The sequence below is a fragment of the Aliarcobacter trophiarum LMG 25534 genome (assembly GCF_003355515.1).
Lineage (GTDB): Bacteria > Campylobacterota > Campylobacteria > Campylobacterales > Arcobacteraceae > Aliarcobacter > Aliarcobacter trophiarum.
The window spans coordinates 288,357-346,027 of sequence record NZ_CP031367.1 but is presented as its reverse complement, the minus strand read 5'-3'; the positions used below and the strand labels follow the sequence as shown (position 1 = coordinate 346,027).

The window sequence follows — 57,671 nt, the reverse complement described above, 5'->3', positions numbered from 1 at the left end:
GATGCTTTTTTGAAAGAGGAGATAAATAATCTAATTTTTAAAATAGAGGGTTTAAATCACTTACTTCCTAGTACTCCAATTGCCTTTGTTGATAAATTAAAACAAAATGGCAACTTAATATCTGCACAACTTGACAATGTTTTAAGTGCCGCAATTATTTTATATCTTTATCAACATGGATTTGCTGGAACTGCCTTTTTTACAGCTCAAGAAGAAGCTGGAAAGAGTTGGAGATTTATTCACGAGTGGTTCAAAAAAAATAAAATATCTACAAATAGATTGATTGTTCTTGATACAAGCCCTTATGAAAATAGAGAAGAAGCTGATAAACAGCTTGTTGTTCTAAGAAATAAAGATGTAAATGCAAAATTTAAATCACCACTTTTAAAGGAGTTAAAACTATTTTGTAAGAAAAATAAAATATCATTCTCTTGCAAAGATAAATTTATAATTGAAAAAAATAGATTGAGAGAAAAAGATGCTCTAAAACCTCTTAGCATTGGAAGTACAGAGCTAGGAAGAATTATTATGGAATCAAATGGAGAGATACAAGGTTCAACCTTGCAAATTCCAACAACTGGTTATCATACAGTTGATGAGACAGCTTCTATTGAATCTATTAAAGCAATTATATTTATTTTAAGTAGTTTTTATATAAAAACTACAAACAATTAAATTAAACAAAGAAGGAAAAAATGAGTTTAGCTATTATTTATGAATTAAGAGCTGCTGATGTGAAAGAAGAGCATATTGAGCAAATTATGGATAAAATAAAAAATAGATTAAGTGAAGAAAATATTGACAAAGAGTTAGTAAAATTGGGATATCCAAAAATTTTTACTGTTGATTATGATGATTATGACAACTTTGATTATGATGATAGTTTTACACCAAATAGTAAATCAAATTTTGAAGAAGAGTAAGCAAAGAAATCTTAAATTTTAAGTTTATAAGCTAATAGCTTATAAACTTTGCTACAATTGTTATAAAAAGAAGAAAGAGCTATGAATTTAATAGAAATTTTACACAATAAAACTAATTTACAAAAAAATATTATTGAAAATATTATAAAACTTTTAGATGAGGGTTGCACTATTCCATTTATTGCAAGATATAGAAAAGAGTTTACAAATAGTGCAACAGATGAGCAACTTAGAGATTTTGAAGAAATTTTTGAGTATTCAAAAAAGCTTCTACATAGAAAAGATGAGATTAAAAGTATTTTAAAAGAGAGAAGTTTTTTAGATGAAAAAATAAAAAAAAGCTTAGATGAAGCTACAACACTTCAAGCTTTAGAAGATATTTATTCACCTTTTAAAGAGAAAAAATCTTCAAGAACTACTACTGCCTTAGAAAATGGTCTTGAACCTTTAGCAAATATTATCCAAAGTATGAGATATACTAAAGAGGAGTGTGAACAAAAAGCAAAATCTTTTTTAAATGAAAATGTTAAAACAGTAAATGAAGCAATAAATGGGGCAAAAGATATAATTGCACAAAGATATGCAGATGATTTCAAATCAAAAGAAGTTTTAAGAAACTTAATCCAAAATTGGGGTATTTTAGAAATAACTCCTACAAAAGAGTTTGATAAAAATGGTCTTTATTCAAATTTTGCAAATACAAGTGAAAAAATAAAATTTATAAAATCTCATAGAGTTTTAGCGATTTTACGAGCAGTAAATGAGAAACAACTCTCTATAAAAGTTGAGATAGATGAGAATTATATTTTAGAAAACATCAAAAAATACAAAATTCCTACAAATGCTTCAAGTTCAAAAGAGTTAGTTTTTGATAGTTTTAAAGATGGTTTAAAAAGATTATTACTTCCTACTTTAAAAAGGGAAGCTATTTCTAACTTAAAAGAGAGAGCTAGTGTTAATGCCATAGAACTTTTTGGAAAAAACTTAAAAGAGCTACTTCTAACTGCTCCACTTATAAATCAGGTAATTTTAGGAATAGATCCTGGATTTAAAACTGGTTGTAAATTAGCTGTCATAGATAAAAATGGACTTTTTTTAGATAGTTCAGTTATCTATCCAACAAAACCTAAAGAGGATTTTGTAAACTCTTCTAAAACTCTTTTAGATCTAATCAAGAAATATAAGATTACAGCTATTGCTATTGGAAATGGTACAGCTTCAAGAGAGAGTGCAATTTTTATAGAAAAGCTTTTAAAAGAGCATAATTTAGATATAAAATATGCAATTGTTAGCGAAATTGGAGCTAGTGTTTACTCAGCATCACAAATAGCAATAAATGAGTATCCAAATCTTGATGTAACCATAAGAGGAGCTATTTCAATAGCTCAAAGGTTAAGAGACCCTATGGCTGCTTTAGTTAAAATCGATCCAAAATCACTTGGAATTGGTCAATACCAACATGATGTAAATCAAAAAGAGCTAGAAAAGAAGCTGGAAAACATTACAATAGATTTAGTAAACAAAGTTGGAGTTGATTTAAACTCTGCCTCATACAAACTCTTATCTTTTATCTCTGGAGTTAGTGAAAAATTAGCCCAAAACATAGTTGAATATAGGGGGAAAATCAAAAAGTTTAATTCAAAAGAGCAGCTTCTACAAGTAAAAGGTTTGGGAGAAAAAGCATTTATTCAAAGTGTTGGATTTTTAAGGATTAAAGATGGAAACTCTATTTTAGATAATACTGCAATTCACCCTGAGGATTATATTCTAACAAGTAAACTTCAACAAAACTATAAAATTGAAGATATAAAAGATTTTGAAAAAGTAGCAAATGAGCTAAAGGTAAGCAGTTTAAAAATAAAAGATATAGTAAATGAGCTTACAAAAGTTGGTTATGATGTAAGAATGGATTTTAATCAAGTAAAGTTTGCAAATGATATTTTAGATATAAATGATTTAAAAGAGGGATTTATTTTAAGTGGGATTGTAAGAAATATCACAGATTTTGGGGCATTTGTAGATATTGGATTAAAAAATGATGCCCTTCTTCATATCTCAGAAATAAGCCATAAAAGAGTTTCACATCCTAGTGAGTTTTTAAGTATAAATCAAAATTTAGAAAACTTAAAAGTTATAAACATTGATTTAGATAGACAAAGAGTAGCAATTAGCTTAAAATAACTACTTTGTCTTCTCTTAAATATAAGAAATTTTAGTATAATTTCATAAATTGAGGAAAAAAGAAAGAAAATGCACAAACTATCTTATGAAGAGCAATCAATTATCACAAGAGGAATTATAAAAGCTGCCGTTTTAATGAGTGAATATGGAGCTGAAAGTATTTTAATAGAGCAAACTGCTCAACGACTAGGAAATGTTTTAGGTGTTTCTAGTGTCGAAATATCACTTATTCCTTCTGCAATAGTTTTAACAACTCTTAAAAATGGTCAATCTATTACAACTACAAGAAGAGTTCACCACAAGCCAATAAATATGAGTATCGTTTGCCAAATCCAAAATATAGTTTTAAAAATGGAAAAAAAAGAGTCTCAAGTAAACTACGATATCTCATATTTATATACAATTTTAAAACAGATTGAACCAAACTATTACAATCGTTGGTTGGTTGTTTTTATGGTTGGTTTAGCTTGTAGCTCTTTTGCTTATTTACAAGGCGGAGATATGATTGCCGTATTAGTCACTTTTTGTGCTTCTACTGTTGCTATGTTTACTAGACAAGAGTTAGCAAAAAAAAGATTTATTATGATTATAGCTTTTGGAATAACCGCCTTTGTTGCAACATTTATTGCAGGAATATCAAAACTTTATGGTCTTAGCTCCACTCCAAATATAGCCCTTGCCGCTAGTGTTTTACTTCTTGCCCCTGGTTTTGCTTTTGTAAATTCATTTTTAGACTCATTTAAGGGCTATATGATGATGGGTTGGGGTCGATGGATGGATGGTATCATTTTAACACTAGCTACATCAGTTGGTATTATTTTTGCCATTACAATTTTGGGAATAAAGGCTTAAGATGGAACTTTTATTAAAATTATTTGTTGAAGCAATATTTGCTAGTCTTGCTTCCCTTGGATTTGCTATGGTTTTTAATGTTCCAAAACATACGTTAAAATATTGTGCATTCGGAGGAGCCATAGTTTATGATTTGAGAACAATATTTTTAACTTTAGATTTTGGAATAGAAATATCAACTTTTTTGGCTAGTGCAATTATTGGAATAGTAGCTCTTTATTGGTCAAGAAAGTATAAAATTCCAAGACCTGTCTATACCGTAGCTTCTATAATTCCTGTTTTACCTGGGACTTATGCATTTAGTGCAATGGTTACTTTAATAGATATAAACCGATATGGCGCAAAACCAGAACTTATAGAGCTTTTTATTCACGATGGATTAAAATCTTTCTCTATACTTTTTGCTATTACTTTTGGGCTTGTACTGCCATCTTTATATTTTTTAAGATTAAATAGACCAGTTATTTAGTATAACTGGTGTTTTTTTATAAACTCTTCATCTATATCTATAATTTTTCTCTCTATTAAACTATCAATTACACTTTTAGTACAATTTACATCTCCTGGCCATCTTCTAGAAAAGCCATCTAGTGTACTTTTGTTTGTACCATCAAGACAAATAGTGTTTTCAGAAATATATAAATCTCTTGTAGAGTCAAAGTTGTTTGTAACTCTCCAAATTAGCATATAAGGATTTTCTAAATCATTTGCTCTGTTGTCTACAATGATTAAAATTTTTATATGAGAAAATAGTGGTTTTAGCTCTTCAAAAAGCTCTTTTTGGCTTCTTGTTTTATCCACACTTATTACACAAATTGGATTTTTTGTATCTATATAGTACTGTTTTAAGCCTTTTATCTCTTTACTTATCTCTTGCATCTTTTCTAAGAGTTCACTATCACTTAAAAGTGTAATTCCAAGCTCTTTTATCTCTTCTCCTGTACAATCAACTCCCAGTTTTCCACCACTTGCAAACTTTGGAGCAGTATGGTCAAGATGATCAACTGCTCCTTTAGTTGCAAGTAAATCTTCCACATTTACTCTATTTAAAATATATTTTGTAATCTCATCATGATTTGTAAGAGCTGGTGCATCACTATTTACAAATATCGCATGTTTTACAAAACTCATCTGCCCTACTCCCCAAAATGCATGCATCATTTGTTGAGCATGGGCTGGATAAAAACTATCTATTTTTGCCAAAATAAGATTATGATAAACACCATTTTCTGGCATATAATAATCTATTAATGAAGGAGCTGTTGTTCTTAAAAGTGGCAAAAATATCCTCTCTGTTGCATATCCCATATATTTATCTTCTAAAGGTGGTTTTCCAACAACAGTTGCTAAAAATACTGGCTCTTTTTTACTTGTTATTGCACTAACTTCCATAAAAGGAAACTCCTCTTCAAGAGTGTAATAACCAGTATGATCTCCAAAAGGACCTTCAATCTTAAGTTTACTAGGATCTACAAAGCCTTCTATTATATAATCATTATCTTCTGGAACCCAAATATCATTTGTAATAGATTTAACCAATTTTGCAGGACTATTTTTAACAAATCCATAAAGCATAAGTTCAAAAATTCCAATAGGAAGGGGAGCTTGTCCACACCAAATATACATAGGATCTCCACCAATTCCTATACTTACAGGCATCTTTTTACCAGCTTGTTTATACTCATGAAAAAAGTGATTTGAGTCTTTATGAATTTGCCAATGCATTCCAAGAGTATTATCATCATAAACTTGCAATCTATACATTCCCAAATTTTTAAGTTCTCCATTTAAACTTTGAGTATAAACTTGTCCCATTGTAATAAAAGGTCCACCATCCTCTTCCCAAGTTGTAATTACTGGCAGGTCACTAAGTTTTGCATCACTACCTAGCTTTACAACTTCTTGGCAAACACCTTTTTTATTTAATTTTTTTGGAATTGTATTTTTAAGTGAGAATAATTTTCCTAAAGTTGATAGTTTTTCACTGAAACTAACTGGTGGCTTCATTTTAAGTAAACTCTCTATTTCGGCTCCAATAATATCTCCATCTCCAATAAATAGCTTAACTGCTTTTTCATTACAAAAAACATTCATTAAAACTGGCTCTTTAAATTTTTTACCATTTTTTCTATCAACTACATTTGTAAATAAAATAGCCTTTGAATTTGGCTCTTTAACCTCAATATATGCAACATGTGGAATTTCAAGATTTATATCAAGCTCATCATCAATAATTTTTAAAAGATTGTGTTTTTTCAAAAGCTCTATCGCTCTTTTCATTATTTTTCCTTAAGGTTTAATAAGATTTTACTCTATCATTATCTTCTTTAATATCTCTTGATGTTTCTTTTTGTAGCAAATAAAATTTTAGCTTTATTTCAAACAAGCCTTATAAAAGGCTTGTTCCATCAATAGTTAATTTGTCAAGATTAGAAAGTATTACATTTATTCACACTTATTTTTTTAATTAGCTATAAAAGTGCAATAAAATTGTTTAGTTTAAAAAATTTGTGTACAATCAACTTCTGATTATATTTTATAAAAGATAGGAAAAAAGATGTCTGCTGAATTAATCTTAGCATCTGCTATATTTATTGCCATTGGCGTAATTCTTGCAGTTGTTTTTATGCTTACCAAATTTATTGGTCCTCAAAACAAAGACTCTGTTATGAAAAACAATGTCTATGAAAGTGGGGTTACAAATCCTGTTGGAACAACAAACAATAGATTTTCTGTAAAATTCTATTTGGTTGCTATCTCATTTTTACTTTTTGATGTGGAAGTGATTTTTATGTTTCCTTGGGCTGTAAATGTTGTTGATCTGGGAGTTGCTGGACTATTTAAGATGTTTATCTTTATGGGACTGTTATTTATTGGATTAATTTATATCTATAAGAAAAAGGCTTTATCATGGGATTAGGAGTTGAATCAAGTTTAGGAGATAGCATTCTTACTACAAAGTTAGATGCAGCTATTAACTGGGGAAGGTCATACTCTCTTTGGCCTATGGCATTTGGAACTGCTTGTTGTGGTATTGAGTTTATGGCTGTTGCCGCTTCTAGATATGATGTTTCAAGATTTGGAGCTGAAGTTGTACGATTTTCTCCAAGACAAGCAGATTTATTGATAGTTGCTGGAACTATCTCATATAAACAAGCTCCAATTTTAAAAAAGATTTATGAGCAGATGTGTGAACCAAAATGGGTTATCTCTATGGGAGCATGTGCCTCTAGTGGTGGATTTTATGACAACTATGCAACTGTTCAAGGAATTGATGAAATTATTCCAGTTGATGAGTATGTTGCTGGTTGCCCACCAAGACCAGAAGCTGTTCTTGATGCAATTATGAGAATTCAAGAGAAAGCAAAAAATGAGTCAATTATTAAAGATAGAGTTAAAGAGTATAAAGGATTTTTAGATGCTTAAATGTGATTTATTAGTTGATTCAAAAGATTTAAGAGCTACTCTTTTAAAATTGAAAAAAGATGAAGATTTTACAATTCTTTTAGATATGACTGCAGTTGATTATTTAAAATTTCCAGATTCAACACCTAGTAGATTTGCTGTTGTTTATGTTTTAAGAAGCTCTGATTTCAAAAAAGAGACTACTGTAAAAGCCTTCGTAAATGATGAAACTTTAAGTATTGATTCAGTTTATGATCTTTTTCCATCTGCAAATTGGGCAGAAAGAGAAGCATATGATCAATATGGAGTATTATTTACAAATCATCCTAACTTAAAAAGAGTTTTAAATCATCAACAGTTTGAAGGGCACCCTTTGAGAAAAGATTATAAAATCACTAAAGGGCAAATTTGTACAGAGACTGATGATTTAATGGATGAGATGATGCCTTTACTTAAATCAAAAAACTATTCTGATGATGAAATAGCAGATTTAATGCTTTTAAATGTTGGTCCATCTCACCCTGCAAGTCATGGAACTATAAGAAACTTTGTAGCACTTGAAGGTGAGACAATAGCTGCTTGTGTTACTGAAATTGGATATTTACATAGAGGTTTTGAAAAAGCCTGTGAACATCACACTTACTCTCAAGTAATCCCATATACTGATAGATTAAATTATTGTAGTGCTATTTTAAACAACATAGGTTGGGCAAAAGCTATTGAAGATATGATGAAAATTGAGATAACTCCTAGAGCCAAAATGATAAGAGTAGTAATTGGTGAGTTAAGCCGTATAATTGACCACTTTGTTTGTAATGCAGCAAATATGGTTGATTTAGGTGGACTTACAAGCCTTTGGTATCTATTTGGAGCAAGAGATCAAGCTTATGATCTATTATCAAAACTTACAGGAGCTAGACTTACAAATACATATACAAGAATTGGTGGTTTGGAGTTTGATTTATACGATGGTTTTGACAAAGATTTAGAAGAAGTCCTAAAAACATCTGAAAAAGCAATCTCAGATGTACTATCATTGATAGCTCATAATAAGCTTTTCCATGATAGAACACAAGACATTGGAGTTATAAAATCTGATTTTGCACTTGCTAATGGTATTTCTGGACCAAACTTAAGAGCAACAGGAGTTGCTCATGATTTAAGAAAAGATAAACCATACTACGGATATGAAAACTTTGATTTTGATCTAGTTATTGGAAGTCATGGAGATGTTTATGACAGAATGATGTGTAGATTTGAAGAGTCTATTCAATCTATAAAAATAATAAGACAAGCTATGAAAAATATGCCAGATGGTGCAATAAATGTATATGCACCAAATGCAGTGCTTCCTTTGAAAAAAGATGTTTATGGAAATATTGAAGGATTAATGAACCAATTTAAACTTACTTTTGAAGGAATTTTAGTTCCTAAAGGTGAGTATTACAGCTCAACTGAAGCTACGAATGGTGAATTAGGATTTTTTATTGTAAGTGATGGAAGTGGAAGACCTTATAAAGTAAAATGTAGACCACCTTGTTTTTACTCACTTGCTGCTTATTCAAAAATAGTTGAAGGAACAATGTTAGCTGATGCCGTTGTTACAATGGCTAGTTTGAATTTTATTGCTGGGGAGTTTGATAGATAATGAGTAGTTTTAAATATACACCAGAAAATGAAGCAAAATTTCAAGAGTATGCTTCAAGATATCCAAAAATCGACTCTTGTATGCTACCAGCTTTATGGTTAGTACAAGAACAAGAAGGTTGGGTAAGTCCAGAAGCTATGGTTTATGTAGCTAGTAAAGTAGAAAAAAGCCCAATGCAAGTATATGAGGTTGCAACCTTTTATACAATGTTTAATTTAAAACCAAAAGGTAAGTATCATATTGAACTATGTAAAACAGTTTCATGTATGCTAATGGGTGCAAGAGAGCTTAAAGCTTATATAAAAGAGAGCTTAGGATTAGAACCTGGTCAAACAAGTGCTGATGGACTTTTTACTTTTAGTGAAGTTGAGTGTCAAGGTGCTTGTGGAGGCGCTCCAATGATTGCACTAAATAATGTTTATCATGAAAAACTTACAAAAGAGAAGCTAGAGAAAATAATTTGGGAGTGTAAAAATGATAACTAAAATAGTAAGTAAAAATTTTGATATTCCAAATTCTCATAAACTTGAAGTTGCTCTTGCAAATGGTAGATACTCTTCTATAGATAAACTTTTTACTATGAAACCTGAAGAGGTTACTGCTGAAGTTACAAAATCAGGGCTTAGAGGAAAAGGTGGTGGTGGAGCCGCTTGTGGTCCTAAATGGGAACTTATGCCACCAGTTGATGAAAGACCTAGATATTTAATAGTAAATGGTGATGAGAGTGAACCTGGAACTTTTAAAGATAGACAGATTTTTCAATATGACCCACATCTTTTAATAGAAGGTATTATTTGTACTTGTTGGGCAATCCAAGCAAATCATGCTTATATTTATATAAGAGGAGAGTATAAGTTTTTTATAGATAGATTAAATGAAGCTATACAAGAAGCTTATAAAGCAAAAATCATTGGTGATAAAATTATGGATAAGTATGATTTCAAAGTTGATATTACTGTTCATAGAGGTGGAGGAGCCTATATTTGTGGAGAAAAATCTGCACTTATAGAGTCAATAGAAGGGAAAAGAGGACATCCTAGATTAAAACCACATGGAAAAGAGTGTGAATGGTTTTATGGAGATCCAGCAACTGTAAACAATGTTGAAACTATCTCATCTGTACCAAATATTGTAGAAAATGGCTCTGAAGGTTATACAAAATATGGAACAGAAAAATCACCAGGAACTATGCTTTTTGCTATTTCAGGACCTGTTAAAAACCCAGGAGTTTATGAACTTCAATATGGTAACAAAATGATTGACTTCTTAAATGAAGTTGGTGGTGGAATGCTTGATGGTAAAAAGTTAAAAGCTATCATTCCAGGTGGAACTTCATGTCCAATACTAACAGCTGATGAAGTAGAAAAAGCAGTATTAGATTATGAGTCAATGTGGGATATAGGTTCAACTTTAGGTACAGGAGGTATGATTGTAATTGATGATAGTGCATGTATGGTTGAAGTTGCAAAAAATATTATTGAATTTTATCATCATGAATCGTGTGGTCAATGTACACCTTGTAGAGAAGGTTGTGGTTGGATTGATAAAATTATAAGAGATATTATAGAGGGTTGTGGCTCTTCAAATGATTTACAAACAATACTTGATGTTTGCGAAACTATGAATGGAAAAACAGTTTGTGTTTTCGCACCTGCTGTTAAAGACATTATTGCAAGTATTGTAAAGAAATTTAGAAGTGAATTTGACGCTTATATCAAAAAAGTATAGATTAATTTTAAAATTAAAATAAGGAGAACAAAATGGCAAAGAATACGATGACTTTTACTGACAATAGAAATGGTAAATCTTATGAGTACAATATTGTAGATGGTACAAGAGGACCAAGTGTTGTAGATATTTCTACTTTTTATAAAGATTCAGGAATGTTTACATTTGACCCTGGATATACTTCAACTGCTGCTTGTGAATCAAAAATTACATTTATTGATGGCGAAAACTCGGAGCTTAAATATAGAGGTTATGATATAGCTGATTTAGCTGGTAAACACTCATTTTTAGATGTATCTTTCTTACTTATGAACGGAAGACTTCCAACTAAAGATGAATCAAAAAATCTTGATTTAGAAATAAGACATAGATCTTTTGTTGATGAAGGAATTATTAGACTATTTGATGCTCTACCTGATAAAGCTCATCCAATGGCAACAATGGCAGCTTCAACTATGGCACTATCTGCATTTTATAAGGATCATTTACATTTAGAAGATGAAGATGAGTATAGAACAATGCAAAATAGAATTATGGCTAAAATGCCTACAATTGCAGCTATGGCATATAGAAACTCAATTGGAACACCTATGATATATCCAGATATTAATAGATACTTCACAGAAAACTTCTTATATATGTTAAGAGCATATCCAGGTGGAAAAATGAAGTATTTAGGAAATGGTAAAAATCAAGAGATTACTCAAATTGAAGTTGATGCACTTGATGCTATTTTAACTCTTCATGCAGATCATGAACAAAATGCTTCTACAACAACAGTTAGAAATGTTGGTTCGACTGAAGCTCACCCTTATGTAGCAATTGCTTCAGGAATTTCAGCACTTTGGGGAGCGGCTCACGGTGGAGCAAATGAGAAAGTTATGGATCAATTAAGAATGATTGGTGATGTTAAAAATGTACCAAGCTTTATTGCAAAAGCTAAAGATAAAAATGATCCATTTAGACTTATGGGATTTGGCCATAGAGTTTATAAAAATAGAGATCCAAGAGCTGATACTTTAAGAGATTTACAAGGTCAATTAAGAGAAAAATTAAACCTTGATTCAAAATTAATTGATATTGCAACTGCTGTTGAAGAAGCTGCTCTAAAAGATGATTACTTTAAAGAAAGAGGACTATATCCAAATATTGACTTCTATTCAGGAGTTATCTTAACAGCACTTAAAATTCCAGTAGAGATGTTTACACCTATTTTTGTTATTGGAAGAACACCAGGATGGATTGCTCAATGGGCAGAGTTCAAAAGAGATCCAAAACATAAAATTGCTAGACCAAGACAATTATATACAGGTAAATAAAATAATAAGGGGATATGAATTTATGGCTGATCAAGTTAGTATAACAATTAATGGAGTTCAATTTCAAGCTACTAAAGGTAGCTTGTTAATTGATAAATTATTGGATGAGAAAATCCATATCCCTCACTTTTGTTATCATCAAGCGTTGGGAAAAGATGGAAATTGTAGAATGTGTATGGTTGAGATTGAAGGTCAGAAAAGACCTCAAATCGCATGTGATACACCAATTAAAGATGGTATGATTATAAGAACAAAAGGTGAAAAAATAGAAAATGTTCGAAAAGATATTTTAGAACTAGAACTTATAAATCACCCTATAGATTGTCCTACATGTGATCAAGCTGGTGAGTGTAAACTACAAGATTACTATATGGAATCAGGTTTTTATGCTTCAAGAGTAAATATTGATAACAAAAATAATGCAAGAAAAAGAGTTGATTTAGGTTCAAATGTTATGCTAGATCAAGAGAGATGCGTACTTTGTCTTAGATGTGTAAGATTTTGTAAAGATATTACAAAAACTGCAGAGCTAGGTGTAATTGATAGAACAGACCACTCAGTAATTGGAACATTCCCAGGACGACCATTAGACAATCCATATGCTATGAATGTTGTTGATTTATGTCCTGTTGGAGCATTAACAAGTAAAGAGTTTAGATTTAAGCAAAGAGTTTGGTTTTTACAAAGTTTTGAAGCTATTTGTAATGGTTGTTCAAAAGGGTGTAATATAAATGTAGATCATAGAAAAGAGAAATATAAAGACGATATTATATATAGATTTAGACCTAGAACAAATAGAGCAGTAAATGGTTGGTTTATGTGTGATTATGGAAGATTGTCTTATGAAAATGATGCAAAAAATAGATTTACAACAGCCCTAATTGATAAAAACGAGACAAATATTTCAAATGCTATTATTAATATCTTTAAAGAGCTTTCAAGTGAAGATACTAAACTAATACTTTTAAGTCCTAATCTATCATATGAAGAGATGATAAATGTAAAAGCTCTAGCAAATAAATTAAATATAAAACTAAGTGGTTATTCGCCAAATAGTTATGATGAAGCATTTGCTGATGATTGGTTAAAAAAAGCTGATAGAACTGCTAATAGAGCATCTTTTAAAGAGCTTGAAATAGATGAGTCTAAAGAGTTTTTTGAAAAGGCTTTAAATGATGCAAAAACTGTTTTTGTTTTAGAAAATAGCTATTTTGAAGATAAGTTAAATTTACTTGAAAATAAAAAACTTATCTCTTTATTCTCTCACCATTGTTTAAGTGTAGGAAATTCGCACATTGCCCTTCCTGTTGCCTCATTTTATGAAAAAAGTGGTTCATACATAAACTGTGATGGAATAAGACAAAAAGTTGTATCAAAATTGGATAAAGATATTCCAATGCCTACAATTACAACAATTATAGAAAACATAAAATCTATGATTGAAAAAGGAACTATATGAGTACTACAATTATAATTATTGTAAATATTGCCTTATCAGTGGTTCTTGCCGTTGGGCTAACACCACTTTGGGTTTGGTGGGAGAGAAGAATTGCTGGATTTATTCAAGATAGAAGTGGTCCAAATAGATGTAGCATTGGAGTTATAAGACTAGGTGGTCTTGTTCAAGCAGTTGCTGATATGCTAAAACTTATCTTTAAAGAAGATTTTACACCTTCTCATATAAAACATAAGTTTTTCTTTACAATTGCTCCTGCTATTGTTTTTTTATGCTCTTTTTTAACTTTTGCTGTTATTCCATATGCTGATGTTTTAGTAATTGATGGAAAAGCGCATACAATGCAAGCCATTCCAAATCACCTTGGAATTATGTGGTTTTTGGCATTTGCTGGACTTAGTGTATATGGAATTATTTTGGGTGGTTACTCATCACAAAGTAAATATGGTCTTTTAGGTTCAATTAGAGCATCTGCTCAAGTAATATCATATGAAGCTGCTATGGGATTATCTATTATCTCTATGATTATCTCTTATGGTTCTATTCACTTAACAGATATTGTAAATGCTCAAACAGGAACTTATCTTGGAGTTATCCCTATGTGGGGAATATTTATTCAACCTCTTGCTGCTATTATTTTTATAGTTTGTTCATTTGCTGAGACAAACAGAGCACCTTTTGATTTAGCAGAAGGAGAAAGTGAAATAGTTGCAGGGTATCATACAGAGTATAGTGCTATGAAATTTGGACTATTTCAAGTTGGTGAATATGCAGCTATGAGTGCATCAAGTGCTTTAATAGTTACTCTGTTTTTTGGTGGATATCAAATTCCTTGGATGGATACAGCATCTATTCAATCAAATATAAATTATGTTATTTTGGCAATAATTATTTTACTTCCAATTAAAATATTTATATTTACAAAATGGATGAAGAAAAACAATAAAAGAGTTGGGAATGATACAAGTAGAGAGAAAGAGACAAAGATTTTAACTATTGCTTTTTGGACAATCTGTATTGCGATAGTTGGGCTTTTAGTATCATTTTTAGTAACTGGTTTAGGAACAAATGGAGTAAATATTGCAACAGCAGTTATTCAAATTGGAGCCTTTATGGTTAAATTCTTTATGATGGCTTTTGTATATATGTGGGTTAGATGGACTGTTTTAAGAATTAGATATGACCAACTACAAATGCTAGGATGGAAAGTTTTAATTCCACTAGCTTTATTAAATATTGTAATAACAGCAACTATTGTTGTATTAGGAAGTTAAGATGGCAATAAAAATAGTACCAAGATATGGAAATTCATTTAAAGATAAATTATATATCCCAGCAATTGCTGGAGGTATGAAGACAACTTTTAAACACTTTTTTAAAAACTTAAAAGATGTTGAGGGTTTACCTACTTTACAATATCCAGAAGTTCAACCAACGGATATAACTGAAAGGTATAGAGGTGTTCATAGATTAACAAAACATGATGATGGAACAGAAAAATGTGTTGCTTGTTTTATGTGTGCAACTGCATGTCCAGCTGAATGTATCTTTATTGAAGCCGAAGAGAGATTTGATGGTGTTGATGAAAAAAGACCAAAAGAGTTTAAAATAGACCTTCTTGAGTGTGTATTTTGTGGATACTGTGTAGAAGCTTGTCCATGTGATGCAATACGAATGGATACAGGAATTTTCTCATTTACAGCAGGGACTAGAGAAGAGTTTGTATTAGATAAAAAAGCTCTTATGAAAAATGAGAGATCAAAGGATTTTGAATAATGGCTGATATACTATTTATTGCTTTAGCATTTTTTGCAATTACTGGTGCTATTGCTATGTTGGTTTACAGAAGTCCAATGTTTAGCGCATTGGGGCTTTTAATTACCATGCTAAGTGTTGCTGGAATGTTTGCACTTTTAAATGCAACTTTGTTATTTATGGTTCAAATTATCGTTTATGCTGGTGCTATTATGGCTTTAATTCTATTTATTTTGATGTTCTTAAATATCAAAGAAGAAGATTTACCAAAAGAGCCAAAAAAGTTTATGCTTATTGGTTTTGGTGCTATTTTAATGATACCTCTAAATATATTGGTTCTAAAAGCAGTTTCAAATCTTCCAAATAAAGATTTGACTCCTATAGAGAGTGATTTTGGAACTATAAAACCTGTTGGATTGATACTTTATAATGAGTGGATTATTGCATTTGAGTTAATCTCAATTTTACTTCTAATTGCACTTGTAGGCTCTGTTGTTCTTGCAAAAAGAAGAAAAACTAAAATAACTTCAAAGGAGGATTAAAAGATGATAACACTTAGTTCTTATGCCTTTGTATCTATGATTTTATTCTCAATAGGTGCTATTGGAGTAATTGCAAGAAGAAATATATTTGTAATTTATATGTCTCTTGAGCTTATGCTAAATGGAGTAAATCTATTTTTAGTAACATTTGCAAGATACCATTTTAATATTGAACCACAAATTATCTCTATTATGGTTATCTCTATTGCTGCAGCTGAAGCTGCTATATTTTTGTCAATAGTAATATTGCTATTTAGATCTAAAAAATCTTTAGATACAGATCTATTTACATCTCTATCACAAGGAGAAAAAAGATGAGTACAAATCTTTTAATTTGGATAATTTTATCTCCTTTGTTAGGAGCTATTTTAAATGGTGGTTTATATTTCTATAATATTAAAAAACAAAAAATTTCACAAAACTATTTTGCAATAATTGGAACATTAACTCCTTTAATTGCTTTTTTAATCACTCTTAGCCTATTTTTAAGAATGCTTGAAGAGAAAATTATTTTTAAACAACACCTATTTACATGGTTAAATGTAGAAAACTTAAATGTTGATATGGCATTTTTAGGGGATAATCTATCTATTTTTATGTCAATGTTTGTTACATTTGTTGGATGGTTAATTCATATCTATGCTGTTGGATATATGAAAGGTGATGAGGGATTTGGTAAATTCTTTGCCTATTTTAATCTTTTTTTAGCATCAATGCTTATTCTAGTTCTTGCAGATAATCCAGTAATTTTATTTATAGGATGGGAAGGAGTTGGAGTTTGTTCATATCTTTTAATTAAATTCTATTATGGAAGTAAAGAAAATGTTGAAGCTGCAAATAAAGCATTTATAGTAAACAGAGTTGGAGATTTTGGATTTTTACTAGGAGTTGCTACACTATTTTTTGCTTTAGGTCAAGTTGATCTCTCTTTTTCATCTATTGAGGCAAATTTAGGAAATACTACAAATGGTTGGTTACTTTTAGCTGGGTTTTTACTATTTGTAGGAGCTATGGGGAAATCTGCTCAAATTCCTCTTTATACATGGCTTCCAGATGCAATGGCAGGACCAACACCAATTTCAGCACTAATTCACGCAGCAACAATGGTAACTGCTGGGGTTTATATGGTTGCAAGATTTCACTTCTTATATAGTGGAATAGAAGAAATAGGAACATTTATAGCGTATATTGGAGCATTTTCAGCTCTTCTTGCAGCGATTATTGCTACAAGACAAACTGATATTAAAAAAATCCTTGCATACTCAACTATGAGCCAATTAGGATATATGTTTATAGCAGTTGGACTTGGGTTTTACTCAAGTGGACTTTTCCATGTTTTCACTCATGCATTCTTTAAAGCTATGCTATTCATGGGAGCTGGTGGAGTTATAATTGCTCTTCATCATGAACAAAATATATTTAATATTGCTAAACATAGAGCAATTTTACCAATAATTTCTGCAACATTTTTAGTAGGGGTTATTGCAATTTCAGGAATTCCACCATTTTCAGGATTTTTCTCTAAAGATGCAATTTTAGCAGCTGCATTCCAAGAGGAACACTATGTGATTTATGCAATAGCACTATTTACTGCATTTTTAACTGCATTTTATATGTTTAGACTATATTTTATAGTTTTTGTTACTCCAAATGGACATGATAAAGAGTATGTTTATACAAGTAGAACTATTACTTTTCCACTTTTAGTTTTAGCTATTGGAGCTATTGGAGCTGGATTCTTAAATCTTCCTTCTATATTTGGAGGAAGTCATATGGTTGATAGTTGGTTAGGAAGCTTAAACTCAAAAACAATCACTCTGTCTCATAGCACTGAGTATATTTTAATGGCACTATCTGTTATTGTAGCAGCTTTAGGAATATTCATTGCATACAAAAAATATGCAAATTATGATTTAGAAAAACCTGAGCTTGAGGTTGGTTTTGTTGGAAGAAAACTTTATGTTGATGAACTTTATGATTTTGTTTTTGTAAGAAGTTCAAAAGCGATATCTTGTTTTATTGATAAAGTTTTAGATGCAAAAATTATTGATGCATTTATTATGAAGTGTTCAGTTGGATTTGTGGCTATTGGAAGAAAAGTAGCATTAATACAAAATGCAAATGTACGATTCTATGCAGTATTTATGCTTGCTGGAATGAGTTGTATATTTGTATATCTATATTTAAAATTAGGGTTATAATATGAGTGCAGATATTCTTTCATTTATTATATTTTTACCCGCTATTGTAGCATTGGGTTTAATGATAACAACTAGAGATGTAAATACTATAAGAAATATTGCATTTCTTACAACTACGGTTATTTTAGCACTTGTGCTTAAACTTTATTTAGAATTTGAACCAAGTTCTGGAATGCAGTTTGTAACAAATGTTATTTGGATTGAAACATATGGTATAAATTACTATATTGGCTTAGATGGAATTTCATTAACTATCTTAATGATGATTGCTATTTTAATTCCAACTTCTTATCTTCTTTTATGGGAAGGGAAAACAAAAGGGTATTGGATAAATATGCTTTTAGTTCAAAGTGGTGTTACAGGAGCTTTATTATCTCTTGATGTAATATTATTTTACTTTTTCTGGGAAGTTATGCTTTTACCTGTATTTTTAATGATAGGTCAATATGGTTTTGGTAATAAAGTTTTTACAACAATAAAAGTAACAGTTTATACAATGGCTGGTTCACTTCTAATGCTTGTTGCAATACTATATTTAGGTGTTGCTCATCATAATGAGTTTGGTATTTGGTCTTTTTCTTATGATAAACTAATGCAGATATCTACTCTTGAGTATAATACGAAAGTTTGGTTATTCTTGGCGTTTTTAATAGCATTTGCTATAAAAATTCCACTATTTCCACTACATACTTGGATTATGGAGACATATAAAAATGCACCAACTGGAGCTGTATTTTTACTATCTTCTATTATGGCAAAACTTGGAGTTTATGCAGTTTTAAGATTTATGATACCTCTATTCCCTGAAGTTTATATTGAGTTTTCAACTTGGTTTGTAATAATTGGTCTTTTTGGTCTTGTATATTTTGGTATTGCTGCACTTATGCAAGATGATATTAAAAGAATGTTTGCATACTCATCAGCTTCTCACTTAAGTTTTATAGCTGCTGGTATTTTCTCACTAAACTCTTATGGTATAAATGGAGCATTATATTTAATAATTGCCCATGCAATAGCAACGGGGGCACTATTTTTACTAGTAGGATTAATGCAAGAACAAACAGGCTTTAAAACTATAAAAGATTTAGGTGGAATTGCAAAAAAAGCACCAATATTTACTTTTGTATTTGCTGTTATGCTTTTTGCAAATGTTGGATTACCAGGGACTAATGGTTTTGTATCTGAACTTCTTATAATTTTTGGAGTATTTAACTTCAACATCTATTTAGGAATAGTTGCTGCACTTTCAGTTATTATTGGAGCTTCATATATGCTTTGGATGTTCCAAAGAGCAATTTTGCAAGATAGACCTGAAGGTTCTGCAGAACTTAAGATGAGAGATTTAAAAATCAAAGAGATAGTTGGACTTGTTCCATGGGTTGTATTAGTGTTTGTTATGGGATTTTATCCAGAAGTTTTTATAGATAAATTTGAACCAACAGTTACACACTACTTACAAGATATTTTACAAATTGGAGCAACAAGATGAGTAATTTTATTTATTTAATTCCAACTCTATTGGTTTTATTTGGGGCTATTGCTCTACTATTTATGAGTATGTATGAAAAAATTAGTGTAAAAAGTCATATCTTTGTATCATCTTTATTTTTAATAGCTGCCTTAGTATTTGCTCTTTTAAATGCAAATACTCTATATTCGGTTCAACCTTATGAGAGCTTTTTTAATAATGTTTTAACATTTGATACTTTTTCAAATTTCTTTAATATACTACTTATTTTAGGTACTTTATTAACAATTTTAATTGGTGAGCACTATTTACAACATAGAAGTTATTTCAAAGGTGAATTCTTTAGTATTTTATTATTTGCTCTATTTGGAATGATGGTTTTAGCACAAGCAAATGAGCTAATAACTGCATTTATAGCTTTAGAAATTGCTTCATTTAGTGTGTATATTATGGTTGGTTACAATAGTGATGATTCAAAAAGAGTTGAAGCTATATTTAAATACCTAGTATTAGGTGCTTTTATTGGAACTTTCTTCTTATTAGGTCTTGTTTTGGTTTTTGGATCAGTTTCAAGTACAAACTTAAGTGATATTTATAGCTATATTATGACAAACTCTAGTGAAAACCTTGAGTTATTATATATTGGATTGACTCTAATTTTATTTACATTTCTTTTCAAAATTGCAGCATTTCCTTTCCAATCATGGGTACTAGATATTTATAGAGGTGCACCTATGATAATTACAGCATATATGGCATCTACTTTTAAAATTGCTATATTCTCATTTTTCTTAAGATTAATTTTGGACTACATAGCCCCAATTATAGATTTCTGGGATACAGTTTTAGAAGTTGTAATTATATTAACTCTTCTATTTGGAACGTGGCTTGCAATTACTCAAGATATTGTAAAAAGAATGTTAGCAGCATCTTCAATAGTTCATACAGGATATTTACTTCTTGCCTTTATTGCTTTAAGCTATACAAATGGTGAAATAGTAAATATGGATGCTGCATACTCAATAATGTTTTATCTAATTGCATATTTAGTATCTGCATTAGGTGCATTTGGATTAGCTTCTCATATTATCTCAGAGACAAATATAAAAGTTACTTTTGATGATTTTAAGGGTTTAGCAAAACAAAGACCATTTCTAGCAGCAATGATGACAATTTTTATGTTATCGCTAGCTGGGATTCCTGGAACTATTGGATTTATAGGAAAAGTTTATGTATTTACAGAAGCGTTAAAAGCTGGATATGTTGCTTTAGCTGTTTTTGCTATTTTTGCTACAATAGTTTCTATGTATTACTATTTAAGATTAATTGCCGTTATGTACTTTTACCCTCCAAAAGAGGAGTGTATAAGTGAAGATTTCAATGATAGTAGAGTTTCAACTTATGCAATACTTTTTGTTGCAATTTTAACTATTGTTGGTGGTATCGGATCAGCTGTTGTATTCTTTATTCCAGTACTAAATATAGATACTTTGATAAACTTTGCGCAATTAGCTGTAAAATCTCTATTTTTATAATGAGTATTTTAGTAGCATAGTAAAAGTCCCTATTTTTGCATTTAGTCCACTATAAATGGACTAAATGTCACTTTTTTACATTCTTTTATATTTTTTTATCAAAAACCCCCTTTTATTGATTAATTTTAAACCTATAATTTGATATCATGTTGTGAAATCTAAATCTAAAGAAAAGGATGGCAAATGAGTGACCTAGTAGAGGGTTATTTAGGGAAAACCGAAGAAGGGAAAAAAAGTAGATTACCTGCAAAACTTGACTTTATTCAAAGTTTTACAGGTGGTTTTTTAGCTTTATTTATGTGGGCACATATGATGCTTGTTGCATCAATTTTGGTGTCAAACGATTTTATGTATCAAGTAACAAAATTACTTGAAGGAAGCTTTATATTCGAAGATGGAAATCCTCTTTTAGTATCTATTGCAGCTCTTGTTATTTTTATAATTTTTATTGTTCATGCAGCTTTAGGTATGAGAAAATTACCAGGTAACTTCAAACAGTATCAAGTAATTAAAGCTCATGCAAAAAGTATGGGTCATGATGATACAAAACTGTGGTTTATTCAAGCATATACTGGATTTGCAATGTTCTTTTTAGGATCTGTTCATTTATACATAATTATGACTCATCCTGATCAAATAGGACCATATGAAAGTAGTGCTAGAGTTTGGGAAGAGTATATGTGGCCACTATATATTTTACTTCTTTTAGCTGTAGAGTTCCATGGAACAATTGGTCTTTATAGACTTTGTGTAAAATGGGGTTGGTTTGATGGAGCAAACCCAAGAGCTACTAGAAAAGCACTTAAAAAACTTAAATGGGCATTAACTGTGTTCTTCTTAGTATTAGGTTTTGCTTCTCTTGCTGCTTATATGAAAATTGGTTACGAAAACTCTAAAAATAACATTCCTAGAGATTCATTTAAACCATCTGCACATATCATCAATTATAACTTAAAAGCTAAAAGCATTGGAGGATTAGCATAATGAAAATAAATTACTGTGATGCACTAGTTATTGGTGGAGGACTAGCTGGTCTTAGAGCTGCAGTTGCTGCACAAAAAAAAGGTTTGAGTACAATTGTTTTATCTTTAGTTCCAGTAAAAAGATCTCATAGTGCTGCTGCTCAAGGTGGGATGCAAGCAAGTTTAGGTAACTCTAAAATGTCTGATGGAGATAATGAAGATCTACATTTTGAAGATACAGTAAAAGGTTCTGACTGGGGATGTGACCAAGATGTTGCTAGAATGTTTGTTCATACTGCACCAAAGGCAATTAGAGAACTTGCATCGTGGGGAGTTCCTTGGAGTAGAGTTGAAAAAGGAACTAGAGAAGCTGTTATAAATGCTAAAAAAACAACTATTACTGAAGATGAAGATAGACATGGTCTTATTACATCAAGAGACTTTGGTGGTACAAAAAAATGGAGAACTTGTTACACAGCTGATGCAACAGGACATACAATGCTTTTTGGTGTTGCAAATGAAGCTTTAAAACATGATGTTGATATTAGAGATAGAAAAGAGGCTATTAGCTTAATTCATGAAAATGGAAGATGTTATGGAGCAATTGTTAGAGATTTAATTACTGGTGAATTAGAAGCTTATGTTGCAAAAGGTACATGTATAGCAACAGGTGGATATGGAAGAGTATTTAAACAAACAACAAATGCTGTAATTTGTGAAGGTACAGGTGCTGCTATTGCACTTGAAACTGGAATTGCAACTTTAGGAAATATGGAAGCTGTACAGTTTCACCCAACTCCAATTGTACCATCTGGAATTCTATTAACAGAAGGTTGTAGAGGAGATGGTGGAATTTTAAGAGATGTTGATGGTCACAGATTTATGCCAGATTATGAGCCTGAGAAAAAAGAACTAGCTTCAAGAGATGTTGTAAGTAGAAGAATGATTGAACATATTAGAAATGGAAAAGGTGTTCCTTCTCCTTATGGATACCATGTTTGGTTAGATATTTCTATTCTAGGGCGAGAGCATATTGAGAAAAACTTAAGAGATGTTCAAGAGATTTGTCAAATATTTAATGGAATTGATCCAGCTGATGAAGGACCAAAAGGTTGGGCACCAGTTCTTCCAATGCAACACTACTCAATGGGTGGGATTAGAACAAAACCAACAGGTGAATCACAAAACTTAGCAGGACTATTTGCTTGTGGTGAAGCTGCTTGTTGGGATATGCATGGATTTAATAGATTAGGTGGAAACTCAGTATCTGAAACAGTTGTTGCAGGTATGATTATTGGTAACTATTTTGCTGATTATTGTCTTTCAAATGATGTGACAATCCCTACAAAAACTGTACAAAAATTCTTAGATGAGCAAGATACTTATATTAATGAACTACTATCTTACAATGGTAATGAAGATATTTTTAAAATAAAAAATCGAATGAAACAATTAATGGATGATAAAGTTGGTATTTTTAGAAGTGGTGAGCCATTAAAAGAAGCTGTTGAAGAGTTAAAAGAACTTTTAGCTAAAACAAAACAGATTAATATTAAATCAAAAGAGAGAGCTGGAAATCCTGAGCTTGAAGAGGCTTATAGAGTTCCTATGATGCTTAAAGTAGCTCTTTGTGTTGCTAAAGGTGCAAGAGAGAGAACTGAAAGTAGAGGTGCACACTATAGAGAAGATTATCTTTTAAGAGATGACAAAAACTGGTTAAATAGAACTCTTACTTCATGGCCAAATAAAAATGATATGGAACCAACTATTACTTATGAAGCTCTTGATATTATGAAAATGGAGATGCCACCTGCATTTAGAGGATATGGTGCAAAAGGGATGATTATTGAACATGAATTATCTGCAAAAAGACAAGAAGAGGTTGATAGTTTAAGAGAGAAATTAGAAGCTGAAGGTAAAGATAGACATGAAATCCAACATGCGTTAATGCCATTTAGTTTACCAATGAACTATAAAGATAAAAATGAAAGAGCAGGAGATAAATAATGAGCGCACAAAAAGGTAGAGAAATTACAATTTCAGTTCTTAAATATAATCCTAGAAGTAAGGTTTCAAAACCTCACTTTGTAGAATATAAATTGGAAGAGACAGCAGGAATGACTCTTTTTATTGCGTTAAATCAAATTAGAGAAAATTTTGATCCTGATTTATCATTTGATTTTGTTTGTAGAGCTGGAATTTGTGGAAGTTGTGGAATGATGGTAAATGGAAAACCAGCACTTGCTTGTAGAACACTAATTGCAAATTATCCAACTGGAAAATTACAATTAATGCCAATGCCTGCATTTGAATTAATCAAAGATTTATCTGTAAATACTGGTAAATGGATGGATAGTATGAGTAAAAGAGTTGAATCATGGATTCACTCAAATCATGAAGTTGATATTTCAAAACTTGAAGATAGAGTTGAGCCAAAAGTTGCAAATGATACTTTTGAACTTGATAGATGTATTGAGTGTGGGATTTGTGTTGCTTCTTGTGGAACAATGCTAATGCGTCCAAAATTTGTTGGTCCAGTTGGATTAAATAGAGTTGCAAGATTTGAGATAGATCCACATGATAGCAGAACAGCGGAAGATTATTATGAATTAATTGGTGATGATGATGGAGTATTTGGTTGTATGTCTTTAATGGCATGTGAAGACCACTGTCCAAAACATTTACCTCTACAAGAGAAAATTGCTTACTTAAGAAGAAAATTAGTAGCACTTAGATAAAAATTTATGAGAGTTTTACTCTCATAAATAAGAATAATAGAAAAAGTTAAATATCATCTTATAGATATTTAACTTTTTTTATTTAGGAGAGAATAAATGAGTTTAGCAAATGACTATTTTTTGTTGTACCACGGTATTAGTTTTCAAAAGAATTTAGAGATTGAGCCTCTTGATATATTATTAGATGAGAACTCTTTTACAATATTTGCATTAATTATTAGTGCAAATAGAAAAAATTATGATAAATATATAAATTTAAAGTCATTTAAGACACTCTGTCAACAAATAAATCTCAAAACTCCATCAAATTTAAATGAGTTTCATAATGTTCAAAACAATATTATTGAACTAATTTATGCAAAAGCATCTAAGGATTTAATATCTACTTTAATTGAATCATTTGAGTATTTAAATAGTGAAAATATACTAAATACCGATGGATTAAAGAAATTAATCTCTTTATTTGAAAATAAACATATAGAAAATAGCGACTTAGAGCATGTTAAAAAACTTGAAAATGAGAATAAAACACCATTTAAAGAGTTAAAAGTTATTATTGAAAATACTTTAAATGAATTAAAAATAGAGTTAAAAAGCAAAGAAATCTTATTAGAATTAGAAGAGATAAACTCTTATATAAGTAGCCAAAAATTTTCTATTGGAATAACAGGTGTTATGAATGCTGGGAAATCTACAATGTTAAATGCTCTTATGGGAAGAGAGATTTTAGGTAGTGCTGTTGTTCCTGAAACTGCAAATTTAACTATCGTAAAACATAACTTAACTAATAATGCAAAGGTATTTTATTGGAATACAAAAGAGTGGGAAAAGATAGAAGAGAGTGCAAAAAGCTTGGAAAGTATGAGAGATTTTGTAGATGAAACAAATAAAGTCTTTGGAGAAAATCTAAAAAATTATATAAGACCTATTTCAAGATTTGATGAAGTTGATATAGATAATCTAAAAGCTTACACTTCAGCAGAACATAGTGCTAAAAAATGTAACCTTGTAAAATATGTAGAACTAGGGAGCAATCTTAAGTTTTTAAGTGACGGTATAGAGATAGTTGATACTCCAGGACTTGATGACCCTGTTATTCAAAGAGAAGAGATTACAAAAGAGTACATTAGTAAATGTGATATTATGATGCACTTAATGAATGTTTCTCAAAGTGCCACTTTAAAAGATGTTGAGTTTATTATAGATGCTGTTTTATACCAAAACGTTTCTAAACTTTTAGTTGTAATTACAAGAGCTGATACAGTTAGCAAAAAGAATCTTGAAGAGGTTATTGAATATACAAAAACTTCAATACAAAGACAACTAAAATCACAAAATAAAGACTCTCAATTAGACCATATTTTAAAAACTATAAAATTTATTCCAATATCAGGGCATATGGCCCTTTTACATAGGACAGGAAGAGAAAAAGAGGCACTTGAAGCAGGATTTACTTTAAAAGATACAGGAATACTAGAGATAGAAAACTATCTCATGGAGAGTCTATTTGGAACATCTTCTGCTAAAGGTGATTTAGTAATTCAATCAGCAAAGACTCAAATTAATAGACTATTAGAAAAGCAAATAGGATTTAACAACTATGAACTAACTTTACTAAACAAATCAAAAGATGAGTTAGAGCTTGAATTAGAGGAGTTTAATAAGAAAAAAGATACAAATAAAAGAGTTCTTTTATCTATGAGTGAAGATATAAATTACTATAAAAATGATGCAAAATCATATATAGACTCCCTGGAGACATTTTTACAAAGCGAACTTTTTGAGTTACAAAATATTATTAAACAAAGGGTTGTAAATGATACTAGATACTCTTTACAAAAAGATAAAAAAAGACCTGAAAATACAAGAGTAAAAGTTATAGTTGAAACTGCAATTAAAGATGGAATTATTGATGTAATAAGAGATTATAGATATAAATTTATAAAAAAATCTCAAACAATTGGTGAACAATGTGAACAAAAATATCATGATTTAGGCTTTGCATTGGGACATAAAAATGAAAATTTTGATGCTAGAGGTTTTTTTGCTGATGATTTTAAGAGTGGATTTTTAACTTCAAATAATGAAATTATGATAAATCAAATAATTGTTGCAGTAAGTAGTGCAAAAGAGACAAAATTAAATGAGCTTGATAGAAAGATAGCTGATATTATAAAATCACAATTTAAAACAATTGAAGATGATATTAAAGTAAAGGCAAAAAAAGTTAGTTCTTTATTAATTGATAACTTCTTTAATACTCTCAATGCTCCTTTAAAGCTCTTTGAACAAAAATTAACAAATGAAGAGATGACTCTTCAAAATAGAATTTCAACTTTTGAAGAGAATGAAAAAAATAAAGCAGAACTATCTATAGCTTTACATAAAAATATCAAAAAACTTGAAAATATAGTGGCAAATGTGAAAGGACTAAATTAATGAGTGCAAATTTTAATTTTTTAAAGAGCTTTGTAAATGAATATCATGAAAATCATGCACTACAAGAGATTGTCTATGAAGAAGGATTAGTAGGTGATATAAAAAAAACAATTGATAAACTTTTAGATGAAAAATTTTTCCCATCAATACAGTTACAATCAATTTTAAATAAGCAATTAAGACGTGCTAGATACCCAATGGAAGTTGCAATTACAGGACAATTTAGTGCTGGTAAATCAACTTTTCTAAATGCCCTACTTTCAAGAAATATTCTTCCAACAGGAATTACACCTGTTACATCTAAAGTAAACTTTATAAATTATGGTGAAGAGTTTAAGCTCAAAATCACATACTATTCAGGTGCTACAGAGTATGCTCCAATTGAGAGTATTGCTGATTTTACAGACCAAAGACAAGATGATATGAAGAATATCAAATATCTTACTTTGTATGCACCAATGCCAATTTTAAAAGATATCTCATTTGTAGATACACCTGGACTTAATTCACAATCTCAAAGTGATACAGATGTTACTAGAAGAGTTTTAAAAGATGTTGGTGGAATTATTTGGCTAACTCTTATTGATAATGCTGGAAAACTATCTGAAGCTGAAGTTCTTGAAGAGTATATGCAACATTTTAAAAATAAATCTCTTTGTGTTTTAAATCAAAAAGATAAATTAACACAAGAACAAGTAGAGACAACAACAAACTATGTAAAAGATAAATTTAGTAAATACTTTGCAAAAGTTGTCCCAATATCTGCAATTAAAGCTTTGGAAGGAAGAGAGAAAGAGAAAGGTATTTTAATCGAAGATGAAAATATAAACCTCTTATCTGAGCTAAAAAAAGAGCTTTTAATAAATGATATCGAAAACAATTGTAACATTGAAAAACTCATATCGGAACATAAAAATAGAATAAAATCTATAAAATTAGTTGATACAACACTAAATACAAAACTTCTTGAGGACTCAAATATTGAAGAAGTTTTAGATTTTATTGAAACTACTATTAGACCACAAGCTGCTGAAGCTAAAGAGTTTGCTATCAAAAAAGATTTAAGAAGTTTTTGTGATATTTTAGTAAAAGAGTATGAAACTATAATAAAAGTTTATGATGCATTGGTTGAAATATTAGAGAGTTGTGAGCCTAGAGTTATTGAAGCTTTTGATAATATTTATAATAGATATTCTAAAGAGCTATTTAATATTTATAACTCTTTAGAAAGTGTTATGGAAAAGATAGCAAATGAGACATTTAAAAATATTAAAAGAGTGAAATCTACAAGATTTGAAACCTCAAAATCACTATTTGGTGAAAAAATAGAGAAATTTGATTTTGAAACATTTTGGGTAGATAGCGATGCTATTTACAAAGCTCTATTTTATGATGATCAAACTATAGACAAAATGTTTAAAAGGTCTATTAAACTTCTAAAAAATATAGAACTTGATACTGATGAAGCATTTAGAGAAGTCTTTAGAATTGTAAAGAATGATGTTGTAAAGTGGCAAGAAAATTATGAACTTATAAGAAAAAACAGAGAGATAGCTAGTGATATTGAATTCTCAAATACAAGACACTTTGCAGCAAAAGTTTATGAAAATGTTATAAGATTGTTCTATAAAGCAATTTTAGAAAATATTTCTGCTTTAAGAAAAAAGTTTGCTTATTTTAACGGTGCTTTATCGTACTCATATATTCAAACAACTCAAGCAACTATTGCACATTTTGAGCAACAAATAGTTGAAAGTGAAGAGCTATATAAAAAAGAGCCTAGTAGATTTTCTATAAATTGCCCAAGAGAGGATGAAATAGTTGCAAAACTAAAAGCAAACTTTGGTTTTGAAAAAATAGAGGATTTCCTAACTTCAAAGAGAAACTATCTGTTTAAAATTATTAAATATTCAAAAGAGCAATATTTAGATATAAATAAAGATAGAGTAAATTTTGTAAAAAGTAAAAAAGAACAGTTTTTAGAAAAGATAGAAGAGCTTGAAAAAATTAAAAGTGAGATATAAGGAGTTTATTTTGGTAAAGAATATTATGGAAAATATAGAAATTCAGGAGCTACTTCAAAAACATTGCAAAGAAATTATCAATTCTTTTATCTCAAAAGATATTGACTTTAGTATTATTGCTAATATTTCAAATAGTAGCTTTCATCCAAAACTACCTAGTGATTTACAAGATAGCTTGAGTAAATTCTCAATATTTTCTTTAGCTGGTTATACATTTAAATCAGCACATATAAAAGATGAATCTCTATGCTTTGAAGCTGGTTTTGGTAAAGATAATTTTGGAAGTTTAGTTAAAATACCTTTAAACTCAATTTTCCAAATTATTAAAGATGATAATATTATCTTTATAAATACAAGTGCTACATTTGATAATATAGTTAAAAATCCAAAAAACAACTCAATGAATCTGTTTAAAAGTAATCCAAATAATAAAAAATTTACTTAAAAAATAGCTATAAACTATTTTTTAGGTGCAAATTTAAATAAAGCACTTCCCCAAGTAAGACCACCACCAAAGGCATCAAAAAGTATTGTGTCCCCTGCTTTTATCTTTCCTTCTTCAAAAGCATCATTCATAGCCATAGGAATAGAAGCAGCACTTGTATTTCCATATTTATCTACAGTTACAACTGTTTGGTTTTCATTTAAATTCAAAGCTTCACCAACAGCTTTTATAATTCTATAGTTTGCTTGATGAGGAATAAAATGCGTTATATCACTATTTTTTAAATTATGTTTTTCCATCATTTTTATAACATCAGAAGTTAAAGTTTTAACAGCAAGTTTAAATGTCTCATTTCCTTTCATAGAGATACATGACATTTTAGCATCTAAAACCTCTTGACTACATGGATGTTTACTCCCACCACCAGCAGTTTTAATTAAATCTTCATATGTCCCATCACTAGAACATGAAACATCTAAAATAGCTTCATTTTTATCATTTGTTGCAGAGATTATTGCAGCACCTGCTCCATCTCCAAATATAAAGCAAGTAGTTCTATCTTCATAATTTAAAATAGAACTATATTTTTCAGCTCCAACAAGTAAAATATTCTTTTTTAGACCAGATTCAATAAAAGCTTTTGCAATATTTAAAATATATACAAATCCAGTACAAGCAGCACTAACATCAAATGCCATAATATCTTTTATACCAATTTTTGAAGCTATCAAACAAGCAGTTGAAGGCATACATAAAAAATCAGGAGTTACTGTTGCACAAATTATTAAATCAATCTCTTCTTTATTGATTCCTGCTCTTTTTATTGCTATCTCAGCTGCTTTTGCACCTAAATCTGAACTTGCTTCATCTTTTTCTGCTAATCTTCTCTCTTTTATACCAGTTCTCTTTACTATCCATTCATCAGATGTATCTATGATTTTCTCAAAATCTGCATTAGTCATAATTTTCTGCGGAATATAAGCTCCAATTGATCTAAAAGCTGCATATGTCATATCTTATCCTTAAATAGTATCTTTTTTTATACTATCCTCTTTTATTGTATATTTCTCTAATCTTTGTTCAATTATGCTATCTAAATTTGAACTAGCACTAATTATTGCTTGAAAAATAGCATTTTTAATTGCTTTTGGGTTTGATTTTCCATGAGAGATAATAACTGGTGCTTTAACTCCTAAAAGTGGTGCCCCACCATACTCTGCATAATCAACTCTTACTTTTAAGCTCTTAAATACTTTTCTCATTAAAACAGCTCCAGCTATTGAAATAAGTGATCTTTTAAGGTTTTTCTTAATTATTTTACCTATTGTATCAGCAACACCTTCAGCTGTTTTTAGTAGTATATTTCCTACAAAACCATCACAAACAACAACATCAACAGTACCTTTAAAAATATCAGCACCTTCGACATTCCCAGCAAAATTAGGAACCTTAGCAGAACTTAGTAATTTATAGCACTCTTTTGTAACTTCATTACCTTTGCTCTCTTCTTCTCCATTACTTAGAAGTCCAATCATTGGCTCATCTAGTCTTAAAACAGATTGAGCATAAGCTTGTCCCATAATAGCAAATTGAAAAAGATTTTTTGCATCACTATCAACATTTGCTCCAACATCAAGTACTAAAGTATTTTGATTTTCACTTGTTGGCATAAGTGTTGCAATAGCAGGCCTTGAAACCCCTTTTAATCTTCCTATTTTCAATGTGGCTAATGACATAGTAGCGCCAGAGTGTCCAGCAGATACTACTGCATTTGCTTTTCCTTCTTTTACTAACTCAATTGCTCTATATATAGTAGATTCTTTTCTCTTTAATGCATCAGTGGCACTATCGTGCATACTAATAACATCTTTAGTATCTAAAATTTCTATTCTATGATTGAAAGCTGGGGGAATTAGTAGAGATAATTGTTCTTTATCTCCAACAGCGATTGCCGTAAAATTGTTATTGTTTCTAATGGCTAGAATAAGCCCTTCAATTATTGGTTCGGGACCAAAGTCCCCACCCATTGCATCTATTGCTATTTTTATCATTAGTTTTTATATTCACCAGTGTTTGGGTTTACCATATGAGGCATTTTCCAAGAACCATCACTATCTTTTACTGGTCTTTTTAATGCAATTTTATAATGAGTTCTTCTCATTGCTGATCTTGAATGAGATACTCTTCTTTTTGGTACTGCCATATTATTCTCCTATTTTAAAATTCTTGTTCAAATAGACTATCATTTGTTTCACAATTTCCACAAAGTAAATAGTCACTCTTTATACTGTTTACTTCACTTTGAATTATTTCATCAAAATCAATTAAACTATTTTCAATCTCTATTACTAGAAATTCATCTTCATCTCCTTTAAATACTCCATCACATAAAAGAAGTTTTAACTCTTCATTTATATCTAAAGTCTTTAAAGTCCCACATCTTGAGCAATCTGTTTCAATATTACCTATTAAATTTGCTTCAATTTTTACTAATGATGACGAAATTCTACAAAAAGTACCTTCAATTTTAACTGAATTCAAAGAGGTACTAAACTCTTTTTTATCTTGAGGTATTTTTTTAAACTCTATTTTCATTTTAAATTAACAAATCTCTCTTTGTGCAAAAAAGAAATCAATTTCAATAGCAGCATTTTCTAAAGAGTCGCTCCCATGAACTGCATTTGCATCAATAGAATCTGCAAAATCTGCTCTAATTGTACCAGCAGCAGCCTCTTTTGGATTTGTTGCACCCATTAAATCTCTATTTTTTGCCATTGCATTTGTTCCTTCTAAAACAGAAACTACAACTGGTCCAGAAATCATAAATTCAACTAAATCTTTAAAGAAAGGTCTAGCAGAGTGAACTGCATAAAAAGCTTCAGCATCTGCCTTGCTTAATTGTACTTTTTTTGTAGCTGCAACTCTTAAACCAGCACTTTCAAATCTATCTAAAATTTTACCAACTACATTTTTTGCAACTGCATCTGGCTTTATTATTGATAATGTTCTTTCCATAATCTAATCCTCTTTGTTTTTTTTAGTCGCGGATTGTATCTAAAAAAAGATAAAAAAGCAAATATATATCTTTTTACTCAACAACAGGTTCTCCAACCTCTCCTCTATCATCTTTTTCTACTTTACTAGAACCAACCTCATCCCAAACTATACATCCCTCTGTAGGACATGCATCAGCACATGCTGGTGTATCATTGTGTCCAACACACTCAACACACTTATCTTTATATACAAAATATACATCTTCTCCTGTTGGGTTATCATCATTATCAACTATTGCACCTACTGGACACTCATCCAAACAGGCATCACAACTAATACAAATATCAGTAATTAAAACTGCCATTATTATTCTCCATAAAAAATTTTACAAAACTCTATCAAAGAAAAAATAAATATATTATTAAAGATAAAATTTATCTTTTAAAAAATATTTTTATCTTTAAGCTTACTCTAAAAAAAAAATGTTACAATTTCACTATTAAATTTCAAAAAATAAAAAAGGATTAAATTATGTTAGTAACAAAAAAAGCTCCAGATTTTACAGCAACAGCTGTTTTAGCAGATGGTTCAATTTCAGAAGATTTTAACTTATATAAAAATATTGGAAAAAATGGTGCAGTATTATTTTTCTACCCATTAGATTTTACTTTTGTATGTCCATCTGAAATCATTGCATTCTCAAATAGAATTAAAGATTTTGAAGATAGAGGAATTCAAGTAATTGGTTGTTCTGTTGATTCTCAATTCTCACACTTTGCATGGAGAGAAACTCCAGTTGAAAATGGTGGAATTGGAAGAGTTAAATATCCATTAGTTGCAGATATTACAAAACAAATTTCAAAAGATTATGATGTTTTATTTGGTGAATCAGTAGCTTTAAGAGGATCATTCTTAATTGATAAAGATGGAACAGTAAGACATGCTGTTATTAATGATTTACCACTTGGAAGAAATATTGATGAGATGATTAGAATGGTTGATACTATGTTATTTACAAATGAGCATGGTGAAGTTTGTCCAGCTGGTTGGTCAAAAGGTGATGAAGGAATGAAAGCAGATAAATCTGGTGTTGCTGAATACTTAGCTAAAAATAGCGAAAAACTATAGTTTTAAGGGTGTAAATTTGCACCCTTTTTTATTTTCAAATAATTCTAATTTATATTACATATCAAAAGCTTTTTACAAAACTTATCTTGACATTTTTTAAAATATTCGATAAATTTACATTTCACTTTTTTAAAAAGCTTACAAAAACTACAAAAACATTTGCATAAAACTTATGTAACTAAAAGGTAAAAAACTCATGGAAGAGTCAAAAGAAGATTTAAAATCAAAAAACAGTAAAAAAACTAGAACACATGTACCAGTTGATGGCTATAGAATAGAGCAATTAAGGGAGCTTCCTATTGAAACTCTAATAGATATTGCAAATGATTTGGATGTTGAAAACCCTCAAGAGCTAAAACGACAAGATTTGATGTTTATGATATTAGCTTCACAAATAGATGCTGGTGGTTTTATCTTATTTACTGGAATTCTTGAGATAAAAGATGGTGGATTTGGATTTTTACGAGCCATTGATGGTAACTTCTCAGATACTTCAAATGACTCATATGTAAGTGCCACTCAAATTAAAAAATTTGCTCTAAGAACTGGAGATATTGTAACAGGACAAGTTCGACCACCAAATAAAGATAGTGAAAAATATAATGCTCTACTTAAAATTGAAGCAATAAACTATCTACCTGTTAAAGAGTCAAAAAATAGACCTCTTTTTGATAACTTAACACCTCTATACTCTACAACAAAATTTAAATTTGAGTTCGATTCACAAAAATTAACAGGAAGAGTGCTTGATCTTTTTGCACCAATGGGGAAAGGTCAAAGAAGTTTAATAGTTGCTCCACCAAAAACTGGTAAGACTGAACTATTAAAAGAGTTAGCTCATGCAATTAGTAAAAACCATCCTGAAGTTACTTTAATGGTTTTATTAATAGATGAAAGACCTGAAGAAGTTACAGATATGCAAAGAAGTGTAAAGGGTGAAGTTTATAGTTCAACTTTTGATTTACCAGCACAAAACCATGTAAGAGTTGCTGAAATAGTTATTGAAAAAGCAAAAAGACTTGTTGAGATGAAAAAAGATGTAGTTATTTTACTTGATTCAATTACAAGATTAGCAAGAGCATATAACACAGTTACTCCAAGCTCAGGGAAAGTTCTTTCAGGTGGAGTTGATGCAAATGCTTTACATAAACCAAAAAGATTTTTTGGTGCTGCTAGAAATATTGAAGAGGGTGGAAGTTTAACAATTATATCAACAGCTTTAATTGATACTGGTTCAAAAATGGACGAAGTTATTTTTGAAGAGTTTAAAGGAACAGGAAACTCTGAAGTAGTTTTAAGTAGAAACTCTGCAAATAAAAGAGTATATCCTGCTATTGATATAGTAAAATCTGGAACAAGAAAAGAAGAGCTTCTTTTAACACCTGATATTTTACAAAAAACTTGGATTTTAAGAAATGCTATGAGTGAAATGGATGAAGTAGATGTTTTAAAATTCTTATACCCAAAAATGCAAAAAACAAAAAACAATGATGATTTTTTTGCTTCAATGAACGAATAAAATACTTAAAATCTCCTTAAATATGTGAAAAAAGGTAAAAGATTTACGAATTTGTAAAGATTTTACCTAAATTTAAACAATATAAAATAAATTTTCTGATAAACTCCTAACCCGAAATTTGAATAAAAGGAAGGAAAATGGCAAATATAAATGAACTTTTAGAGTATCTAAAAAGAACAAGTCCTGGTCAAGATGAGTTTCATCAAGCAGCCGAAGAGGTTTTACACTCACTAGAACCACTATTCGAAAAATACCCAAAATATAAAGATTTTAAGGTTTTAGAAAGATTGGTTGAACCTGAAAGACAAATTATGTTTAGAGTTACTTGGGTTGATGATAAAGGAGAGATCCAAATCAATAAAGGATATAGAATCCAATTTAGTTCAACTTTAGGACCATACAAAGGTGGATTAAGATTTCACCCTACTGTAAATACTGGAATTATTAAATTCTTAGGTTTTGAACAAATATTCAAAAATGCACTTACAGGTCTTCAAATTGGTGGAGGAAAAGGTGGAAGTGATTTTGATCCAAAAGGTAAAAGCAATAATGAAATAATGGCATTTTGTCAAGCCTTTGTAACAGAGTTATATAGACATATTGGAGCAACAACAGATGTTCCAGCTGGAGATATTGGAGTTGGAGCAAGAGAGATAGGATATATGTTTGGAATGTACAAAAAACTTGCAAATGTATATGATGGAACATTTACAGGAAAATCTTTAAAATGGGGTGGAAGCTTAGCAAGAACAGAAGCAACTGGTTATGGTTGTGTATATTTTGCAAAAAATATGCTAGATGCTAAAGGTGAAACTTTAAAAGGTAAAAGATGTATAGTTTCTGGTTCTGGTAATGTATCTATTTATACTATTGAAAAACTTTATCATGTTGGTGCTTTACCAATTGCTTGTAGTGATTCAAAAGGTATGATTTTGGATGAAGAAGGAATTGATTTAGATCTATTAAAAGAGCTAAAAGAGAACCAAAGAGCAAGACTAAGTGAATATGTAAAATATAGAAAACAAGCAGTTTATACTCCTGTTGAAGATTATCCAAAAGATAGAAATGCCATTTGGTCAATTCCATGTTTTGCAGCATTCCCAAGTGCTACACAAAATGAATTAAATCTTGAAGATGCGAAAGAGCTTATAAAAAATGGATGTTTTTGTGTAAGTGAAGGTGCAAATATGCCATCAACAAATGAAGCTGTTGACTATTTTGTTGAGAAAAAAATAGCTTATGGACCTGGAAAAGCAGCAAATGCTGGTGGAGTTGCAACAAGCCAACTTGAAATGGCTCAAAATGCTTCTATGGTTTCTTGGACTTTTGAAGAGGTTGATGCAAAATTAGAGCAAATTATGTATGGAATTTTCCAAAGAGTAAGCAAAACAGCTGAAGAGTTTGGTGAACCTACAAACTTTGTCTTAGGAGCTAATATTGCTGGGTTTAGAAGAGTAGCTGATGCTATGATTGAACAAGGAATTGTTTGATAAAAAACTGAGTTTAAGGATTTTTCCTTAAGCTTTAAATACAATTTAAACCTCTCACAACATTTTACAATCACTATTGAAAACTTAAAATTTATCCCCTTTTATTCAATTAAAATTTTAAGTTTTCAAACTCTAAAGCCTTTTTATATTCATTTAATCTAAAATCAAAATTTGTAAAATTTATACTCTTTTCTCTCTCTTTTTTATATAAATGATTTGAACCAATAGACCTATTTGCAGCATTTGAAGGAGATATTAAAGATATTGTAAAAATAGTTCTATTTTCAAAAACAAATTTATGAACTCTTAAAAAATCATTTTCAAGCTTTTCATATTTAATATTCTTCTTTTTTATAATTTGCCGAAAAAAATACTCAGGAGAGTTTTTTGAATTTTTTCCTGTAAATAAAATTGTATCTATATTTTTATACTCTTTTAAATAGTAGAAAATATCTCTTAAAATAACATCCTTCATAGAGTTATCACTAGAATCTAGTACCTCTTTTTTACAAGATTGTACAATATCACAAATTCCTATCTTATTAGTTTTTAGAAAATTTAGCCTTTTATCTATCTCTGTAGTACTATTTTTATAATTTAGATTTAAAAAAAATAGTTTATCCAATATTTTCCATAAAAGATTATCTTTTGAACCATAAGGGAAATCTACATCTTCTTCTTTTAAATTCTTAAGAAAAAATCTAGGTGGCGGTAAAGTTCCTACTATAACTCTCTTTGTATCCTCAAATAAAATAGGCTTATACGGATGCTCATAATAAAACAAAAGATCTCCTTTTAAAATTAATTTGTTTAACATTTTAGTTATATCTTTTTAGCTATAATTTTGCCAAAATTTTAATAAGGAACTATTTGAAAATAGGAGTTTTTGATTCAGGTCTTGGTGGCTTAACTGTATTAAATGCAATTATAAAAAATCTAAAAGGTGCTGAAATATTCTATATAGCTGATACTTTATATGCACCTTACGGAGATAAAAATAAAGATGAGATTTTTTTAAGATCTGAAAAAATTGCAAATTTTTTATTGGAGAACTATAAAATAGATGCTCTTGTAATTGCTTGTAATACTGCTACATCTGTTGCTATAAAACATTTAAGAGAAGTTTTCCCATCTTTGATAATTATAGGTACAGAACCAGGGATAAAACCTGCAATAAACAATACAAAAACTGGGAATATAGGTATTTTAGCAACTGCTTCAACACTAAAAGGTGAAAAATATCAACTTTTAGCAAATGAATTAACAACAAAAAGTGAAGTAAAATTATATGAACAAGCTTGTATTGGACTAGTTGAGCAGATTGAAAAAGGAGAAATAAATAGCTTAAAAACCTACTCTATGCTTGAAAGTTGGTTAAAACCGATGCTCCATAATAAGATTGATACAATAGTTTTAGGTTGTACTCACTACCCTTTAGTAAAAAAGACAATTTTAGATATTGTTGGAGATGATGTCCTTTTGATTGATACAGGTGATGCAATTGCAAAAAGAGTTATGGCTCTTAGTCAAGATTTACAAAATAGTAGTAATGATAAGTTAAGTATAGATATTTTATATACTGGAAAGATAAATTCTGATATGGTAAAGATAATTTTAGGGAAAAATAAATTTAATATGAGGAAATGCGAATTATGAGTGCAAATATAAAAGATGATAGAGTTTTAGCTCTAAAATATAGACCTGAAAAATTTGAAGATTTAATAGGGCAAACTACAATTTCTCAAACTCTTAGCCTTGCACTTGATAGCAAAAGATTATCTCATGCCTATTTATTTTCTGGGCTTAGAGGAAGTGGAAAAACAAGTACTGCTAGAATTATGGCAAAAGCACTTTTATGTGTAAATGGGCCAACGAGTAAACCTTGTGAGATTTGTGAAAATTGTCTTAGTGCAAAGAGTGGAAAACATCTTGATATTATAGAAATGGATGCTGCTAGTAATAGAGGAATTGATGATATAAAAGAACTAATCGAGCATACAAAATATAAACCAAATCTTGCAAGATATAAGGTTTTTATCATAGATGAAGTTCATATGCTTACAACTCAAGCTTTTAATGCTTTATTAAAAACACTTGAAGAGCCACCACCTTTTGTAAAATTTATTCTTGCGACAACAGATGCTCTAAAACTTCCAGCAACAATCCTTAGCCGTACTCAACACTTTAGGTTTAATAAAATATCACAAAATGATGTAGTTCATCATCTTTCTCATATACTAAATCTTGAGAATATCTCTTTCGAAAAAGATGCTTTAGATATACTTGCAAGAAGTGGACAAGGAAGCTTAAGAGACACTTTGACTCTACTTGACCAATCTATTATATTTTCAAAAGGGAAAGTTGCAACTTCTAGTGTGGTTGATATGCTAGGATTAATAAACCCTGCTTTGATGGAAAAAATATTTAAAGTAATTTTAAATAAAGAGGATATAAATCCACTACTTCAAGAGCTTCAATCATATGAAGTTGGTCAAATTTGTGATGAAATTGCAATTTTTTTAAAAGATAAAATGCTATCAAAAGATGTAAGATTTGATATTACTTTATATGATAGATTTTTTAGAATTTTAAGTGATGCAAAATACCTTTTAACTTTAAATAGTGATGATGGCTTTGTTTTAATTTTGACTTTACTTAAACTAATTGAGGCAACTAACTTAAAAAGTATAGATGAAATTATTGAACAGATTGAAAAGATACCTACAAAAGTTGAAGCAAAAATAGAAACAGTAGAACAAAATACTATTAAAGAAGAGAAAACTGTAGAAAATAGTAGTTTTGAAGATGTAGCTTATGTACCTTTTTTAGAAGAGAGTAACAATGATAATGACAAATACCAGCTTTTAATAGAAAAAGTTTATGATAGAGACCCAACTTTAGGAGAATGTTTTGAAAAAAACTTCATATTTAGTGGTTTTTCAAATAATACTCTAAATATAATCTCTTATGCAAAAGATGAAGAGAGGCAACTCCTATTTAAATATTTTGGACTTATAAAAACATTTGCTCAAGATATTTTTGGCTCATCAATAGAGCTAGATTTTAAAAAGGAGGAGGCCACCTTATTAAAAAAGCCTTTAGAAGATGATGTTAATTTTTTAAATCAAACTGATTCAATAATAGAAGATATAGAGCAAGGTGCTGGTTGTGTTGCTGATATGACAAAAAGTAAAAATGAAACAGTAGCTTCAAAAGAGCTACAAATTGATGATATTTTAAATTCAAAGATGCTTAACCGTGCAAAAGAGCTATTTGATTTAAAAAAAATTACAGTAAAATCGAAGAGTTAAGATTAACCTTCAATTAAACAAAAAAAGATAGACTACAAATTTATTTAAAAGGAAAAGAATATGAATAAAATTACAAAGCTATTAGTTTTAAGTTCAATAGCAAGTGCAACTCTATTTGCAAATGACAACTTAGTAGTTGATTTTGAGAAAAAAAGATTATCACAAAACCCAAATGTTAAAGCAAGTAATATAAAAGTTTTTTACAAAAAAGAGCTTGAAGTAAAAGGTTGGTACGGCTATATTTTAGATTTTGATGCTGTAATTCAAGATAAAAATATGAAAATAAAAGATACTCTATTTAGTGATGGAAAAGTTGTAGCAACTGATTTATTTGATATAAAAACATCAAAATCACTTAAATCTACTGTTGTTCCAAATATAACAGATAAATATTATCAAAAATCAAAACTAATAGCTGGAAATGAAAAAGCCAAAGATAAAATTGTTATTTTTTCAGATCCTCTTTGTCCATTTTGTATGCAATATGTTCCAGAAGTTATCGATTTTGTATCTAAAAATAGTGATAATATAGCTCTTTATTACTATGCATTTCCTCTAACTCATATACACCCAGCATCTACAACTTTGTCTAAATTAATTGATATCGCAAAGATAAAATTAGGGCAAGATGCTGTTTTAAAAGCATATAAGGTAGATTGGCAAAAACATTTTGAAGTATCAACAACAGATGATAAAACTATCTTAAACGCATTTAATAAAGAGTTACAAACAAATATAAAAATTGAAGATTTAAATAAAAAAGATGTTGTAAATAGCCTTGAAAAAGAGATAGCACTTGGTGATGACCTTTTAGTTGCTGGTACTCCAACTATCTATATAAATGGTGAAATTGACCCAACTAAAGAGCTATACAAATCTTTAATCAAAAAATAAAAGAGGAATCAATGGAAAAATTAGTAATTGCAACTAGAAGAAGCCAACTGGCACTTTGGCAAAGTGAATATATAAAATCAGAGCTTCAAAAACACTATCCAAATATGAAAATTGAGCTTCAAGAGTTTGTAACAAAAGGGGATAAAATTCTTGATGTTCCTTTGGCAAAAATTGGAGGAAAAGGGCTTTTTACAAAAGAGCTTGAAGTTGCAATGCTAGAAGGTAGTGCACATTTAGCAGTTCACTCTTTAAAAGATGTTCCAACACAGTTTGAAGATGGGCTTACTTTGGCTGCTGTTTCAAAAAGATTTAATCCACAAGATGCACTTTTGAGTAACAAATATAAAAGTATAGATGAACTTCCAAAAGGTGCAGTTGTAGGAACTACAAGTTTAAGACGAAGAATGGCTATAAAAATGCTAAGACCTGATATTACTCTTAAAGATTTAAGAGGAAATATAAACACAAGAATAGCAAAACTAAATGCTGGTGAATATGATGCAATAATACTTGCAGCAACAGGAATAGAGAAATTAAATCTTCAAGGTGAGGTAAAATATTTTTATCCTATCCCAGTTGAAACTATGATTCCATCTATGGGACAAGCAACTTTAGGAATAGAGACAACAACAAACCCAAAAATCATAGAGATAGTAAAAGTTTTAAATGATAAAAATGCGCAAATTGAATCAACAATTGAGAGAGGCTTTGTAGATACTTTACAAGGCGGTTGCCAAGTTCCAATAGGTGTAAAGGCTACTATTTTAGATGAGAAATCTGTAAGAATCAATGCAATTGTTGGTTTACCAGATGGAACTGAGTATATAAAAGATGAAAAAATTGTAGATATAAATAGTTTTGAAATGGCTGGAAGAGATTTTGCAAATGAGTTTATAAAAAAAGGTGCTGTTGAGCTTTTAAAAAGAGCTGAAGCAATGGCTTTTAAATAAAGACTAAGAGATAAAAAGCAAAGCTTTTTATCTAACATTTATGCAGTTTGAATAACCTCATTTATCTCTATAATCATGACTGCTCTTGCCCACTCAAACTCTTCTTTTTTCTTTTTAAAATCTTCATTATTATCAACTATTTTTGCTGTTCCTAAGATTCTTACACCCATTCCCATACCATAAAGTCCTTCTATCTCTTTTGTTCCTAAAACTACTATTACTCTACTATCTTTTTTTAAAATCTCTTCCATTTTATTCATAAATCCAACAGGAACAATAAGTTTATTATCTTTTAAACTAACATAAGAGTTCCAGCTATTTACAATATGTGGGAAATCATCACCTTTTGCTACTATACTAAAAACACCTTCATATTTTAAGATATTTCCTATTTTTTCAAACATTTTAAATCCTTTAAAATAATTGAAAAATATTAACATAGCTTTTGTAAAAAAGCTAGATAAAAGCTATAAAGCTTTGATATATTAAATCATTAAATTTTAAATTGGGAGCTTAAAAATGAGAATAAAAATAGAAGATACACTTTTTTGCCTAGTAGATGTGCAAGAGAGACTTTTCCCACATATTGGAAATAAAGATGAGCTTGAAAGAACTCTTCCTATTTTAGTAAAGGGAATGAAAGTTTTAGATATTCCAATTATTGTAAATGAGCAATATAAAAAAGGAATAGGAGAGACAATTCCAGTTTTAAAAGAGCTAGTTTCTGAGTACACAGCTTATGAAAAAACTACATTTTCAGGATGTCAAACAAGCGATATTTTAGATGCTTTTAAAAAATCTGGTAAAAAAAATATAGTTGTTGCTGGTATTGAAACACATGTTTGTGTACTTCAAACTTGTATAGATTTACTAGAAAATGGTTTTAATGTAATTTTAGTTACAAATTGTAGTGGTAGTAGAACAAAACTTGACCATAAAATGGCTATAAAAAGACTAATTCAAGCAGGAGTTGTACCTACAACTTATGAATCAATTTTATTTGAACTAACTTTAGATGCAAAAAATCCAAACTTTAAAGCGATCTCAAGTTTAATTAAATAGTTTAAAATTGGGTTTCACAACCCTTTTTTAAAAACTATTCCCTATTACAGATAATTTTATATGGACAATAAAGACAAAGAGTTTTATCTTGTGTTTTACAAAAATCAATTTCACTTTTACTTTGCTCTTTTAAATCATCAAAGATAGTTTGTAAAAGCTCTAATTTTTCGCTTAAAACTATCTCCTCTTTCAAAGAGTTTTGAAATATATCATAGTAAAAGGCTTTTATATTTGCAGTTTCATACAGATTTTTTATTGCTAAAAAATAAAACTCTAGCTGAAAATTGCAAGATTTACTATATGTATTTATTGTATCTATTTTTAAGCTTCTTGAGGTTTTATAATCTATTAGCTCAAAATTATCTTCAGAATTTAGAAGCTTATCAACTCTATCTATTACACCAATTAGTTCAAAATCTCTATAATTTATAGAAAACTTTTTTTCAATATCTACAATTTGTCTAGTTTCTAGCCTTTTTTTATCATCTTCAAGAAGTTCTAAAATATTGTGTTTAAACACCTCTAAATCAAGAGTTAAAAATGGGTTATTACTTTTATGCTTTAAGAAAATCTCATCTATATTTGCATTTTTACTTTTATAATACTCTTCAAGCACACTATGAACTATATTTCCCAATTCAAAACTCTTTGGGAGTTTTGAAATTGTATGCTCCTTTAGTTTCAAAATATAGTTTAAATACCATCTTCTTTTACACTCCAAAAACATTTTCAAAGAACTTGCAGACCAAGTTTGTTTTGTTAAATCAATCTCTTTTAAAATCTCTTCATCTTTAAATTCAAGTTTTCTACTTTTGTATAAAATATCTTTATAAATATCATCATTTATTGAACTCTTTATATCACCAAATAACTCATAGGCAAACTTTGAAATCTCACTCTCTTTTGAGCTAACATAAGAGATAAATATATTTTTTGAAGAGTTTATTAACTTTTTATAGTAATACTTTTGAAGATTTTCTCTATCATTTTTTGTTGGTAAATTTGACAAATATTTTACTTTTGTAGATAAAAACTTATCTTTTAGTGAGATTTTTGGAATAAATGAGTTATTGAAATCACAAATAATAATAGCTTCAAAATCTATAAGTCTAGTTTCAAGAAGCCCCATAACAGTTATTTTTCCTGAGTGTGCATCATCTAAAGATAGTTTTGCCAGTTTTTGAAGAAATATCTTGTAAATATCTTTTAGTCTTAAATCAAAGTTTTGTGAAAAAAGAACAAAACTTAGTTTATATACTAGTTCATCATATTTTTCTATTAACTCTATATTTTGCTCACTAGTTTTTAGAAAATCTGTTATTTCTAGAAATTTATCTTTTTTACAAACTCTATTCCAATTCTCTCTAATCTCTTTTTCTATAAAGTTTATATCTATGCCTAAGAACTTAATCTTTTCTCTATTTTTTATATCATCTTCTATTATAAAATTATATATTGCATCTACTTTTTGATATAAATTTTTATTTAAAATACTCTTTCCCATAGCAAAGTTAAAATATTTTTCTTTATCAAAAAGCTCTAAGCTACTTGAAAAGCTCTCATCTGGTAAAACAATAGCAATATTATTTGGATTTATTCCCATATTTACACAATTTACCACTGATGACTTTATATATGCGATTTGATTCAGTCTTGAAGAAAACCCTTTAATCTCAATATTCTTTATATCTCTTTCTAAAACTATCTCACTAATTATCTCTTTTTTTGAAAGGTTTACAATATAGTTATAGTCTAATTTTAAATCAAAATTCATCTCTTTAAATATTTGAAGAGATTTTTGATTGTAGATATTTGAGAAAAATGCTATCTTTATCTCTTTTACTTGTGCTATCTTTTCTATAATTTCAAACTCTTGTTTTGTAAAATAACCTTCAAAGTTTATTGTAATATCTTCAAATAACTTCAGATATTCAATATTTATCTTATAATTATCTTTTAAATTTACTCTATCAACAAACAAATTTTTATCCAAAAGCTCTTTATAGTTTTTTAAAACTTCATTTAAAATAGCTAAATGCTCACTATAAAACTCATAAGTATCTTTTGTTTTAATATCATTTATCTCAATATCTTCACTTGATATTTCCAAAAAAAATCTATAAATATACTCACTTTGAGTTAAAAACTTTGTAAAACTAGAACTAATCCCTAGTTTTCTAATATCAATATCTTTTACAGCTTCGCTTAAAAGTAATACTCTTTGTTCTTCGTCGCAATAGATTTTATTTTCAAAGTATATAGATTTTTTTAAGAAATCATCAATTGTAAGGCAGGTTGGCAATAAAGTATTTAGAGATTTTTTTCTCTCTAAATAACTTCTAATTGCTCTTTGTGTAGGAAAAATTATAAGTTTTTTTTTACTTAGCATTTGTTTTTATAAAGATATATCCTATCTCATTTTCAATTTTAAAACTACCTGTTATAATCCAATTTGTCTCTTCACTTAGATTAAAATTTGTAGTATATAAATTTTTTTCATTTATAAAGTTTTCATCTTTTAGATTCAAATTACTATCATCTGACATAGTTTTTGTAATAAGTAAATCAATAGATATAGGCATTTTCTCATTTGTAGTTTTATTAAGAACTACAATATTTAGACTATTGTCTCCAACTTTTAGAATATCTTTGTGGTTTGAGTATTTTTCAATAACTCTTTGACCATATTTTATATCTTCTGTTGTAAGAGGAAAAATCTTTCCATTTAAATCTAATTCTAAACTATATTTTTCTAAAAAATTTATATTTGATGTCATTATAGAGTTATAATTTTCATCTACGTATTGGTATTTTTGCATAAAACTTCTATCTTCTATAACAGGAGCTTGTGTTGCTTTATAAATTGTCCAAATAATCATATAAACAGTAAAAGCAAAAATTGCTATAAAAAACAGTGGCCAATAATTTCTTTTTTTCATACTATTTTCTCTTTCGTAAAATTGCATAAATATATGCTAATAGTGCTGCAAATAATACAAAATATATAAAAACTCTCCAAATTGTACTAGCAACTTTTCCTTGATTCCCAATATTGTTTTCAAGTTCAATATTCTTTGAATCTGCCAATTTATCAGCTATTGCTGCATAGCCATTTAAAACAGAAGCACTAATTTTTGAAGCAACTGTATTTTTATCTTTTGATGCCAATAAAGGCACAACATAATCATCAAGGATTTCATTCTTATCTATTATTTTTTCTAAGCTATCACTATAGTATAAATTAACATGAGTATCTTCAAGTGAAATTGTTATTATCACATAAGGGTTTTCAATATTTTTTAAAATATCTAATTCATAATTTCTTATATAATCTATTTTCTCTTTTGTAGTTATATTTTTATCTAAATCGAAACTAGAAGTTGCATAAACATAAATATTTACACCAGTTTTTGTTTTAACTTCACTACCAATCTCAATAATTTTATTTTTTGCTCTTATATCTATTAAATCATCTTTTAGTATAAAATCTTGTGCAAAACTGTTTGTAAATAAAAAAAGTAGAAGTGAAAATATCACCCCTACTTTCAAAAATCTAAAATTTCTCATTTAACCAACAAATACTTTTGCTTGGTCAAAAAATGCATAATAAATTGTCATAAGAGCCGAAACCAAAAGCAAAATAGTAATTAATCTGTCCATACTTCACTCCTTATTTACCATTACCAATTAACTGGTAATGTTTATAGTTATCAGGACTATTTGCTTTTAAGGCATTTAAGTCTTGATTAATTTGATAAGCATTAGAAGCTTCTCTTTGCTGAACTAAAACACCATTAAAAACTAATACTACAAGGATTGTTAAAAGTAAAACAACAGCTACTAGCATTCCAGTAATTCCATGTAACTTAAAAATTCCTCTTTCATTTTCATTCATTTGTGTATTATTTGCCATTACTTATCTCCTAAACTTCTAATATATGAAGCTAAAGCTCTCTCTTGTGTCTCATTTAATCTTGATTCAAAGCTTGGCATATGACCTAAAAGTCCTTTTTTTCCATCTTTTAATACTGCAAGAACTAAAGCATCATCATAAGCTTTGATATTTGGACCTACCATTGGCATTCCTTCTCCATTATCTCCATGACAAGCTGCACAAGCTGCAAAAGCTGCTGGTTGCTCACCTTTAAATCCACTTGCAACATAAGCAGATACATCTGATATATCTTTATCATCTTGAAGCATCATTGGAGGCATTCCACCTGGATATGCATCAACTAAATGGTTTGATCCATTTCTAATAGTAAATTCTACTTGCTCTTTACTCATTCTTTTTGTTAAGTTTTGAGCTTTTCCATTAATCCCTTCAGCATCAACTCCGTGACAAGGAGCACATTGTACCAAAAATACTGATTGCCCCATAGCTTTTAAAGTTTGCTCATTTGGATTTTGCCATTTGCTTTCAAACTTTGCATTATACTCATTTGTCTCTTCATTCCATTGACCAATTTGAGAAAACCCATTAATTGGATAACCAACTGTGAAATACCAAAACATCCAAATAATAACACCAATATATGCTATAGCCCAACCTGTTGGAACAGCATTTTTGTACTCACCAATTCCATCCCAATTCTCATCAGCAAGTTCACCACTTGCTGTATCATTTTTCATCTGATTAATATATTTTAAAACAACAAACGTACTAATTGTGATAATAGCAGCTGCTCCTAAAAATGTTAATGCATTGATATAATCATCACTAATAAAAGCATCACCTGCAACGAAGTAAGTTCCTGCCATTAATGCGATGATAAGAATTATTCCACCTATAATCATAGATTTCATCTTATTTCTCCTTATTACCTATAACTTTTTTAATATCTCTTTTTTCAAGAGGAACTGAAACACTTGAATCATCATGTACAAGCTTTGAATACTTTTCAAAATCTCTTTCACCCTTTTTCTCTCTTCTATATAAGGAGAAAGCATAAGAGTAAAATAGTATAAATACTACTAAAATCAAAAAGAACTTTGCATAACCTTGAATTGTCATTAGTGTTTCATAATCCATAACCAACCTCTATTTTAAAGAATTTAAATATGCAATTAATGCAACTATTTCAGGAACTTCACCATTTGCAACAGCTTGTTTAACCTTCTCATCTTTCATATCAGCAGCAATAGCTTTAGCTTCTTCTAAAGCAGCAGCTTTAGCTTCTTCCCAAGTTCCCAGCTTTGGCATACCTTCTTGATCATATGGAGTGTTAAATACTGCTTTTACAGTATAAGCTTCAGCATATGCAGTTTCAATATCAGCAATATTTGTAAAATGGTGCTCATATGCTGGCATAATACTTCCAGGTACAACTGCTTTTGGATCCCTCATATGGTTTTCATGCCAATCTGTAGTTCTATAGTTTCCAACTCTCATTAAATCAGGTCCAGTTCTTTTTGAACCCCATAAGAATGGTCTATCATAAGCATACTCTCCTGATAAAGAATACATACCATATCTATCAGTCTCTGATTTAAATGGTCTTACTAATTGAGAGTGACATGCATTACAACTATCTTTTATATATACTTGTCTTCCTGTTAATTCCAATACAGAGTATGGTTTTGTACCAACTGTTGGTCTAGCCTGTTTTGCAAAATCTGGAATTGCTTCAATAACTCCTGCAAATGCAACAAATAAAAATACCATTACCGCAAAGAAAAACGGTCTTTGTTCTAACCAATGAAACATTTTTTCCCCTTTCTTAAGCAGCTACTGGTGTTGCATTAGCTGGTTCTTTATCAAGTACTCTTCCACATCTAATAGTTTTATAGATATTGTAAGCAAACATAAAGAAACCAATTAAGTACATTAAACCACCAACTGCTCTAATTGTATAGTATGGATGTAACACTGTAACTGTATCAATAAATGAGTAAACTAATGAACCATACTCATCATAAGCTCTCCACATCATACCTTGAGTAATACCAGCAATCCACATTGATGTAAAGTAAAGTACAATTCCAACTGTTTGTAACCAGAATTGTGTCTCCATCAACGATTTAGAGTATAACTCTCTTTTGAACATTCTAGGAACCATATGGAATAATGCTGCCATAATCATAAATACAAGCCATCCTAAAACAGCATCATGAACGTGTCCTGGAATCCAATCTGTAAAGTGTGCAATAGCATTTACTGATTTAATAGATTGAATTGGTCCTTCAAGTGTTGTTAGCATATAGAATGTTGATGCTAAAACCATAAATTTGATTACAGTATTTGACTGTAACTGATTCCACTCACCTTTCATAGTTAAAAGCATATTAATAGCAGATCCCCATGATGGTAAAATTAGAACAACAGACATAACAGAACCCATAGTTTGCATCCAATCTGGAACAGTACTATAAATCAAGTGGTGTCCACCAGCCCATAAGTAAACAAATAGTAATCCCCAGAATGCTAAGATTGATAGTTTATATGAGTAGATATTTTGCCCTGACTCTTTTGGTAAAAAGTAGTAAATTAATGCAATAATTGGAGTAGTAAATACGAATGCAACAGCATTATGTCCATACCACCATTGAATAATCGCATCATTTGTACCTGAATACATAGATACAGAGTGAATCCAAGAACCATATCCACTTACAAGTGCAGTTGGAACTTCCATATTATTGAATAGATAAAGCATTGCAATTGCTATAAATGTAGCAATGAAATACCAAATAGAGATATATAGTGTTCTTTCTCTTCTAATTCCAATAATCCCAAATATAGAAATACCCCATAAAACCCAGAAAACAACAACTAGAATATCTAATGGCCACTCAAGTTCTGCATACTCTTTTGATGTTGTAATTCCCATAAAAAGTGTTACAACAGCTAAAAGAATTGTTATAAAATATACCCAAAAATGAAGTTTTGCAACCACCATTAAAAAAGGAGACTCTTTTAATGAAACTTTTAAAACTCTTTGTGATATATAATACCAACCAGCAAAAACTCCACTTAGTGTAAATCCAAATGCAACACCATTTGTGTGTAGTGGTCTTAATCTACTAAAAGTACCGTACTCTCCTGCTAAATAGTTTAGCTCTGGAAAAGCTAATTGAAAAGCAAGTACAACACCAATTGTCATACCAATGATACCAAACAAGATTGTCGCAAATGTAAAACACTTAGCAACAGAGTAGTCATACTCAATTTGTGCACTGTTTTGCATCAATTTCCTCCTAACAAAAATTTATATACAAGTCACAAAATGTCACTCATTAGTCAAAATAGTATCTAAGAAAAACTTAAACTAAACAAAAAAATTAACAAAAAATTAACAATTTAACTTCATTTTTGATATATTTTTTAATAAAAAATTAAGATAAAAATTATCTTATTTATAGGATTTCATAGCTTGTTCACTCTCTCTTTTTAGACTCTTTTCTTTTAATACTTCTCTTTTATCATGTAGCTTTTTACCTTCTGCCGTTGCTACTTCAACTTTTATCATATTTTTAGAGTTAAAATAGAGTTTTGTACAAACAAGAGTGATTCCTTCTTTAGTCACTTTTGAGTACATTTTTCCTATTTGTTTTGAATGCAATAGAAGTTTTCTAGGACGTTTTTCATCTGGTCTATATGTTGTATGTGTTGTGCTTAAGTGTGAAATATGTGCATTTAAAAGAAAAACCTCTCCTTTTATTATTCTTACAAAACTATCTTTTAAGTTTACTCTTCCTTCTCTTATTGCTTTTACTTCACTACCTTCTAACACAATTCCAGCTTCAAGGTTATCTAAAATTGTGAAATCATGAAATGCTTTTTTATTTCTAAATACTAAATTTTTTTTTACTTCTTTTTTTGCCATTAATTTTCCTTAAAAACTTTAAAAAATGAGCTTCCGCTTCCACTAAAAAACCATCCACTTGTTTCAAACTCTTTTAAATTTTGGTTCAAATCCAAAGCTGGAAGATACAAATCATTTGCTTCATATATGCTAAGTTTTTCTAAAATATCTTTTGAATTTGTAGAAAACAATTCCTTAACTTCATTTCTATTTAACTCTTTATAGAACTTTTCTCTAAAATTTTTATATATTTTTCCTGTATCGCAAGCTATTTTTGGAGTAATTACTTCAATATTAATTAACTCTTCCTCAAACTCCTCAACAATCTCTCCAACTCCACTAACATTTGCACTATTATATTCATATATAAAAAAAGGGACATCTGCTCCAATATTCAAGCCGATTTTTGCCAGTTCATCTTTACTTAAATTTAAACTACAAACTTGGTTAACCATATTTAAAAAGGTTGCACAATTTGAACTTCCACCGCCAAGTCCTGCAAACTCTGGAATAGTTTTATCTATTTTTACAATATTTTTTTTAAAGAACTCTTTTACCTTAGGAAATTTTTCAAGCTCTTTATAGGCTTTATATACTGTGTTTTTTTCTAAAGCACAAGAAAAGTTCCCTAAAATTGAGAAATCTTCAACATCTTTTCTTACAAAACTAATAGTATCAAAAACTGTTTTTACCAATACAAATCTTGAGGCTATTAGATGATAATTATCTTTAACTCCAGTAATTTTTAAAAATATGTTTACTTTAGCATAAGATTTTTTAGTCATTTTTAACCTCTATTTTTGGAACTTTGTTTAACAGATATTTTACTTCATTATCAATTATCTCTATAATTGAAAAAAAAGTATCTACTTCAATAATATATTTTCCATTATCTTTAATGTCTAAATAATCTTTACTTATTCTTCTACCAAACTCTAGCCACTCTTTTGTTCCAGTATAGTTATTTTTTGGTAAATCTATAAAATCCATAGGATTTAACTCTTTGTGGTTTTCAAATCTAAATTTTCCCTCACAAACTCTTTCAAGATAACTCAAAGTTCCAATGGAACCAATATTTCTTAAAAATATTTGGGCAAGAGAGCGAATATATGAACCTTCACTAACTTTTACTTCAAAACTGATAAAAGGGTGATTATATCTAATAAACTTTATATCAAATATTTGCATAATTGAACTTTCTAATTCAAAATCCAAACCTTCTCTAGCAATCTCATAAGCTTTTTGCCCATTTACTCTTTTTGCTGAAAATTTTGGTGGAATATACTCTATGTTACCTTTTAACTTTTCTATCTCTTTTTTTACAAAATCAATATTTAATTCTTTTTCAAACCCTATACTATTAATTCTTTCAATATCTAAAGAGTCTGAACTAACACCTAACCAAATAACAGCTTTATAGACCTTTGGTGTTTTTTCTAAATATTTAAAAAGCTTTGCATATTGTCCAAAAGCAACTATCAAACACCCTTTTGCAAATGGGTCTAAAGTTCCACTAAATCCAGCCTTTTTATTTTTATAAGCTCTTTTAAACTTATTTAAATAAAAATTTGAGCTAATAAACATAGGTTTTTTTACAACAAATAGTTTATTTAACTCGCCTTTTTCATAAACTCTTTTTTGCAAAACAAACCTTTAGTTTTTCTCAACAAAAGATGATAATATATCTCTTTTTTGCCCACCAAAATTTATTGTGAGCTTATAATCTTTTCCAGCATTAACTGCTTTTTCAACTCTTCCTTGTCCAAATATCTTATGATTTACCATATCGCCTTTTTTAAAACCTGAGCTTTTTTCAATTACCAAACTCCCTTTAACCAAACCACTCTCTATTAAAAATCTACTTTTATTTAGTTGTGTTCTTTTCCCTTTGTAAAATCTTGAGTGGACAAAAGATAGAGTTAAATCATCCATAGCTCTTGTAAAAGCTACATAACCTAATCGTCTCTCCTCTTCTAAATCTGTTCCATCCCCAATTATTGGGAAAAATCCCTCTTCTAAACCAATTATAAATATATATTTAAACTCCAAACCTTTTGAAGCATGAATACTCATCATAGATACAGCATCTCCACTATACTCATCGCTTTGATTTTCAAGGGCTATCTCATTTAAAAAATCTTTTAAATCTAAATGTGGATTTTGAATAAAAAAATCTCTAATATATCCATAAAACTCATCAATATTTGCTTGTCTTTCAAAACCATCTGGAAGATTATCATATGAAGCCCTATAATCAAATGCTTCTTCAAAACTATCTAAAAGCCTCATTTTTGACTCGGCCATAAGCTCCCTTAAATCCAATATTGAAGCTTCAAAAACTTTTATTGTCCTTGCATTTTTTTTACCTACAATTGCACTTAACTCTTCTGGTGTCGCTTTTTGTATTAACTCAAAGATCCCAATTCCTTGATTTTGTGCACTCTCTTCAAGTTTATCAATAGTAGTTTGTCCTATTCCTCTTTTTGGTTTATTTATTACTCTTTTTATAGAAAAATTATCACTTAAATTTGTTAGAATTCTAAAATATGCTATTAAATCTTTTATCTCAGTTCTTTCATAAAACTTCATTCCACCAACTAATTTATAACTAAGACTTGCTTTATTAAATCCCTCTTCTAAAGAACGACTTAGAGCATTTACTCTAAATAAAATTGCAATATCTTTTGGATTTTTTCCACTATTTATCAAACTTTTTATATCATCAACTATTTTCCTAGTCTCATCATTTTCATCGTGTGATTCATAGACTTTTATAGAGTTACCTTTATCTTTTGTACCTACAAGTTTCTTTCCTAATCTATCTCTATTGTGCTCTATTAAAGCATTTGCATGTTGTAAAATAGTATCAGTTGATCTATAGTTCTCTTCAAGTTTTACTATAATTGCATCTTTAAAATGCTCATTAAAATTTAAAATATTTTTAATTGAGGCACCTCTCCATCCATAAATACTTTGGTCATCATCTCCAACAACACAAAGATTATTATGAGTTGAACAAAGAAGTCTTAAAAGTCTATATTGAAGTTCATTTGTATCTTGATACTCATCTACCATTATATATTGATATTTTTGACTAGTAAGTTCTGCTAATTTTTGATTATTTTTTAAAATTTTGTAAGGTAAAAGGAGTAAGTCATCAAAATCTACAAGATTATTTTTAAAAAGATGCTCCTCGTATTTTTGATAAATATCTGCAATTTCACTATATAGTTTACCTTGTGCTTGTGCTTTTACTTCACTAGGTGTCATAATAGAGTTTTTATATTTTGAGACTTCACTTCCTAAAAGTGCTGTTGGTATCTCTTTATTGATTGATTTTAAAACTCTTCTTTTATCATCACTATCTATGATTATAAAGTTATTCTTTCTATCTAATTCCCCTATATAAAACTTTAAAAATAGAAGTCCAAACTTGTGAAATGTACATAAAAGTGGTGGTGTATTTAAACTATTTGTATCCAAAAGAGAAAATGCTCTATCTCTCATTTCATTTGCTGCTTTATTTGTAAAAGTTAAAGTCAAAATAGATTTTGGATCTATCCCAATAGAGATTAAATAAGCTAATCTTGTTGTAATAGTTTTTGTTTTTCCACTTCCAGCACCTGCTAGAATTAAAAGAGGTCCATCTATATGCTCTGCTGCACTTTTTTGTGACTTATTTAGTGATATTAATAAATTTTCAGACATTTTTTCTCCAATAAACTTTGATTATACCATAAAATTTATAAAATTATTATATCTCTTAATTATTCTATATATAAATAAATGTTATCATTCCTACAATTTATTTTTGGAGAAGTTAATGCTAAATGATTTTGCTAAATTAGAGACTTTTTTAACCGTTGTAAGAGAGAAGTCTTTTTCTAAAGCATCTGCAAAACTAGGTATTTCACAACCTGCTGTTACTCAACAAGTGAAGTTTATAGAAGATTATCTAGATGTTCAAATTGTTGACAGGAAAAAAAATGGTATTAAACTTACAAAAGAGGGACAAATTCTTCATGGGATTGCTCTAAAGATTGAAAAATGTATTAATAATGCTGAAAAAGATCTTTTAAAGATAATGAACAAAAGTACTACCTTTATTTTTGGTGCTAGTTTTATTATTGGAAACTATATACTTCCTAGATTTTTAAATAACTTAAAAGAGAATATTCACAATGATGTATCTATAAATGTATCTGTTTCACATGAAGCAATAGATGATTTACTTGATAAAAAAATAGATATAGCTCTTGTTGAAAATTATATTGCAAATGATGATATTATTTATAGAGAGTGGATGGAAGATGAAATTGTGATTTTTTCAAACCAAAAGCTTCCAGCTCGTGCGAAACCAGAAGATTTACTTTCATATAAGTGGATTTGTAGAAATCCTGAATCAAATACTGGCTCTATTTTTAAGGAGTGCCTTGAGAAAGAGAATTATCCTGATTGTGATACTTTTGAAGTTACAAGCGAAGTTACAAGTGCTACAACTATTGTTCAAACTGTTTTACACTCTGATAAAAATGCAACTCCTGCTGTGTCTATTGTATCAAGAAATGCTATTGAATCACTACTTAAATCAGGGGCTTTATTTGAATCAAGAATTGGAAATCAAAAAATGTTAAGAAAACTATATATTGCTTATAGAAAAGATAGAAAACATGATGCTTTTATAGAAAATGTTGTTGATTATCTTTTAAAAATTAAATAGTTTATACTCAACAAACAACTAGAGTGCTTAGTCTTTAGCACTCTTTTTAATATTTTATTAATTAAGCAAAAGATTCAAATAAGTTTTAATAACTATATCCCTCTTTTTCTAAAGCAAGTCGAATATTTCTCATTTGTCTATGTTTATCTTTGCACCATAAAGGAGATAATAAGGTATCATCATCTATTCCAGCTGTTATTCGCTGAACCGAAACATTTTGCGGTAAATTAACAATAGATTTAACGACGGTATCAATATATAACTCTTCACTTATAGGAGTAAATCTTCCTTTTTTAAACTCATTTGTTAAAAGAGTATTTTTTACAACATAAAGTGGATGAAACTTGATACTATCAACCTTTAAATTAATTGTTTTTTTAAATGTTTCCAACATCATCTCTTGATTTTCATCTGGTAAACCATAAATTAGATGTCCACAAACATTTAAACCTTTTTGCTTTGTTCTTTCTATCCAATAAGTCATATTCTCTACGCTATCAGCACGATTTATCTTATCTAGTGTAGTTTGAAAAAAACTCTGTATTCCATACTCAATCCAAATCTCTTTTTCTTTTGATTTTTCATATAAATAATCTAAAATGTCATCTGTTACACAATCTGTTCGTGTACCAATACTAAGCCCTATAACTTCATCAAAGCTAAGAGCTTTTTCATATAAAGCTTTTAAAGTTGAAAGTGGAGCATAAGTATTTGTAAAAGATTGAAAATATACTATAAATTTTTTTGCTTTAAATTTATTTTGTAGTCTTTTTTTAGTAGCAAGAAATTGCATTTCAAGTTGTTTTAGTTGATTGTCCAAAAATGGATTATGTTCTGTATTTGGATTTAATTTAAATTTTGTTTTCTTTTCTTGCAAATTTGGGCTAAAAGAGTCGTTTTCACAAAAAGAGCAACCCCCTTTTGCTTTTGTTCCATCAATATTTGGACATGTAAATCCAGATATTGATATTGGAACTTTATAAACCTTTTGTCCAAACTTCTTTTTGAAATACCGACCAATAGTCAATACCTCTTTTAAATTTTCACTCATTATGCTTTTACGAAATAGTCTCCATCAAAACTTTCAAGTGCATAGTGTCTATCATCTCCTATTGCACTTATTAAATCTTCTATTGAAAGATACTCTAAACTATCTGCTTCAATATATTTACAAACCTCATCTTTTGTCATTTGAGTTGATATTAATTCCTCTTTTGTAGGGGTATCAATTCCATAAAAACAAGGAAATTTTATCTCTGGACTCGCAACTCTAAAGTGAACCTCTTTTGCTCCTGCTTCTTTTAGCATTTTTACTATTCTTTTCGAAGTTGTTCCTCTTACAATTGAGTCATCAATTACTAACAAAGATTTTCCAGCAATTATTGAACTCATAGGGCTTAGCTTCATCTTTACTTTTAAGTTCCGCATCTCTTGAGTTGGTTCTATAAATGTTCTTCCAATATAGTGATTTCTTATAATTCCATACTTAAAAGGAACTCCACTAGCTGCTGCATATCCTAGAGCTGCTGGAACTCCACTATCAGGAACTGGCACAACCATATCATATTTTACTTTGCTATTTGCATCATTTTTTGCCAAAGCTTTTCCCATATTCTCTCTTGTTGTATATACATTCTTACCATCAATTACACTATCAGGTCTTGCAAAATATACATATTCAAATGCACATGGTCTAAACTCAGGCTCAAAAAGTTGAACAGATTCAATATCATCTTCTTCACTAAAAATTAGCATTTCACCTGGTCTTATATCTCTTATAAATTCAGCCCCAACCAAATCAAAAGCACAAGTTTCACTAGCAACTATATATCCACCACTTTTTAATTTTCCTAAAGACAGAGGTCTAATCCCATATCTATCTCGTATTACAAACTGCTTACTTCTACTTTGAACAATAAAACAGTATGCTCCAATAGTTCTATTTAATGCTTCTATTATTCTATCTTTTAAATGATCTTTTGTATTTTTTGCTATTAGATGGATTAAATTCTCAGTATCCATTCCAGTTTGAAAAATAGCTCCTTTATCTATCAAATCATTTCTAACTTCATCTTTATTTATTAGATTTCCATTATGAACTATTGATATTTGTCCTAATTTATACTTTGCATAAACAGGCTGAGCATCTAATACTGAATCACTTCCAGCTGTTG

Annotated in this window: 57 protein-coding genes (2 of these 57 cut by a window edge); 34 read left to right on the top strand and 23 right to left on the bottom strand. The window is 29.5% G+C overall.

The genetic code is table 11. The annotated features are described in order from the left end of the window. The 5 genes from ATR_RS01845 to ATR_RS01825 all read left to right on the top strand — a co-directional run. Nucleotides 1-675, top strand: partial view of a peptidase M42 gene (locus ATR_RS01845; RefSeq protein ID WP_115427799.1) — the 3' portion only. It extends 414 nt beyond the left edge of the window; the window shows 675 of its 1,089 coding nt (coding positions 415-1,089); its start codon lies beyond the left edge, outside the window; it ends in the stop codon at nucleotides 673-675. A 20-nt stretch (nucleotides 676-695) separates the two neighbouring features. Continuing rightward, entirely contained in the window at nucleotides 696-923 is a 228-nt protein-coding gene (locus ATR_RS01840) for a hypothetical protein (protein ID WP_115427798.1), read from the top strand. A gap of 81 nt (nucleotides 924-1,004) precedes the next feature. After that, nucleotides 1,005-3,104, top strand: coding sequence for a Tex-like N-terminal domain-containing protein (locus ATR_RS01835; RefSeq protein WP_115427797.1), 2,100 nt, complete (start codon nucleotides 1,005-1,007; stop codon nucleotides 3,102-3,104). 69 nt (nucleotides 3,105-3,173) lie between these two features. Further along, nucleotides 3,174-3,956: a threonine/serine exporter family protein gene (locus ATR_RS01830; RefSeq protein ID WP_115427796.1), complete on the top strand. Its 783-nt coding sequence runs from the start codon at nucleotides 3,174-3,176 to the stop codon at nucleotides 3,954-3,956. A gap of 1 nt (nucleotide 3,957) precedes the next feature. After that, entirely contained in the window at nucleotides 3,958-4,425 is a 468-nt protein-coding gene (locus ATR_RS01825; RefSeq protein WP_115427795.1) for a threonine/serine exporter family protein, read from the top strand. Here the strand turns inward: ATR_RS01825 and ATR_RS01820 are convergent. Next, nucleotides 4,422-6,236, bottom strand: a complete 1,815-nt coding sequence (locus ATR_RS01820; protein WP_115427794.1) for a menaquinone biosynthesis decarboxylase — start codon at nucleotides 6,234-6,236, stop codon at nucleotides 4,422-4,424. The genes ATR_RS01825 and ATR_RS01820 overlap by 4 nt on opposite strands. Nucleotides 6,237-6,513: 277 nt before the next feature. Here ATR_RS01820 and ATR_RS01815 point away from each other — a divergent pair, with 277 nt between their 5' ends. The 20 genes from ATR_RS01815 (at nucleotide 6,514) to ATR_RS01720 (ending at nucleotide 29,621) form a co-directional block, all read left to right on the top strand. Then, nucleotides 6,514-6,876, top strand: coding sequence for an NADH-quinone oxidoreductase subunit A (locus tag ATR_RS01815; RefSeq protein ID WP_115427793.1), 363 nt, complete (start codon nucleotides 6,514-6,516; stop codon nucleotides 6,874-6,876). Next, on the top strand, nucleotides 6,867-7,382 hold the full coding sequence (locus ATR_RS01810) for an NADH-quinone oxidoreductase subunit B (RefSeq protein WP_115427792.1): 516 nt from the start codon (nucleotides 6,867-6,869) through the stop codon (nucleotides 7,380-7,382). Before ATR_RS01815 ends, ATR_RS01810 begins: the two co-directional genes overlap by 10 nt. Then, nucleotides 7,375-9,009, top strand: a complete 1,635-nt coding sequence (locus tag ATR_RS01805) for an NADH-quinone oxidoreductase subunit D (protein ID WP_115427791.1) — start codon at nucleotides 7,375-7,377, stop codon at nucleotides 9,007-9,009. The genes ATR_RS01810 and ATR_RS01805 overlap by 8 nt, the downstream gene beginning before the upstream one ends. Continuing rightward, a complete protein-coding gene (locus ATR_RS01800; protein WP_115427790.1) occupies nucleotides 9,009-9,494 on the top strand; it encodes an NADH-quinone oxidoreductase subunit NuoE family protein in 486 nt (161 codons plus the stop codon). The genes ATR_RS01805 and ATR_RS01800 overlap by 1 nt, the downstream gene beginning before the upstream one ends. Beyond that, complete coding sequence (gene nuoF / locus ATR_RS01795) at nucleotides 9,484-10,737, top strand: NADH-quinone oxidoreductase subunit NuoF (RefSeq protein ID WP_115427789.1); 1,254 nt, start codon at nucleotides 9,484-9,486, stop codon at nucleotides 10,735-10,737. The genes ATR_RS01800 and nuoF overlap by 11 nt, the downstream gene beginning before the upstream one ends. Before the next feature lie 32 nt (nucleotides 10,738-10,769). Continuing rightward, complete coding sequence (locus tag ATR_RS01790; protein WP_115427788.1) at nucleotides 10,770-12,056, top strand: citrate synthase; 1,287 nt, start codon at nucleotides 10,770-10,772, stop codon at nucleotides 12,054-12,056. Between the two features lie 22 nt (nucleotides 12,057-12,078). Further along, entirely contained in the window at nucleotides 12,079-13,515 is a 1,437-nt protein-coding gene (locus ATR_RS01785; RefSeq protein ID WP_115427787.1) for a 2Fe-2S iron-sulfur cluster-binding protein, read from the top strand. Continuing rightward, nucleotides 13,512-14,786, top strand: coding sequence for a complex I subunit 1/NuoH family protein (locus ATR_RS01780; protein WP_115427786.1), 1,275 nt, complete (start codon nucleotides 13,512-13,514; stop codon nucleotides 14,784-14,786). The genes ATR_RS01785 and ATR_RS01780 overlap by 4 nt, the downstream gene beginning before the upstream one ends. 1 nt (nucleotide 14,787) lies before the next feature. Continuing rightward, entirely contained in the window at nucleotides 14,788-15,288 is a 501-nt protein-coding gene (locus ATR_RS01775) for a NuoI/complex I 23 kDa subunit family protein (RefSeq protein ID WP_115427785.1), read from the top strand. Continuing rightward, a complete protein-coding gene (locus tag ATR_RS01770) occupies nucleotides 15,288-15,809 on the top strand; it encodes an NADH-quinone oxidoreductase subunit J family protein (protein ID WP_115427784.1) in 522 nt (173 codons plus the stop codon). The genes ATR_RS01775 and ATR_RS01770 overlap by 1 nt, the downstream gene beginning before the upstream one ends. Nucleotides 15,810-15,812: 3 nt before the next feature. After that, nucleotides 15,813-16,127, top strand: coding sequence for an NADH-quinone oxidoreductase subunit NuoK (gene nuoK / locus ATR_RS01765; RefSeq protein WP_115427783.1), 315 nt, complete (start codon nucleotides 15,813-15,815; stop codon nucleotides 16,125-16,127). Next, nucleotides 16,124-18,010: an NADH-quinone oxidoreductase subunit L gene (gene nuoL, locus ATR_RS01760; protein WP_115427782.1), complete on the top strand. Its 1,887-nt coding sequence runs from the start codon at nucleotides 16,124-16,126 to the stop codon at nucleotides 18,008-18,010. The genes nuoK and nuoL overlap by 4 nt, the downstream gene beginning before the upstream one ends. A gap of 1 nt (nucleotide 18,011) precedes the next feature. Beyond that, a complete protein-coding gene (locus ATR_RS01755) occupies nucleotides 18,012-19,499 on the top strand; it encodes a complex I subunit 4 family protein (RefSeq protein WP_115427781.1) in 1,488 nt (495 codons plus the stop codon). Then, nucleotides 19,496-21,013, top strand: a complete 1,518-nt coding sequence (locus ATR_RS01750; RefSeq protein ID WP_115427780.1) for an NADH-quinone oxidoreductase subunit N — start codon at nucleotides 19,496-19,498, stop codon at nucleotides 21,011-21,013. Before ATR_RS01755 ends, ATR_RS01750 begins: the two co-directional genes overlap by 4 nt. 183 nt (nucleotides 21,014-21,196) lie before the next feature. Beyond that, a complete protein-coding gene (locus ATR_RS01745; protein WP_115427779.1) occupies nucleotides 21,197-21,997 on the top strand; it encodes a fumarate reductase cytochrome b subunit in 801 nt (266 codons plus the stop codon). Further along, nucleotides 21,997-23,982, top strand: a complete 1,986-nt coding sequence (locus ATR_RS01740; protein WP_115427778.1) for a fumarate reductase flavoprotein subunit — start codon at nucleotides 21,997-21,999, stop codon at nucleotides 23,980-23,982. The genes ATR_RS01745 and ATR_RS01740 overlap by 1 nt, the downstream gene beginning before the upstream one ends. Then, nucleotides 23,982-24,713 (top strand): fumarate reductase iron-sulfur subunit, encoded by a 732-nt coding sequence (locus ATR_RS01735; RefSeq protein WP_115427777.1) that lies wholly within the window; start codon nucleotides 23,982-23,984, stop codon nucleotides 24,711-24,713. The genes ATR_RS01740 and ATR_RS01735 overlap by 1 nt, the downstream gene beginning before the upstream one ends. Before the next feature lie 96 nt (nucleotides 24,714-24,809). Next, nucleotides 24,810-27,152, top strand: coding sequence for a dynamin family protein (locus ATR_RS01730; RefSeq protein ID WP_115427776.1), 2,343 nt, complete (start codon nucleotides 24,810-24,812; stop codon nucleotides 27,150-27,152). Next, on the top strand, nucleotides 27,152-29,176 hold the full coding sequence (locus ATR_RS01725) for a dynamin family protein (protein ID WP_115427775.1): 2,025 nt from the start codon (nucleotides 27,152-27,154) through the stop codon (nucleotides 29,174-29,176). The genes ATR_RS01730 and ATR_RS01725 overlap by 1 nt, the downstream gene beginning before the upstream one ends. Nucleotides 29,177-29,186: 10 nt before the next feature. After that, on the top strand, nucleotides 29,187-29,621 hold the full coding sequence (locus tag ATR_RS01720; protein WP_128997247.1) for a hypothetical protein: 435 nt from the start codon (nucleotides 29,187-29,189) through the stop codon (nucleotides 29,619-29,621). 14 nt (nucleotides 29,622-29,635) lie between these two features. On the opposite strand, the gene ATR_RS01715 is transcribed toward ATR_RS01720, so the two are convergent. From ATR_RS01715 to ATR_RS01690, 6 genes are all read right to left on the bottom strand, one after another. After that, nucleotides 29,636-30,634 carry a beta-ketoacyl-ACP synthase III gene (locus ATR_RS01715; RefSeq protein WP_115427773.1) on the bottom strand — a complete coding sequence of 333 codons (999 nt, stop codon included), beginning with the start codon at nucleotides 30,632-30,634 and terminating at the stop codon, nucleotides 29,636-29,638. 9 nt (nucleotides 30,635-30,643) lie between these two features. Next, nucleotides 30,644-31,672, bottom strand: coding sequence for a phosphate acyltransferase PlsX (plsX, locus tag ATR_RS01710; RefSeq protein ID WP_115427772.1), 1,029 nt, complete (start codon nucleotides 31,670-31,672; stop codon nucleotides 30,644-30,646). Next, nucleotides 31,672-31,824 carry a 50S ribosomal protein L32 gene (gene rpmF / locus ATR_RS01705; RefSeq protein ID WP_105911055.1) on the bottom strand — a complete coding sequence of 51 codons (153 nt, stop codon included), beginning with the start codon at nucleotides 31,822-31,824 and terminating at the stop codon, nucleotides 31,672-31,674. The genes plsX and rpmF overlap by 1 nt, the downstream gene beginning before the upstream one ends. 14 nt (nucleotides 31,825-31,838) lie before the next feature. Further along, nucleotides 31,839-32,216, bottom strand: a complete 378-nt coding sequence (locus tag ATR_RS01700; protein WP_115427771.1) for a DUF177 domain-containing protein — start codon at nucleotides 32,214-32,216, stop codon at nucleotides 31,839-31,841. 6 nt (nucleotides 32,217-32,222) lie between these two features. Beyond that, on the bottom strand, nucleotides 32,223-32,636 hold the full coding sequence (gene ndk / locus ATR_RS01695) for a nucleoside-diphosphate kinase (RefSeq protein ID WP_115427770.1): 414 nt from the start codon (nucleotides 32,634-32,636) through the stop codon (nucleotides 32,223-32,225). 73 nt (nucleotides 32,637-32,709) lie between these two features. Beyond that, entirely contained in the window at nucleotides 32,710-32,982 is a 273-nt protein-coding gene (locus ATR_RS01690) for a DUF362 domain-containing protein (RefSeq protein WP_115427769.1), read from the bottom strand. A gap of 167 nt (nucleotides 32,983-33,149) precedes the next feature. Between ATR_RS01690 and ATR_RS01685 the strand changes: the two genes are divergently transcribed. From ATR_RS01685 to gdhA, 3 genes are all read left to right on the top strand, one after another. Further along, entirely contained in the window at nucleotides 33,150-33,746 is a 597-nt protein-coding gene (locus ATR_RS01685; protein WP_115427768.1) for a peroxiredoxin, read from the top strand. A gap of 196 nt (nucleotides 33,747-33,942) precedes the next feature. Then, on the top strand, nucleotides 33,943-35,265 hold the full coding sequence (rho, locus tag ATR_RS01680; RefSeq protein ID WP_115427767.1) for a transcription termination factor Rho: 1,323 nt from the start codon (nucleotides 33,943-33,945) through the stop codon (nucleotides 35,263-35,265). A 137-nt stretch (nucleotides 35,266-35,402) separates the two neighbouring features. Next, entirely contained in the window at nucleotides 35,403-36,755 is a 1,353-nt protein-coding gene (gdhA, locus tag ATR_RS01675) for an NADP-specific glutamate dehydrogenase (protein WP_115427766.1), read from the top strand. A 109-nt stretch (nucleotides 36,756-36,864) separates the two neighbouring features. Here gdhA and ATR_RS01670 read toward each other — a convergent pair whose 3' ends face one another. Continuing rightward, complete coding sequence (locus tag ATR_RS01670) at nucleotides 36,865-37,539, bottom strand: uracil-DNA glycosylase family protein (protein WP_164966690.1); 675 nt, start codon at nucleotides 37,537-37,539, stop codon at nucleotides 36,865-36,867. An 86-nt stretch (nucleotides 37,540-37,625) separates the two neighbouring features. On the opposite strand from ATR_RS01670, the gene murI reads away from it, so the two are divergent. The 4 genes from murI to hemC are packed head-to-tail and all read left to right on the top strand — an operon-like array spanning nucleotide 37,626 to nucleotide 41,910. Continuing rightward, complete coding sequence (gene murI, locus ATR_RS01665) at nucleotides 37,626-38,411, top strand: glutamate racemase (RefSeq protein ID WP_115427764.1); 786 nt, start codon at nucleotides 37,626-37,628, stop codon at nucleotides 38,409-38,411. Then, nucleotides 38,408-40,066, top strand: a complete 1,659-nt coding sequence (locus tag ATR_RS01660) for a DNA polymerase III subunit gamma/tau (RefSeq protein WP_115427763.1) — start codon at nucleotides 38,408-38,410, stop codon at nucleotides 40,064-40,066. Before murI ends, ATR_RS01660 begins: the two co-directional genes overlap by 4 nt. A 60-nt stretch (nucleotides 40,067-40,126) precedes the next feature. Further along, complete coding sequence (locus tag ATR_RS01655; protein WP_115427762.1) at nucleotides 40,127-40,960, top strand: thioredoxin domain-containing protein; 834 nt, start codon at nucleotides 40,127-40,129, stop codon at nucleotides 40,958-40,960. Nucleotides 40,961-40,971: 11 nt separating this feature from the next. Continuing rightward, nucleotides 40,972-41,910 carry a hydroxymethylbilane synthase gene (gene hemC, locus ATR_RS01650; RefSeq protein ID WP_115427761.1) on the top strand — a complete coding sequence of 313 codons (939 nt, stop codon included), beginning with the start codon at nucleotides 40,972-40,974 and terminating at the stop codon, nucleotides 41,908-41,910. Nucleotides 41,911-41,948: 38 nt separating this feature from the next. On the opposite strand, the gene ATR_RS01645 is transcribed toward hemC, so the two are convergent. Further along, entirely contained in the window at nucleotides 41,949-42,314 is a 366-nt protein-coding gene (locus tag ATR_RS01645; protein WP_115427760.1) for a pyridoxamine 5'-phosphate oxidase family protein, read from the bottom strand. A gap of 115 nt (nucleotides 42,315-42,429) precedes the next feature. On the opposite strand from ATR_RS01645, the gene ATR_RS01640 reads away from it, so the two are divergent. After that, nucleotides 42,430-42,972 carry a hydrolase gene (locus ATR_RS01640; RefSeq protein ID WP_115427759.1) on the top strand — a complete coding sequence of 181 codons (543 nt, stop codon included), beginning with the start codon at nucleotides 42,430-42,432 and terminating at the stop codon, nucleotides 42,970-42,972. 34 nt (nucleotides 42,973-43,006) lie between these two features. On the opposite strand, the gene ATR_RS01635 is transcribed toward ATR_RS01640, so the two are convergent. From ATR_RS01635 to ATR_RS01580, 12 genes are all read right to left on the bottom strand, one after another. Next, nucleotides 43,007-45,361, bottom strand: coding sequence for a PD-(D/E)XK nuclease family protein (locus ATR_RS01635; RefSeq protein WP_115427758.1), 2,355 nt, complete (start codon nucleotides 45,359-45,361; stop codon nucleotides 43,007-43,009). Further along, the gene (locus ATR_RS01630; protein ID WP_115427757.1) at nucleotides 45,351-45,911 is read right to left on the bottom strand and encodes a hypothetical protein; all 561 of its coding nucleotides are present in this window, start codon (nucleotides 45,909-45,911) and stop codon (nucleotides 45,351-45,353) included. The genes ATR_RS01635 and ATR_RS01630 overlap by 11 nt, the downstream gene beginning before the upstream one ends. Before the next feature lies 1 nt (nucleotide 45,912). Then, nucleotides 45,913-46,539 carry a hypothetical protein gene (locus ATR_RS01625; RefSeq protein ID WP_115427756.1) on the bottom strand — a complete coding sequence of 209 codons (627 nt, stop codon included), beginning with the start codon at nucleotides 46,537-46,539 and terminating at the stop codon, nucleotides 45,913-45,915. Between the two features lie 103 nt (nucleotides 46,540-46,642). Next, the gene (locus ATR_RS01620; RefSeq protein ID WP_115427755.1) at nucleotides 46,643-46,885 is read right to left on the bottom strand and encodes a DUF4006 family protein; all 243 of its coding nucleotides are present in this window, start codon (nucleotides 46,883-46,885) and stop codon (nucleotides 46,643-46,645) included. Beyond that, nucleotides 46,885-47,778 carry a c-type cytochrome gene (locus ATR_RS01615; protein WP_115427754.1) on the bottom strand — a complete coding sequence of 298 codons (894 nt, stop codon included), beginning with the start codon at nucleotides 47,776-47,778 and terminating at the stop codon, nucleotides 46,885-46,887. Before ATR_RS01615 ends, ATR_RS01620 begins: the two co-directional genes overlap by 1 nt. A 1-nt stretch (nucleotide 47,779) precedes the next feature. Further along, nucleotides 47,780-48,004, bottom strand: a complete 225-nt coding sequence (locus ATR_RS01610) for a CcoQ/FixQ family Cbb3-type cytochrome c oxidase assembly chaperone (protein ID WP_115427753.1) — start codon at nucleotides 48,002-48,004, stop codon at nucleotides 47,780-47,782. A gap of 9 nt (nucleotides 48,005-48,013) precedes the next feature. Next, nucleotides 48,014-48,679, bottom strand: a complete 666-nt coding sequence (gene ccoO / locus ATR_RS01605) for a cytochrome-c oxidase, cbb3-type subunit II (protein WP_115427752.1) — start codon at nucleotides 48,677-48,679, stop codon at nucleotides 48,014-48,016. A 13-nt stretch (nucleotides 48,680-48,692) separates the two neighbouring features. Then, nucleotides 48,693-50,159, bottom strand: coding sequence for a cytochrome-c oxidase, cbb3-type subunit I (gene ccoN, locus ATR_RS01600; RefSeq protein ID WP_115427751.1), 1,467 nt, complete (start codon nucleotides 50,157-50,159; stop codon nucleotides 48,693-48,695). A gap of 165 nt (nucleotides 50,160-50,324) precedes the next feature. Continuing rightward, entirely contained in the window at nucleotides 50,325-50,798 is a 474-nt protein-coding gene (smpB, locus tag ATR_RS01595) for an SsrA-binding protein SmpB (RefSeq protein WP_115427750.1), read from the bottom strand. Beyond that, nucleotides 50,798-51,562: a 4-(cytidine 5'-diphospho)-2-C-methyl-D-erythritol kinase gene (locus tag ATR_RS01590; protein ID WP_115427749.1), complete on the bottom strand. Its 765-nt coding sequence runs from the start codon at nucleotides 51,560-51,562 to the stop codon at nucleotides 50,798-50,800. Before ATR_RS01590 ends, smpB begins: the two co-directional genes overlap by 1 nt. Beyond that, nucleotides 51,555-52,421, bottom strand: coding sequence for a tRNA pseudouridine(55) synthase TruB (gene truB, locus ATR_RS01585; RefSeq protein WP_115427748.1), 867 nt, complete (start codon nucleotides 52,419-52,421; stop codon nucleotides 51,555-51,557). The genes ATR_RS01590 and truB overlap by 8 nt, the downstream gene beginning before the upstream one ends. 9 nt (nucleotides 52,422-52,430) lie before the next feature. Then, on the bottom strand, nucleotides 52,431-54,485 hold the full coding sequence (locus ATR_RS01580) for an ATP-dependent helicase (RefSeq protein ID WP_115427747.1): 2,055 nt from the start codon (nucleotides 54,483-54,485) through the stop codon (nucleotides 52,431-52,433). Between the two features lie 115 nt (nucleotides 54,486-54,600). Here ATR_RS01580 and ATR_RS01575 point away from each other — a divergent pair, with 115 nt between their 5' ends. After that, entirely contained in the window at nucleotides 54,601-55,497 is an 897-nt protein-coding gene (locus ATR_RS01575; RefSeq protein ID WP_115427746.1) for a LysR family transcriptional regulator, read from the top strand. Between the two features lie 85 nt (nucleotides 55,498-55,582). On the opposite strand, the gene ATR_RS01570 is transcribed toward ATR_RS01575, so the two are convergent. Both ATR_RS01570 and purF read right to left on the bottom strand, forming a co-directional pair. Then, nucleotides 55,583-56,548: a TIGR01212 family radical SAM protein gene (locus tag ATR_RS01570; RefSeq protein ID WP_115427745.1), complete on the bottom strand. Its 966-nt coding sequence runs from the start codon at nucleotides 56,546-56,548 to the stop codon at nucleotides 55,583-55,585. Further along, nucleotides 56,548-57,671: the 3' portion of an amidophosphoribosyltransferase gene (gene purF, locus ATR_RS01565; RefSeq protein ID WP_115427744.1), read on the bottom strand. 223 nt of this gene lie beyond the right edge of the window; the window shows 1,124 of its 1,347 coding nt (coding positions 224-1,347); its start codon lies off the right edge, out of view; the stop codon is at nucleotides 56,548-56,550. The genes ATR_RS01570 and purF overlap by 1 nt, the downstream gene beginning before the upstream one ends.

Excerpts from the sequence above, each read along its gene's own strand:
- ATR_RS01790 (WP_115427788.1), top strand. The coding sequence starts at position 10,770 with ATGGCAAAGAATACGATGACTTTTACTGACAATAGAAATGGTAAATCT.
- ATR_RS01835 (WP_115427797.1), top strand. The coding sequence starts at position 1,005 with ATGAATTTAATAGAAATTTTACACAATAAAACTAATTTACAAAAAAAT.
- ATR_RS01625 (WP_115427756.1), bottom strand. The coding sequence starts at position 46,539 with ATGAGAAATTTTAGATTTTTGAAAGTAGGGGTGATATTTTCACTTCTA.
- ATR_RS01800 (WP_115427790.1), top strand. The coding sequence starts at position 9,009 with ATGAGTAGTTTTAAATATACACCAGAAAATGAAGCAAAATTTCAAGAG.
- ndk (WP_115427770.1), bottom strand. The coding sequence starts at position 32,636 with ATGGAAAGAACATTATCAATAATAAAGCCAGATGCAGTTGCAAAAAAT.
- nuoF (WP_115427789.1), top strand. The coding sequence starts at position 9,484 with ATGATAACTAAAATAGTAAGTAAAAATTTTGATATTCCAAATTCTCAT.
- ATR_RS01810 (WP_115427792.1), top strand. The coding sequence starts at position 6,867 with ATGGGATTAGGAGTTGAATCAAGTTTAGGAGATAGCATTCTTACTACA.
- ATR_RS01830 (WP_115427796.1), top strand. The coding sequence starts at position 3,174 with ATGCACAAACTATCTTATGAAGAGCAATCAATTATCACAAGAGGAATT.
- ATR_RS01615 (WP_115427754.1), bottom strand. The coding sequence starts at position 47,778 with ATGAAATCTATGATTATAGGTGGAATAATTCTTATCATCGCATTAATG.
- ATR_RS01630 (WP_115427757.1), bottom strand. The coding sequence starts at position 45,911 with ATGAAAAAAAGAAATTATTGGCCACTGTTTTTTATAGCAATTTTTGCT.
- ATR_RS01735 (WP_115427777.1), top strand. The coding sequence starts at position 23,982 with ATGAGCGCACAAAAAGGTAGAGAAATTACAATTTCAGTTCTTAAATAT.
- ATR_RS01805 (WP_115427791.1), top strand. The coding sequence starts at position 7,375 with ATGCTTAAATGTGATTTATTAGTTGATTCAAAAGATTTAAGAGCTACT.
- plsX (WP_115427772.1), bottom strand. The coding sequence starts at position 31,672 with ATGATAAAAATAGCAATAGATGCAATGGGTGGGGACTTTGGTCCCGAA.
- hemC (WP_115427761.1), top strand. The coding sequence starts at position 40,972 with ATGGAAAAATTAGTAATTGCAACTAGAAGAAGCCAACTGGCACTTTGG.
- ATR_RS01570 (WP_115427745.1), bottom strand. The coding sequence starts at position 56,548 with ATGAGTGAAAATTTAAAAGAGGTATTGACTATTGGTCGGTATTTCAAA.
- ATR_RS01610 (WP_115427753.1), bottom strand. The coding sequence starts at position 48,004 with ATGGATTATGAAACACTAATGACAATTCAAGGTTATGCAAAGTTCTTT.
- ATR_RS01750 (WP_115427780.1), top strand. The coding sequence starts at position 19,496 with ATGAGTAATTTTATTTATTTAATTCCAACTCTATTGGTTTTATTTGGG.
- ATR_RS01590 (WP_115427749.1), bottom strand. The coding sequence starts at position 51,562 with ATGACTAAAAAATCTTATGCTAAAGTAAACATATTTTTAAAAATTACT.
- ATR_RS01725 (WP_115427775.1), top strand. The coding sequence starts at position 27,152 with ATGAGTGCAAATTTTAATTTTTTAAAGAGCTTTGTAAATGAATATCAT.
- ATR_RS01820 (WP_115427794.1), bottom strand. The coding sequence starts at position 6,236 with ATGAAAAGAGCGATAGAGCTTTTGAAAAAACACAATCTTTTAAAAATT.
- rho (WP_115427767.1), top strand. The coding sequence starts at position 33,943 with ATGGAAGAGTCAAAAGAAGATTTAAAATCAAAAAACAGTAAAAAAACT.
- ATR_RS01655 (WP_115427762.1), top strand. The coding sequence starts at position 40,127 with ATGAATAAAATTACAAAGCTATTAGTTTTAAGTTCAATAGCAAGTGCA.
- ATR_RS01580 (WP_115427747.1), bottom strand. The coding sequence starts at position 54,485 with ATGTCTGAAAATTTATTAATATCACTAAATAAGTCACAAAAAAGTGCA.
- ATR_RS01825 (WP_115427795.1), top strand. The coding sequence starts at position 3,958 with ATGGAACTTTTATTAAAATTATTTGTTGAAGCAATATTTGCTAGTCTT.
- ATR_RS01770 (WP_115427784.1), top strand. The coding sequence starts at position 15,288 with ATGGCTGATATACTATTTATTGCTTTAGCATTTTTTGCAATTACTGGT.
- ATR_RS01815 (WP_115427793.1), top strand. The coding sequence starts at position 6,514 with ATGTCTGCTGAATTAATCTTAGCATCTGCTATATTTATTGCCATTGGC.
- gdhA (WP_115427766.1), top strand. The coding sequence starts at position 35,403 with ATGGCAAATATAAATGAACTTTTAGAGTATCTAAAAAGAACAAGTCCT.
- ATR_RS01660 (WP_115427763.1), top strand. The coding sequence starts at position 38,408 with ATGAGTGCAAATATAAAAGATGATAGAGTTTTAGCTCTAAAATATAGA.
- ATR_RS01700 (WP_115427771.1), bottom strand. The coding sequence starts at position 32,216 with ATGAAAATAGAGTTTAAAAAAATACCTCAAGATAAAAAAGAGTTTAGT.
- ATR_RS01635 (WP_115427758.1), bottom strand. The coding sequence starts at position 45,361 with ATGCTAAGTAAAAAAAAACTTATAATTTTTCCTACACAAAGAGCAATT.
- ccoO (WP_115427752.1), bottom strand. The coding sequence starts at position 48,679 with ATGTTTCATTGGTTAGAACAAAGACCGTTTTTCTTTGCGGTAATGGTA.
- ATR_RS01575 (WP_115427746.1), top strand. The coding sequence starts at position 54,601 with ATGCTAAATGATTTTGCTAAATTAGAGACTTTTTTAACCGTTGTAAGA.
- ATR_RS01840 (WP_115427798.1), top strand. The coding sequence starts at position 696 with ATGAGTTTAGCTATTATTTATGAATTAAGAGCTGCTGATGTGAAAGAA.
- ATR_RS01645 (WP_115427760.1), bottom strand. The coding sequence starts at position 42,314 with ATGTTTGAAAAAATAGGAAATATCTTAAAATATGAAGGTGTTTTTAGT.
- nuoK (WP_115427783.1), top strand. The coding sequence starts at position 15,813 with ATGATAACACTTAGTTCTTATGCCTTTGTATCTATGATTTTATTCTCA.
- smpB (WP_115427750.1), bottom strand. The coding sequence starts at position 50,798 with ATGGCAAAAAAAGAAGTAAAAAAAAATTTAGTATTTAGAAATAAAAAA.
- ATR_RS01785 (WP_115427787.1), top strand. The coding sequence starts at position 12,079 with ATGGCTGATCAAGTTAGTATAACAATTAATGGAGTTCAATTTCAAGCT.
- ccoN (WP_115427751.1), bottom strand. The coding sequence starts at position 50,159 with ATGCAAAACAGTGCACAAATTGAGTATGACTACTCTGTTGCTAAGTGT.
- ATR_RS01775 (WP_115427785.1), top strand. The coding sequence starts at position 14,788 with ATGGCAATAAAAATAGTACCAAGATATGGAAATTCATTTAAAGATAAA.
- ATR_RS01620 (WP_115427755.1), bottom strand. The coding sequence starts at position 46,885 with ATGGCAAATAATACACAAATGAATGAAAATGAAAGAGGAATTTTTAAG.
- rpmF (WP_105911055.1), bottom strand. The coding sequence starts at position 31,824 with ATGGCAGTACCAAAAAGAAGAGTATCTCATTCAAGATCAGCAATGAGA.
- ATR_RS01730 (WP_115427776.1), top strand. The coding sequence starts at position 24,810 with ATGAGTTTAGCAAATGACTATTTTTTGTTGTACCACGGTATTAGTTTT.
- nuoL (WP_115427782.1), top strand. The coding sequence starts at position 16,124 with ATGAGTACAAATCTTTTAATTTGGATAATTTTATCTCCTTTGTTAGGA.
- ATR_RS01690 (WP_115427769.1), bottom strand. The coding sequence starts at position 32,982 with ATGGCAGTTTTAATTACTGATATTTGTATTAGTTGTGATGCCTGTTTG.
- ATR_RS01780 (WP_115427786.1), top strand. The coding sequence starts at position 13,512 with ATGAGTACTACAATTATAATTATTGTAAATATTGCCTTATCAGTGGTT.
- ATR_RS01755 (WP_115427781.1), top strand. The coding sequence starts at position 18,012 with ATGAGTGCAGATATTCTTTCATTTATTATATTTTTACCCGCTATTGTA.
- ATR_RS01745 (WP_115427779.1), top strand. The coding sequence starts at position 21,197 with ATGAGTGACCTAGTAGAGGGTTATTTAGGGAAAACCGAAGAAGGGAAA.
- ATR_RS01715 (WP_115427773.1), bottom strand. The coding sequence starts at position 30,634 with ATGACATATGCAGCTTTTAGATCAATTGGAGCTTATATTCCGCAGAAA.
- ATR_RS01640 (WP_115427759.1), top strand. The coding sequence starts at position 42,430 with ATGAGAATAAAAATAGAAGATACACTTTTTTGCCTAGTAGATGTGCAA.
- ATR_RS01685 (WP_115427768.1), top strand. The coding sequence starts at position 33,150 with ATGTTAGTAACAAAAAAAGCTCCAGATTTTACAGCAACAGCTGTTTTA.
- ATR_RS01740 (WP_115427778.1), top strand. The coding sequence starts at position 21,997 with ATGAAAATAAATTACTGTGATGCACTAGTTATTGGTGGAGGACTAGCT.